This is a genomic window from Stenotrophomonas sp. YJH_SMC_4 (assembly GCF_059371575.1).
Genome location: NZ_JCAFUR010000001.1, coordinates 445353 through 503023, shown reverse-complemented (window position 1 = coordinate 503023; position 57671 = coordinate 445353). Strand labels below are relative to the sequence as shown.

The window sequence follows — 57671 nt, the reverse complement described above, 5'->3', positions numbered from 1 at the left end:
CAGCGATCATGATGCCATGAGGCTGGCCCTCTGCTTGCAGGTGCGCTCCTGTGTGGATGAACGGAGTTGATGTTAAAAAATGTGATCAATTTGTCACTTTGACCTGATTTGCACAAAAGCGCATTCAGCGGATGGACAGCTGCCATGGGATGGCCCTAGAGTCCGCGCACCAGGGGACAACAAGGCAGTTGACGTGGGCAGTAACGGATCAGGGATCGATCTGCAGGAGCCGCTGTGCGTGGACGATGGAGGCGCGCTGGCGTGCTTCGTCGCCCTGTTGGGGTTTCTGGACCGGCCTGCCGACCCCGACCAGCTCCGGCACCAGCTGGGCCACCCCGAAGGCCGTATCGATACACAGGATCTGTTGCGCCTGGCCAAGCGGATGGACGTCAAGGCACGCGTGGTACAGGCGCGGGTTACCGCGCTGCGCGACCATCCGCTGCCCGCCATTGCCTGCCTGGCCGACGGGCGCTATACGCTCGTGCTCAAGGCCGACGCCGAGAACGTGTTGTGCTTCGACGCGGCGGCCGACGGACGCCCGGTCACGCTGTCCCTTGGCGAGTTCTCGCAGGAGTTCGATGGCCGCCTGTTGCTGATGACCACGCGTGAAAGCGTGGCCGGCGCCGTGAGGCGCTTCGATGTCGGTTGGTTCATTCCTGCCTTGGTGAAGTATCGCCGCCTGCTGCGTGACGTGCTGGTAGCCTCGTTCTTCCTGCAGTTGATGGCACTGATCACGCCGCTGTTCTTCCAGGTGGTGATCGACAAGGTACTGGTGCACAAAGGCATCACCACGCTGGAAGTGCTTGCCCTCGGCCTGCTGGTGGTTTCGGTGTTCGAAGTGCTGATGGGCGGACTGCGCACCTACCTGTTCTCGCACACCACCAGCCGCGTTGATGCCGAGCTGGGATCGAAGCTGTTCTCGCACCTCACGCATCTGCCACTGGCCTATTTCCAGGCGCGCCGGGTGGGCGATTCGGTGGCGCGCGTGCGCGAACTGGAAACCATCCGCGAGTTCCTCACCTCCTCGGCGCAGACGGTCGTGCTGGACCTGTTCTTCGCCATCGTGTTCCTGGCCGTGATGTGGCTGTACAGCCCTGCATTGCTGCTGATCGTACTGATCACGCTGCCGCTGTACGCGGTGGTGGTCATGGTGGTCGGGCCGATGCTGCGGCGCCGCCTGGATGAAAAGTTCGTGCGCGGTGCCGAAAACCAGTCGTTCCTGGTCGAAGCAGTGACCGGTGTGGAGACCATCAAGGCGCTGGCGGTCGAGCCGCAGGCGCAGAACCGCTGGGACAAGCAGCTGGCGGGTTACATCCAGGCCAGCTTCCGCGCCAGCATGCTGGCCAACTGGGGCTCGCAGGCGGTGCAGCTGATCCACAAGCTGGCCACCGTGGCACTCCTGTTCTTCGGCGCGCGGCTGGTGATTGACGGCAAGCTGACCGTGGGCGAACTGGTGGCGTTCAACATGCTTGCCGGGCAGGTTGCCGGGCCGGTGCTGCGCCTGGCGCAGTTGGCGCAGGACTTCCAGCAGGCGCGCATTGCCGTGGAGCGGCTGGGCGACATCCTCAACTCCCCTACCGAACCGGCCAGCTCACCCTCGCGTGCCAGCCTGCCGGCAGTGGATGGCCGCATCGCGCTGGAGCACGTGTCGTTCCGCTATCGGCCTGAGGGGCAGGAAGTGTTGTCGTCGGTCAGTCTGGAGATTGCTCCGGGTGAGATCCTCGGCGTGGTCGGGCCCTCGGGATCCGGCAAGTCGACCCTGACCAAGCTGATCCAGCGCTTGCACGCCCCGGAGCGCGGCCGTGTGCTGGTGGATGGTGTCGATCTGTCCATGGTGGATCCGGCGTGGCTGCGGCGACAGGTGGGTGTGGTGCTGCAGGAAAACCTGCTGTTCAACCGCAGCGTGCGCGAGAACATCGCCATGGCCGACCCGGCGATGCCGATGAGCCGGGTGGTGGAAGTGGCCAAGCTGGCTGGCGCGCACGATTTCATCCTGGAGCTGCCCGAGGCCTACGACACTCGCATCGACGAGCGCGGGGGCAATCTCTCCGGCGGCCAACGGCAGCGCCTGGCGATCGCGCGTGCATTGGCGATCGATCCGAAGATCCTTATCTTCGATGAGGCGACTTCGGCGCTGGATGCGGAGAGCGAAGAGGTCATCCAGGACAACCTCAAGCGGATGTCCGCCGGCCGCACCGTGATCATCATCGCGCATCGTCTGTCGGCGGTACGCCAGGCCAACCGCATCGTGACCCTCGAACGTGGCCGCATCACCGAGACCGGCACGCACGAGGATCTGCTCCGCGCGGGAGGCCGTTACTCACTGCTCTACACCAAACAGATGGGCCTGCCCGCCGTGGCGGCCCCGCTGAACTGACCACTGCGGGCCCAGCCAAGGACAGCACGCATGTTGAAGGGACTGAGGCATCACCTGGGCATCCTGCGCGAGAGCCTGCGCGCGGAGCGTGCGCAGCCGGACCAACGCGATTCGGCGGCGCCGGACTTCCTGCCGGCGGCGCTGGAGATCCTGGAAAAGCCCCCGAACCCGATCGGCCGCACCGTTCTCTGGCTGCTGATCGCCTTTCTCGCCATCGCATTGGTCTGGTCGTGCCTTGGCCGCCTGGACATGGTCGCCGTGGCCGAAGGCAAGGTGATTCCGCGCGGCAACGTGAAGGTGATCCAGGCTGCGGACCAGGGTGTGGTCCGTGCGATCCATGTGGTCGAAGGGCAGTCGGTGAAGGCTGGCACGCCGCTGCTCGAACTGGATCCGACGGTCAGCCATGCCGAGGTCGAGCAGGCGCGCCAGGCGTTGCTGACCGCGCAGATCGATGTGGCACGGGCGCAGGCCGTGGTTGACCACGTTGCCGGCCGGGCCGGTCGGTTCATCGCACCGGAGGGAGCATCTGACAGCATCGTTGCCATCCAGCAGGCACTGGTGGCCGCCAAACAGCGCGAGTTCGATTCCACCGTGGGCGGCTTGCAGCAGGAGCGCAGCCAGCGCGATGGCGAGCACGGCATGATCTTGGCCGAGATCGCCAAGCTGGAAGAGCAGCTGCCGCTGGCTACAGACCAGCTGAACAAGCTGGAGGAGCTGAGCCGCGACAACTATGTGCCGCGACTGCAGGTGGCCGAAGTGAAGGAGCGTGTTGTCGGCATGCGCCAGGACCTGGCGATCCGACGCGAAGAGCAGCGCAAAGCGACCGCAGCGCAACTGGCGGCCAGCCAGCAGATGAGCAAGAGCCGCAGCGAGTTCGCACGTGAAGCACTGGACGCCCTGACCGAGGCCGAAGCGGCGCGCGCGCTGCGTGGCGAAGAATTGAAGAAGGCCCATGACAAGGCCGGGCACATGGTACTGCGCGCGCCGGTGACCGGCGTGGTGCAGCAGCTGCAGGTGCACACCATCGGAGGCGTGGTGAAGCCGGCAGATCCGCTGATGGTGCTGGTGCCGCACGACGGCGAACTGGTGGTCGATGCGATGCTGCCCAATCGTGATGCCGGCTTCGTCCGCGACGGCCAGTCGGTGGAGGTGAAGTTGGAGGCCTACCCGTTCACCCGCTACGGCGTGGTCGACGGAATCGTGGAGACCGTGGGCCATGATGCGGTGCAGACCGAGAAGGAAGGGCTACGCTACCCGGCGCGCGTGCGCCTGCTGAAGCCCTGGATCGAAGTGGATGGCCGGCGCCGCGCGCTGGCGCCAGGCTTGGCTGCCACGGCGGAGATCAAGACCGGTGATCGCCGCATCATTGAATACCTGCTGTCACCGCTGTCGCGGCGTGTTCAGGAGGCGGGGAGGGAGCGATGAAAAGCGGAGTTCGAGCCTCAAACGGCAACCCTGTACCTATGCGGGCTCTTGGTCTGATTCTCGCGCTGGTACTCCTCCCTTGGCATCTACAGGCACGAGATCACGCCTCCTTGAGGTCGGTGGACCTGCAGGAACGCCTGGTTGGACTGCTGGCCCGACAGGGCGGGGACCACTGGAAGGGCATCCCGCCGAGCACTCTGGAACAGGCGATGCGGGTCAGTTGGCGGCGTGGAGCAGGTTTGCCTTCTTCCGGCAGAGGGGAGGGGGTCACGGTCGAAGGCTGGTCTTTCTGGATGCACACCGAGTTTCGCAACGGTGGCTATCAAACGCGCCTCGACACCTACGTTGCCACGCCAGGGAGCACCTGCACCTTCAATGCCGATCAGTTTGCCCGGAGGCTCAAGGCCATCGGGATGGAGGGTGGGCCAGTCAGATCAACGCTGCTTCCCGAGACCTGGTACCTCGGTGCCAGAAACGTGGAGGTTGCGGTCAGGACATACACAAGCACTACCAATGGTCAGCGCCATCAGTGCGTTGAAACGATCAGCATCGGTCCCCGGGAGTTCTGAACATGCCATCGATCAACAACGAGCTTGAAGCCGTTCTGCAGAGCCTCCGTCAGAAGGGAGGGCAGTTCTCCAAGGCCGAGCAGACCATTAGGCGGACAATCGAGAGTTCACCCGAACTCATGATTCGCTTGAACGTATCCGCCAAGAATGGAACGCTGAAGGGAATCGAACTGCTTCCCTCCGGTGCGACAGAGGGAGGGCACTACAGCGCCGGGTCCGGAGTCATCCGTATAAGTCGCGATCGGTTCGTTGCTGGAGGTGAAGCTGCGTTGGACGCGCTGGCATTCGTGCTCGGCCATGAAACCGCGCATAGCATCTATCAAGTCGAGAACGCCAAAGCGCTCGAAACTTTCCGCCAGCAGGTATACGCACTCTCGGTCGTGAAGGGTGTCAGAGACTACACGCCCATCCTGGCTGCCTACCTCAAGGCTACTCGCGAAAACGAAGCGGTTGCGATGATCGGCGGATGGAACGCAGTCTGGGGACGAGCCGTACTCAATTCCAGCAATGGCATTGACCAGCAGTCGTTCTTGGCCAGGATGTATCAGGCGATGCCACCGGGATGCGTCATCAAGGAGCCCAATGGTAGTTACAAGCTCGCACAGGGCATCACCATGCGCGGCAACTACTCCATTGAGTCCAGCAGGAATTCGCCGAACATCGAGGGATTCGGAATCTGCTACTACGACGGTACCGGTGCGGGGCTCGGCCAATCCGGGGGGCTCGATTACCGGAACTACTACTTGGGTCCCCAATTGGAGTACATCATCGAAGCCGAGCTGCAGATGCAGCGGCTGATGCCGGCGGGAAACCAGCCTGGCGACGTTCGGATTGATCTTGAGGCGATAGGTGGCAACGAGGCGGTCCTTGAAGCAGACGGCCTGTACTTCAGCGGAAGAGATAGCCAGTTCATATTCTCTGATGGCCGAGGGCCATTGCGGGTCTTCAATAGAAAGGGTGATGCTTCGCAGAAGCCGCGAAGCCCTTCACAGATACAGCTCCCCGTTGACAGTGAAACCTTGCAACGAATCACCATGTCTGGGGGTTTGGGCGGGGCCATTGGCGGGGCAATAGCCTCTGCGCTGAAGATCAACGATCCACTGTGGAAGGTGCTCGCTTCAGCCACGTTGAAGACGGTAGGCAAAAATCTGGGCGAGATTGCAGCCGCCGGTGGAACGAAGGTCGTGACCCGGGCGGGCGTCTTGGATCTGCTCTCTGATGTTCCGGACGAATTTCGAGTAAGCCTTCAGGGCGCCGCTGCTGGCACGGTTTCTGCCTATTTGACGGCTGAGCTGATCAGCTCGCTTGGCATCAAGGGCACGCTGGGAGAGGTCGGACAGAGCGTTGCCGCAAGCTCACTCAGCCAGATCATTGAGAATGCGATCAAGATTGCTGATGGCGCCACGATCGGCATCACAGATGGCTTGTCAAAGGGGCAGGTCTTTACCGCGATCGGTGGGTACATCGGCGCGCGCCTGGGCGCCAGCCTCGTCCAGTTCGAAACAGTGGGTGGACAGTTGGGCGCTCAGATCGGCTCTGCTGTGGGCGCCTATGTTGGTGCCACGATGGCACAGACGTGGAGTGCCTTGCTGCAGGCCGTTGGCACGACCTATGCCGGACCCATCGGCGCGGCTATTGGCGCGTTGGTTGGGTACATATTCGGAGGATTGATCGGAAGTTTGTTCTCCAGTGGGAAGCCGCGCTCCTGGGCATCTGTCACCTGGGACGAGGCGAACTCGACCTTCACCGTTTCTGGCGTTCGTGCCCGCTCGGGCGGCGTGAGTATCGGAGCGACGCTACTGGCCAATCAGGTCGCTGGCACCATGAATGCGGTACTGGAGGTGTCGGGGAGCCGGGTGGCAACGGGTGCGACGGTGGATGGCGGTACCTATGGAACGTACGGCAAGAAGTATCGCTATTGGTCGGAGCCTTCATTCACCACCTCCAAGGCCGAGGATGTAATTTCCTACGGTACGGTGCGGGCGTTGTCCAATCTACTCGATCGGATGATTGGTGGAGACATCTACATCAAGCGTGCCATCGGAAAGAATCTTGTCAGCCTAGATGCGCCGACAGGTTTCAGTGCGACCAATCTGTTTGGCGACATAGCCGTTGCTTCCGACTACGCTCGATATGTTGCGTCTCCATGGGAAATCAATACTCTGATTGCGGGAGCGCCTGAGAGTGGGTTCGCCGCACAGTGGGCCATTACGCTCGTCCGTGTCGAAGAGCTCGGACTCAACCGCCGTGCAGCGTCTGATTGGACGGGGGGATTTGCTGCATGGCTTGATCAACTGGCAGACGGCGCTGTAGACGGTGTCGGTCTGGTCGCCTCCAACATGACGTTGGCGCTCGATCCTGATGGAGGACGAAAGCGTACCTTGGTCAGCTGGACCGGAGACGAAGTTCACTCGTTGGGCGACACCATCGTCACCGCAGATAAAGACAGGATCCTCGGCGGAACCGGCAGCGACAGCATCATCGTCAATGGTGCATTGCTGTCCAGCACCACCGGCCTGCTGGTCAACGGCAACGCACCTTCGGCCACGCATCGCATCGAAATCGCGGCTGTCATCGATGCCGGTGCAGGTGACGATCTGGTCCGGGGTGGAGACCTCGGCAACGATCTGCTCGGCGGCAGCGGCAACGATACCCTGGTGGGCGGCCTGCTCGATGACTGGCTGTTTGGCGGGGACGGCAATGACGTGCTGTTCGCCGGCAATGTCACCAATGTGAACTTCGCCATCGGTGATGCCAGCGCACAGGCGCTGGCGATCGCTGCGCGTGGTGGCAACGGCAACTACCTCGACGGCGGTGCCGGCGATGATCGCCTGTATGGCAGCACCGGTTCGGACTGGCTGGAAGGTGGCGCTGGCAACGACCTGCTGGTGGGTGGCGAAGGGGGGGACATCATCGCCGGTGGCGCTGGCGATGATCGGGGTGCCAATGGCGAAGCACGCCTGTTCGGTGGGGGCGGCGCGGACCAGTACCTGTTCCGGCTTGGTGACGGCCGCGATGTGGTCTACGACGAAGAGGGCGCAGACGCCATCCGTGGCAGCGGCGACAGCTTGAATGACCGCCTCGCAAAGATCGCCAATGGACAGTTGGCGCGCAACTGGGCCGGTGGTGGCGAGTACGAGGTCAACGGCTCGGTGAAGGGTGGTGAGGACGCGATCGTGTTCGGCACCGGCCTGTCGCTGCAGAACATCCAGATGCGCCGCTCCTCGGCCAGCGGCGCCGGCAACGACCTGATCATTGCCTTGGTCAGCTATGACGCCGCCGGCAACGCGACCCACACCGGCGATGAGCTGACCATCAAGGACTGGTTCGAATCCTCGCATCGCGTGGAGTGGCTGCGGTTTGCCAATGGCGAGGACATCCGCATCGGCGACATGACCTCGTACATCATCGGCACCGGTGGCTCGGATGTGATCCTGGGCACCTACGGCGCTGACTTCCTGTATGGCGGCGCCGGCAATGACGAGATCCGAGGCCTGGCCGGCAATGACTTCGGCAATGGTGGCTCGGGCGACGATTTCGTTGCTGGCGATGGCGACCAGGACTGGGTGATGGGCGGCTCCGGCAACGACCAGGTGCTGGGCGGCGCAGGCAATGACACGGTGTTTGGCGATGATGGCAATGACCGTGTGTATGGCGGTACGGGTTCGGACCTGGTGGTCGGCGGCCGTGGCAACGACGAAGTGGTGGGCGGTGAAGGCGATGACGTCTTCCGCTACCAGCGCGGCGATGGCGACGACATTGTCATGGACGACTATGTCGACAACTGGGATCTGGTCTGGGAGAAGGGCGCCTACGTCAATGGCTATGTACGCAATGCCGATGGCACCGTCAGCAAGGACGGCGTGGTCTATTTCGACGGTTCCACCTGGATCAGCCACAACGACTGGAACGACGAGGCGCAGGTGCTGCGCCGGCACAAGGGAGCGCTCAATGGCCTGATTGCGCGCAATGCGGGTGTTGATTCGCTGGAGTTTGGCGTCGGCATCGACATCCAGGATGTGATGCTGCAGCGAGATGGCAATGACCTGCGCCTGGTGATCGGCCGCGATGGCGAGAAGGAGCGCCTCTCGGCGTCCAGTGACCGGATCACGATCAAGGACTGGTACGCACTCGGTGGATCGATCGAGAACATGGTGTTTGCCGCGACCGGCCGCCATGCGCTCACCGACATGACCCTGCTCGGGGGCGGCGATGGCAATGACACGATTGCTGGAACGGCTGGCAAGGACTGGTTGACCGGCAACGGTGGCGATGACGTCATCGACGGCGGCGCGGGCAATGACCTGCTGATGGGCAACGAAGGCGACGATACGCTGCGTGGCGGTGCGGGTGACGACATCCTGTACGGCGGCCAGGGTGACGATCTGCTGCACGGCGGTGCCGGCGCGGACACCCTGTTCGGTGGCGGTGGCGTGGACATCGCGTCCTACGCGGGCAGCGCGGCGGTGCGCGTCTACCTGGAAGGCACGTTCGCCAATACCGGCGATGCCAAGGGCGATGCCTACAGCAGCATCGAAGGCATCGAGGGCGGCGCCGGCGCCGACCGTCTCGGCGGCAGTATCGGTGCGGATGTGCTGCGTGGTGGAGGTGGTGCGGATGCGCTGTACGGCGGTGAGGGCGACGATGCCTATGAGTACAACATCGGCGACGGTAGTGATGTCATCTATGAAGGCGCTTTCTATCTGGATGAGGTGATGTCCAGCTCAGGGACGTTGGGATCAGCCTACACGGCGTCCTGGGAGTATCTGGGCCTTGGCGAGACAACTGCGGGCAACAAGCATCAGTATCGGTTGACGGTCAAGGAGATCGCATCCGGCACTGTTGTCTACCAGAGCGTGGACAAGGTGGACTTCCTGTTTGACGCCCCAGTGGCGAACGCGCCAGCCTCCACCACGTGGCCATCGGCGCAGGGGCAGTTCCGTTCGTCGACCTGGCGAAACGGGCCAAATGGGCAACAGATCGTGCGCGAAGTGTTCCAGGCCACCGACGGGGGCCAGGATACGCTAGTACTGGGAGCAGGGCTAAGCCTCTCCAATCTTCGGTTGGCGCTGAGCGGGACGACGCTCCAGGTGGATGTCTTCGCCGCACAGAACGGTACGATCAAGCTCGCCAATCACACGAATGCCCAGCGTCGCGTCGAGTTCATGCAGTTGAAGGACGGACTGGTGCTGGATCTGCGCCAGTTCCGCCAGCTTTCCCAAGGCGGCAGCGCGAGTGACGATGTATTGTTCGGGTCCGATGGCGCGGACACGCTTACGGGTCTTGCAGGTCACGACGTGCTGGCGGGTGGAGATGGCAATGACACGCTGCGGGGCGGCGACGGCGACGACACGCTGGAGGGCGGTGCCGGTGCCGATATCCTCGACGGTGGCAGCGACCGCATCAGCCTCGGCCAGGCGGCGGTGGCGGGTGAAGCCTATGGCGATACCGTCCGCTATGTGACGTCCACCGCGTCGCTGGTGCTGGACCTCGCCGCAGGCACGCTGTCGGGCGGGCATGCCGATGGCGATACCCTGGTTGCAGTCAACGGCGTCAGCACGTTGGAGAACGTGGTGGGCAGCGACGGCTTCGCCGATACCGTCAGTGGTGATTCGCGGGCCAATCGCCTGATCGGGCTGGGCGGCAACGACTGGCTGGATGGGCGTGGGGGCGATGACGTGCTCATCGGTGGTGACGGCAACGACACCCTGATGGGCGGCGACGGCAACGATGCGTTGTCCGGCGATGCCGGCGATGACCGACTTGAAGGTGGCGCGGGCAACGATGTGCTGGCCGGTGGCGCGGGTGCTGACGAGCTTTACGGTGGGCTGGGCGACGACCAGATCAGCGGCGATGTAGGCAACGACAAGGCCTGGGGCGGCGAAGGTAATGACACCCTGGGGGGCCAGGACGGAGACGATCAGCTCTACGGCGAGGCCGGCAACGATACCCTGGTGGGCGGCGCAGGCGACGACCTGCTGGATGGCGGGACCGGCAACGACACCCTGGCCGGTGAGGCAGGCAACGACCTGCTGCGGGGCGGGGATGGCAATGACACCTACCTGTTCGATCGGGAGGGTGGCAACGACCGCATCGAAGACGCGCTGGGCGTCAATCGCATCGTGCTGCAGAACGTGGCCAACCACGAGGTCTGGCTGCAGAAGGTGGGCAATGATCTGCTGGTCAGCGTGATCGGAGGCAGCACCCGGATCACCATCGCGGGCTACTACACCGGCGCCAGCCGGATCACCGAAATCGCGACCGGTGCAGGCTCGCTGTTCCTCGCCCACGCCGAGCCGCTGCTTGCGGCAATGGCGGCAGAGTCGGGGTCCGTGCCGGCTGGGATGTCCTCAAGCTTGCAGGGCCTGCTCGGCAGCTACTGGCAGAACTCGAGCAAGCCGGCACCGCTGGTCGAAACGCAGTACCTGGCCACCGATGAGGACGTACCGCTCAGTGGCAGCGTCAATGCCGTCGACCATGATGGGAACATCACCGGATACACGGTAATCACTGCACCCGGCATGGGGACCGTCGCGCTCAATGCAGCCACCGGCGCCTGGGTCTACACGCCGGCGGCGGACCGCCACGGCAACGATCGTTTCGTGGTCCGGGTCACCGATGCCGACGGCAATACCGCCGACCAGATCGTCGATCTGGTGGTGCGCTCGGTCAACGACGCGCCCAGCGACATCCTCGCACCCGGACCGCTGGCCGTGGACGAGAACGCTGCCAACAACCTGTCGCTGGGCCGCTTCGGCCATGTCGATCGCGACGGCGCGGAAGATACGGCCACTTTCACCCTGATCAATGATGGCGGCGGGCGCTTCAAGATCACCGCCGATGGCACGCTGAGCGTTCGTGATGGCACCAAGCTTGACTATGAAAGCGCCACCGCGCACACCATCCGGGTGCGCGTGACCGACGGTGCCGGCGCGTGGTTCGAGAAGGACTTCAAGATCGACGTGCGCAACGTCAACGAGGCGCCGTTCACGCCGACGCGGCCACCGAACACCGCGCCCGTACTGGCCGGTGAAAAGACGGGCGCCGGTACGGTGGTGGGCACCTTCGTGATCGGGGACCCCGACAAGAGCACGCCGACCCTGCAGCTGGTGACCAACCCGGGCGGTCTGCTGGAGGTGGTGGGTAACCAGGTACGCGTGCGTGCGGGCGTTGCGATCGACTTCGAGACGCTGGCCGCCGCCCAGGGCGCAACCTTGGTCGATCTGGATGGCGACGGCATCAAGGAGGTGTTGCTGACCGCCAGCGTGAGGGCGTACGACGGCAGCCTTGCATCTGCATCGACGCTCAGCTTCACCTATGCCATCGAAGACGAGAATGAAGCGCCGACAGCGGTGGTGTTCGTGGCCACCACCACCAGCTTCAGCGAAACCGATCGGGTTCCCACCGGAACTGCGCTGCCGGCGATCCTGCTCGGTACGCTGTCGGCCACCGATCCAGACACCACGGCAGGCAGTGATTTCGCCACGATGGTGTACAGCGTGTCCGACAGCCGCTTCGAGATCATCAACGGCAACCAGCTGCGCCTGAAGGCCGGTGCGATCGTTGACTATGAGGCGGGAAGCAACGTCACAGTGACGGTCACCGCGACCGATCGCGGCGGCGCCGGGTTGAGCGTCAGCAAGCAGCTGGTCTTCACCGTGGTCAACCGCGATGACTACCTGTACGGCACTGCCGCTGGAGAAACGCTGGTCGGCCAGGCCAACCGGGACGTGATCCAGGGGCTCGGCGGCAACGACATCATCAACGGCGGCGGTGGCAACGACGACCTGTACGGCGGCGATGGCGATGACAATCTGCGCGGTGAGGCTGGCGACGACAAACTGTGGGGCGAGCTGGGTCGCGACACGCTGTACGGTGGCGCAGGCGTCGACGAACTGCGTGGCGGTGATGGCGATGACAACTTGTATGGCGAAGACGGTGATGATCGTCTGTACGGCGACGCCGGCAATGACATCCTCGATGGCGGTGCCGGCAATGACCTGCTGGAAGGGGGCATCGGCAATGACACGCTGCGCGGCGGCGTCGGCAACGACATCCTGCGCGGTGGTGATGGCGACGATATCCTCGATGGCGGTGCCGGTGCCGACACCCTGTCCGGAGGCGCCGGTGTCGATACGTTGACCTACGCCACGGCGACGGCGGGCATCGTGCTGAACCTGGCGACGGGAACCCATGGCGGCGCGGCCGCCGGCGATGTGCTGGAAGATGCGTTCGAGCGCGTGATCGGCAGTGGGTTCGACGACGTCATCACTGGTGGCGCGGGGGATGATTACATCGAGGGTGGCGCAGGCAACGACAAGCTCTACGGCGGCGCTGGCAACGACACGCTGTATGGCGGTGATGGTGACGACCTGCTCGATGCGCAGGCCGGCAATGACACCCTGTATGGCGGCGCCGGTAACGACATCCTGATTGGTGGCGATGATAGCGACGTCTACTTGATCGACCGCAACTCCGGTGCCGACGAAATCCGTAACTACGACTCCAGTGGCGACGATATCGACGTCATCGGCTATCGCGACATCAGCCGCAATGACCTGTGGTTCAGCCGTACCGGCGATGACCTGGTGATCTCGGTGATCGGCACCAGCGTGGTGACCACGATCAAGGGCTGGTACACGACCACCAATGCCAATGATCGCGCCAACTACAAGATTGATTTCTTCCTGGCCGGCGAGCACGCCAGCAGCACGATCAATGCAGAGGCACTGGTCGCGCTGATGGCCGGTCGCACCAAGCCGGCCACGGTCGCGGCCTATCAGGCATTGCATGCGGACGGCACGTTCGAGAACCAGTGGCGGCACTACTGGGATGGCAACGGCCTGCCGTCGATCAGCATCGTGCCGGATCAGTCGATCAACGAGGATGGCCAGGTCGCCCTGCAGTTCACCGTCGGTGATGACCTGACCCCGGCATCCGGGGTCACCGTGCGTGCCGTGGCGGTGGATGCCACTGACCTCACGACGGTGGTGGCCTGGATGAATACTCCGAGCATCACTGCGGGGGCCAACGGCGAGCGTACGGTGACGCTGGTGCCGAAGGGCAACGCCAGCGGACGCGTTGCGATCAAGCTGATCGCAACCGATGCCGGTGGGCTGGTGACCGAGCGCGTGTTCTTCATGAATGTGGCGCCGGTAGTGGACGCGCCGGTGATTACCCGTGCCGTGCAGGTCGGCAAGACGCTGGATGGCGGAACGCTGACGCTGGACGTTCAGGCTGCCCTCACCGACACCGACGGGTCGGAAACGCTGGAGATCCGCATCTCGAACCTGCCGACCGGACTGACCCTGAACAAGGGCACGAACCTGGGCAACGGCGTGTGGTCGCTGACGCCGGCGCAGCTGGCCGGTCTGGCGCTGGTCGGTCCGGCCACGTGGTCGGCCGACCTGACCGGCACTGCGGCGCTGACGGTGACCGCCATCGCCAAGGAGACCGCGACGGGCAAGACCAGCAGCAAGACGCAGACCCTGTCGGTCACCATCAATGCGCGTCCGACCGACATCACCGTGGACCGTGCGCTGAGCACAGTCGAGTCGACCTCGGATGCACCGGTGGCCAATGGCACCGTGCTGGGCAACTTCGCACGGGTGGACGCGGACAATGACAGCTTCACCTTCAGCCTGACCAACAACGCAGGCGGACGCTTTGCGATTTCCGCGGCCGGCGTGCTGACGGTGGCCAATGCCAGCCTGCTCGACTACGAGGCCAACACCTCGCACCAGATCGTGGTGCGGGTGACCGACTCGGGCGGGTTGACCCGCGACAAGACGTTCACCGTGGCGGTGACCAACGTTGATGAGGCGCCGGCTACGCCGACCATCTCCAGCCAACCGGTGGCAATCGCGGCCGAGAATGCGGCGCTGGGCGGCGTTGTGATCGCCAACCTTGCCTCCAGTGGCGGCAATGGCAGCTACAGCTATGTGCTGGAGGGCGACGCGCGCGGCTGGTTCACCCTGGTCGGCAACCAGCTGAAGTTCCGCGATGGCCTGGTGCTGGATTTCGAGGCGCTGAAGGCCGCTGGCATGACCCTGAGCGATGCTGACAGCGATGGCCGACAGGAGGTGGTGTACTCGGTATCGGTGAAGGCTGTGTCGGGTGGGCTGACCTCGGCGGGGGCGCGCACCATCACCGTGCGCCTTGAAGACGTCAACGATACGCCGCATGGCATCACCGTCGATCGCACGCTGAGCATCGCGGAAAACACTGCCAACGGCGCCGAGGTCGGTAAGTTCAGTGGCCAGGACCAGGACGTGACCGACGGCCTGACCTTCACCCTGGTCAACAATGCTGGCGGCCGCTTTGCCATCACCGCGGCTGGTGTACTGAGCGTCGCCAATGGTGGGCTACTGGACTACGAGGCCGCCACTTCGCATGCAATCACGGTGAGGGTGACCGACACCCACGGCGCAACCCGCGACCAGGTGTTCCAAGTGGGCGTGTCCAACGTCAACGAAGCACCACGAACGCCGGACGTCGTGCAGCATGTGGCGCTCACCTCCGAGAACACCGGCGTGTCCGGGCAGGTGGTAGCCACGCTGTCGTCGTCTGATCCGGACGGGACCGCACCCTCGTACCAGATCATCAACGATCCGTTTGCCTGGTTCGCCATTTCCGGCAACCAGCTCAAGTACAACGTCAGCAGCTTCGATTTCGAAGCGGTTGCACCGTACCTGCAGTTGATCGACGGCGATGGCGATGGCCAGCTGGAGGCGTATTACAACGTCACCGTTCGTGCGACGGATGGAGCGCTGGTGTCGGGCAATCGTGAAATCACGGTGCGCATCGAAGACGTCAACGAAGCGCCGACAACCTGGGGCCAGAGCGTGACGCTGGCCGAATCGGCGCCGGGCGCGGGGCAGACCGTATTCCAGTTCACCAACTGGTCCGACCCGGACAGCCAGTGGTACAACCGCGACCACCGGTTTGCCATCACAGGTGGTGCCAGCAATTTGTTCGGCATCAACGCCACCACGGGCCAGATTGCGCTGCACGGGCAGCTGGATTATGAGACCGCGCAGAGCCACCAGATACAGGTGACGGTCACCGATCGTGGTGGCCTTTCCAGCAGCACCTGGGTGACGATCAATGTGCAGAACGTCAATGAGCGGCCGACGGTCGTCCAGACGCAGGACAGCAACTACGTGTACGTGCTCTGGGGAAGTGACCAGGAGGACATCTTCAGCCGTCTGGTGATCACCAGCGCGGTGGAGCTGGTGAGTACTACTGGCCAGTACTGGGACACCTATACCAACGAGACATCGTTCTTTGACTATGGGACCACGTCGAAGGCCATTTCCGGTGATGGTTTCCTGAACGGTTACTACTACAACGGCACGCTTGCCACGCGGATCGTGAATCGTGGAAACCGGCGTCAGGTGAATGACGGAAACTGGGGCGATCCTCGCGGAAGCGGCGCGGGCTACTACCAGGAGACCTACTACGACACCTACTATGAAATCGTCATCCAGAGCGTGGACAGCGCTGGCCTCTGGAGTGATCCGCTGAAGTTTGTCGTCAACGAGTTCGGCGCACGCCTGGGCCCGGTCGTGCTTGACCTGGATGGCGACGGCGTGGAGACCGTGGGTTGGGCACAGAGCGCCACGCGGTTCGACATGGACGGTGATGGCGTGCGTGACTTGACCGGTTGGGTCGGCCCGCATGACGGCCTGCTGGTGCTCGACCGCAACCGCAACGGCACGATCGATTCCGGCGCCGAAATCTCGTTCACGATGGATCTGGAGGGGGCCCATTCCGACCTTGAAGGTCTGGCTGCCTATGACAGCAATGGTGATCGGCGTCTGGATGCCAATGACGCCCGCTTCGGAGAGTTCCAGGTCTGGCGTGACGCCAACCGCGATGGCATCAGCCAGGCGGGTGAGCTGTTGACGTTGCAGCAGGCCGGCGTGGCGTCGATCAACCTCGATGCGCGCCGTACCGGGCAGATGCCCGGTGCGGCGCCGGACAACACCACCTATGCCAACGGTCAGTACACCCGTACCGATGGCACCCAAGCGGCCCTGTCGGACATGTTCTTCGCTTTCGGCGAGCGCGATGAGGGGGGCGACGGTGACGGCCTGAACCTGAATGCTGGCGCCGGCAAGGGCGGACGTGACCTGGGTAGCGGTGATGCCACCTCCGGCCGGGTCAACCGCCGAGGCGGGGATCCACGCTTCACGCCTGCAACTGAACTGCCGCAGGCCCCGGTGGCGCAAGCCGTGACGGAACTGGGGGATCGTTTCGGTGGCGTTGAGCCCACCGCCGCCGAGCGGATGCAGCAATCGGCTCGGTCGGAACAGCGTGCCCCCATCGACGAAAGCATTCCGTCCGGCCCGGCAACACAGCGCTCAGCCTTGCATGACAATCTGGCGCTGGCACAGAAGAAACGGTTCCAGATGATCGAAGCGATGTCCACGTTCGACGCTCAGCCCTATGCCCAGGGCATCAGCACGGCGGCGCGCGATCCGGCCACCATGGAACTGTTGACCGCCATTCCCGACTATAGGATTTCCCGTTCATGATCACGTCCACGACCGCCACCGCCGCCTCCGACGGGGCGCCGCGCACCGTTGCCGAGGCCCTCGGCCAGATCGTCTGGCTGCTTTCGCAGTCGCCGCTGCACCGTGAGATGCAGTTGAAGGACCTTGAATGGTCATTCATGCCGCCGCTGCTGAAGGAGCAGTTCCGGGTGTTCCGTTTCGGCACCCTGCCGCCGTTGCCGGGCATGCAGGAGGCCGGTGCGGCGTTCGCCGGGGTGGCCCAGCAGGCACTGGAACAGTTGCCGCTTGGCGTTGCAATCTGGGCCAATTTGTCAGAGGAGGCCGAGCGCAAGCTGGAAGCCGGCGAGCGGCTGGAACTGGACGACTGGAACAGTGGCGATCGCCTGTGGCTGATCGAGTTCATCACCCCCTTCGCCCAGCCCGGCAACGGCCTGGCCGAGGCCATGCTGGGCGATCTGCTGACCGGGCCGTTCGCGGGGCGCAGCCTGTCCATGCACCGGACCGATCCGGCCACCGGCCGGCGTGACAAAGTGACCCTGGGCGGCGTGCCGTCGCAGGCGGCTTGATCCGGGAGAGCTAAACGTCCGCCCCGGTCGCCACGCTGGCGGTCGGGGGAGTAGAGGCAAGCCCGGTGGGCCGGGGCTCGATGATAGAATGCCGGGTTTCTGGCAGTGCCCACCGATGGGCGGCCGGGTATCGGCAACTCCGGCTGTGTGCTATGACAGGCACCAGCCCCCGGACAATGGAATCACTTACCTATGGCGCGCGGCATCAACAAAGTCATCCTGGTCGGCAACCTCGGCAACGACCCGGACGTGAAGTACACCCAGAGCGGCATGGCGATCACCCGCATCAGCCTGGCCACCACCAGCGTCCGCAAGGACAAGGATGGCAACCAGCAGGAACGTACCGAATGGCACCGTGTGGTGTTCTTCGGCAAGCTCGGTGAGATCGCCGGCGAGTACCTGCGCAAGGGCAGCTCGGTCTACGTCGAAGGCAGCCTGCGCTACGACAAGTACACCGGCCAGGACGGCGTGGAGAAGTACTCCACTGACATCGTCGCCGATGAAATGCAGATGCTGGGCGGCCGCGGTGAAGGCGGCGGTGGCGGCGGTGGCGGCGGTGGTGGCAACTACGGCGGCGAGCGCCCGCAGCGCCAGCAGGCTCCGCGCCAGGAGTACGGCGGCGGTGGCGGCGGCCAGCGTGGTGGCCAGGGCGGTGGCTATGGCAACCAGGGCGGCAACCAGGGCGGCGGTTACGGCAACCAGGGTGGCAACCAGCGCCCGCAGCCGCAGCAGGCGCCGCCGATGGACGACTTCGCTGACGACGATATTCCGTTCTGATCGAACGCTCGTTCGCAGCAGAAAAGAAAGCCCCGCTCATGCGGGGCTTTTCTTTGTCTGCGATTCCTGCGGAGTTGTGCTTCGCAGCATCAGTTTTCGTGCACCGCGACTTGCAAACAGACAATTTCCTCCCCTATGGTGCAATCGATTGCATTGCTGTGAATCGTTGCGTTTGATACCGGTTGGGAGGCCGGCAGGTGGATGTCCATCCATTCGATCAGACCGGCTCCTTCGAGGGGGCTCACGCGGCGCGATGCGTTGCGCATGACGGTTGCTGGAGGCGTAGCTCTGGGTACTGCGGGAGCGCTGCCCGCATTCGCCGCCACGGCGCCGCTCAAGGGCAACCTGAAGCACTCCGTGGCCCGCTGGACCTTCCCGCAGCTGTCCGTCGCCCAGCTTTGCGCGACGGTGAAGGACATTGGTTTTGCCGCGATCGACCTGGTCGGCCCGGAGGACTGGCCCACGCTGAAGGCGAATGGCATCTACAGCTCGATGTGCAACGGTGCGGAGCTCGGCCTGACCAAGGGTTTTGCCGGCCGTGAGTTCCACGACCAGCTGGTGGAGCGCTACACGCGGCACATCGATCTGGTCGCCGATGCCGGCTACCGCAATCTCATCTGCTTCTCCGGCAACCGCAACGGCATGGACCCGCATGACGGCATGGCCAACGCCGAGGCTGGCCTCAAGCGCATCCTCGGGCATGCCGAGAAGCGCGGCGTGGTGCTGGTGATGGAGCTGCTGAACTCCAGGGTCGATCACCACGACTACCTGTGCGATCACTCCGCCTGGGGCGTGGAGCTGTGCCAGCGGCTCGGCTCGGACAACTTCGGCCTGCTCTACGACATCTACCACATGCAGATCATGGAAGGCGACATCATCGCCACCATCGGCAAGCATCACGCCTGCTTCAAGCACTACCACACCGCAGGCGTGCCCGGCCGGAACGAGATCGGAGACCAGCAGGAGCTCCACTATCCGGCCATCTGTCGCGCGATCCGCGACACCGGTTTCAAGGGGTATCTGGCGCAGGAGTTCACGCCTGCAGCGCCCGATCCCGTTGCCTCATTGCGCGAGGCGATCCGCCTCTGCGACGTCTGAAACGATATCCACCCAGGTGAGAAACCCATGGCAGATGATCACTACGACGCCATTGTTGTTGGCTCGGGAATCAGTGGCGGTTGGGCGGCGAAGGAGCTGACCGAAAAGGGCCTGAGGGTCCTGATGCTGGAACGCGGACGCAACATCGAGCACGTCAAGGACTACGTCAATGCGATGAAGGAGGCGTGGGATTTCCCGCACCGCAACCGGCCCACGCAGGCGATGAAAGCGGACTTCCCGGTGCTGATGCGCGACTACGGCCTGGCCGAGAATCTGGAAGGAATGTGGGCCAACGAACAGGACTCACCCTACATCGAGACCAAACGTTTCGACTGGTTCCGTGGCTACCACGTCGGCGGCCGCTCGCTGCTGTGGGGGCGGCAGAGCTATCGTTTCTCCGATCTGGATTTCGAGGCGAATCTCAAGGACGGTATCGCCGCTGACTGGCCGATCCGCTACGCCGACATCGCGCCGTGGTACGACCATGTGGAGAAGTTCGCCGGCATCGCCGGCACGCGCGAAGGACTGGACGTGCTGCCGGACGGCGAGTTCCTGCCGCCGATTCCCTTGAACATCGTCGAGAAGGATGTGGCCGCGCGTATCAAGAAGGCCTTCGGCGGAACGCGCCATATGATCCACTCGCGCACTGCCAATATCACCAAGCCGATGCCCGAGCAGGGGCGCGTCAATTGCCAGTACCGCAACAAGTGCATCCTGGGCTGTCCCTTCGGTGCCTACTTCTCGACCCAGGCGGCGACACTGCCAGCGGCGATGAAGACCGGCAACCTGACCTTGCGGCCGTTCTCCATCGTCAAGGAAGTGCTCTACGACAAGGACCGCAAGCGCGCGCGCGGCGTGGAGGTCATCGACGCCGAAACCGGCCGGACCTATCAGTACACGGCCAAGGTGATTTTCCTCAACGCATCGTCGTTCAACTCGACGTGGCTGCTGATGAACTCGGCCACCGATGTATGGGACGGCGGACTGGGCTCCTCGTCCGGCGAGCTTGGGCACAACGTGATGGACCATCATTTCGGTGCGGGAGCCTCGGGCCGGGTCGAGGGCTACGAAGACAAGTACTACTTCGGCCGCCGTCCCTGCGGCTTCTACATCCCGCGGTTCCGCAACGTCGCCACGGACAAACGTGGCTACCTGCGTGGATTCGGCTATCAGGGCGGTGCCAGCCGCACCGGTTGGTCACGCGAGATTGCCGAGCTGAACATCGGTGCCGACCTGAAGGAGGCGCTGATCGTGCCCGGTGACTGGCGCATCGGCATGACCGGGTTCGGTGAGATGCTGCCGCACCACGACAACACGATCCGCCTGGACCACGACCGCAAGGACAAGTGGGGGTTGCCGGTGCTGGCGATGGACGTTGCCATGCGCGCCAACGAACTGGCGATGCGCAAGGACATGGCCGCCGATGCTGCCGAGATGCTGGAGGCGGCCGGCGTCAAGGACGTGAAGATGCACGACAACGACTATGCCCCGGGCAAGGGCATCCACGAGATGGGGACCGCGCGCATGGGACGTGATCGCAAGAGCTCGGTACTGAACCAGCACAACCAGGTCTGGGATGCTCCCAACGTCTATGTGACCGACGGTGCCTGCATGACCTCCAGCGCCTGCGTGAATCCCTCGCTGACCTACATGGCGCTGACCGCGCGCGCGGCCGACCACGCGGTACGCGAACTGAAAGCAGGGAACCTCTGATGGATCGCCGCGAACTGTTGAAGATGATCGTCGCCGCCACCGGCGCGGCCATGGTCGGGTTGCCCGCGCTTGTGCAGGGGCAGGCACCGGCGGGCGCCGCGAAGATCCATTTCTCCGATGCCGATGTCGGCACGCTGGACGAGATCGCCGAGACCATCCTGCCGCGGACCCGGACACCCGGCGCGAAGGATGCGGGTGCCGGGCTGTTCATGGCGACGTTCGTCAGCGACTGCTACACCGCCCGGCAGCAGGCGACGTTCCGCGCCGGCCTGGCCGACATCGACAAACGCGCCGGCGGCCGCTTCGTGTCGCTCACGCCGGAAGCCCGCACCGGGTTGCTGCGAACGCTGGACGCTGAAGCCAAAGCACGCCATGCCGACGTGACCGAGACCGGCACACCGGAAGAGGGCGAGGCGATGCCGCATTACTTCACGATGATCAAGCAGCTGGCCATCTTCGGCTTCTTCACCTCCAAGGTCGGCGCAACAGGGGTGCTGCAGTACGTCGCCGTGCCGGGTCGCTACGACGGCGACTTGGCCTATGTCCCCGGTACGCCGGCGTGGGGGACCAGCTGATGGACGAGACCCTGATGATCCGCTCTCTGTTGATTGCCACCGGCCTGCTGGCCGCAGTACCTGCGTTCGCGCAGAACGGTGCCGATGCCGCGCGCGATCCGAAGAAGACCGAGGTGTGGACGCCGGTGCCTGCGGTCGTGGCAACGCCCGCGGGCAAGGCGCCGTCCGACGCCATCGTGCTGTTCGATGGCAAGGATGTCTCCGCGTGGGAATCGGAGCAGGGCGGGCGCGTGCCCTGGACGCTTGCTGATGGCGCCATGACCGTCGTTCCGGGCAGCAAGGGCATCCGCACCAAGCAACGCTTCTGTGACGTCCAGCTGCATGTCGAATGGCGTACCCCCACCGAGACGAAAGGCTTCGACGGCCAGAACCGGGGCAACAGCGGCATCTTCCTGCAGGAACTGTATGAGCTGCAGGTGCTCGACAGTTACAACAACCCGACATATGCCAATGGCCAGGCGGGTTCGATCTACAAGCAGGCCATACCACGGGTGAACGCCTCGCGCGCACCGGGCCAGTGGCAGGTCTACGACATCATCTGGAAGGCCCCGCGCTTCTCGCAGGGCGGTGGCCTGACGTCGCCCGCGCGGATCACCGTGTTGCATAACGGCGTGCTGGTGCAGGATGACACCGTGCTGGCGGGGAAGACGGAGTACATCGGTGCACCGTCGTACGCGCCTCACGCGTGCGCGCCGCTGTATCTGCAGGAGCATGACTCCAAGGTCAGCTACCGCAACATCTGGGTGCGCGAACTGTAGCCGCACACGGCCGGCGTGGTCGCCGGCCGCTTACTTCGCCAGGTAGCTGGCGATGTCATCGATTTCCTGTTGTGACAGCTGCGGGAAGGGCGGCATCAAGCCGCCGCCCTTCCTGATCTTGTCCTTGATCTGCGTGGGCTGCAGCCGCTTGCTGATGTCGGTGAGCGCAGGAAACGCGCCCGGCATGCCTGCACGATCCGCACCATGGCAGGCCGTGCAGTTCGCGGTGTAGAGCTTCGCGCCGGCCGCAGGGTCTTCCTTGCACCAGGCAGCTGTCGCAACGCTCATGCCGCCCAGGGCCACCGCCGTTGCCAGGATCATTTTCATGTGGGGCTCCTTGATGCGTCAGCGCCGCGCATGGGCAGGCGCATTCGTGGTCAGGTGTTCACGCAGATAGTCCGCGCCGGTCTGGATGACCTTGGCCGGATCGCGTGGCTGGTCGTGCTCGATGATGTACCAGTGGACGCCGGCGGCTGCTGCAGCAGGCAGGATCGCGTTCCAGTCCAGCACGCCCTGGCCGACGGCAGCGAATCCGTCTTCGTCCTGGGCCTGGCCCTTGGGCGCATTGTCCTTGGCGTGCACCGCGAATACGTGGCCGCGGAATTTCTCAAGCATCACCGCAGGGTCCAGGCCCGCACGCGCGACCCAGGCCAGGTCCAGCTCGGTCTGCAGGTCTGGACCGGCGGCGGCGAACAGCAGCTCCAGTCCGGTCTTGCCATCGAAGTCGGCCAGTTCGAAGTCGTGGTTGTGATAGGCCAGGCGCATGCCCTTGCCGCGCACCTGCTTTGCGATCCGGCCCAGTTCCTGGCCCAACGCAGTCCAGCCCGCGGCATCGGTTGGGCGGTCCTTCTTGTCCAGGTAAGGCACGACCAGCGTGCTGTTGCCGATTGAGCGGTTGAAGGTCACCACCCCATCCAGATTGCTGCGCAGCTCGGCCAGCGGCACATGCGATGAAATCGCCTTGATCGAGTACCGGTCCAGCAGCCGCTTGAGCTCTGCAGCGCTGGCGTTCTGCGTGCCGACCGTCTCCACCGCGTGCACGCCGGCGTCGTGGACGATCTTCAACTGCTGCTCGAGCGACCCGGCGTTGCGCAGGGTGTACATCTGCACCGCGATCGGTTTCTGCGCGCTGGCGGCTTCGTCTGCGAAGGTGGGCAGGGCAGCGAACAGCAGGATGAGGCTTGCACTTCTACGGAAAAGAGCTTTCATCAACAGATCCTCCCGGGATTCAACCGATGGTGGTCCAGGCGCGTGACCTGGCCGATGCAATGACACGATCAACGATCTGCGCCGAGCGCAGGCCGTCTTCGAAGGTGGGCAGCCCCTGCGGCTGATCGCCTTCGATGGCGCGATAGGTGTCGGCGACAAACGCTTCGAAGCACTGGGCGTAGCCCTGTGCATGCCCGGCCGGCAGCACGGAAAGGCGGCGTTGATCGGCACTGCCGGCGCCCGGACCGCGCACGAAAATTTCCTCACGCTGGTCGGGCAGGCCGATCCAGAGTCGTTCGGCATCCTCCTGATTGAAGGCCACGCTGGCCTTGGCGCCATCGATCTCGAACCAGAGGCGGTTGTGGCGCCCGGCGGAGACCTGGCTGACCGTCAATGACGCCAGCGTGCCGGCACCGGTCCTGAACATCGCCGCAGCCACGTCCTCGCTCGTTACCGCCTGCATTGCGCTGGCTGCGGTTGGCGTGCTGAAGCTCTGTCCGCTGACGGCGCCGCGCTCGGCGATGACCGTAGAGAGCGCCGCGCTGACCTCGACGAAGCGTTCGCCGCTGACCCATTCCACCAGGTCGCACCAGTGCGAACCGATGTCGGCAAACACGCGCGATGCGCCGCCCAACGCCGGGTCCACGCGCCAGTTGTTGCTGGCCGGGTCCAGCAGCCAGTCCTGCAGGTAGCTGCCGTGGATCAGGTGCAACGGCCCCAGATCGCCCTGGGCGATGCGTGCGCGCGCCTCGCGCACCACTGGGTGGTAGCGGTAGACGAAGGGCACCGTGGCAACCAATCCGGTCGATGCGGCCAGCGCCGCCAGCGCCTGTGCATCGTCCAGTGTCGTCGCCAGCGGTTTCTCGCAGATCACGTGCTTGCCGGCGTCCAGCGCAGCCTGTGCCATGGCGCGGTGCAGATGGTTGGGCGTGCATACGTGCACGACCTGTACCTGCGGATCGGCGATCACCTCCTCGATATCCCGGTAGGCGCGCGGGACATTCCAGGACTGCGCGGCCTCATGCGCGCGCTGCGGTGACGAGGCGGCTACGCCGCGCACCTCGGCACCGGCCAGCAGTGCGGCACGACGATGCACTGCACCGATCATGCCAGCGCCGACGATGGCGATTCCAAGCTTGGGCATCGATGGGGATCCTCAGGGTGTGGAGGGCGCGGCCGTGGCCGCCGGCCGGTCGCGGAACAGCAGCAGGAAGGCGATCAACACCACCAGTGCAACGCCGGCCGGGAACAGCCAGATCTGCTGCCAGTCGGGGCCGGCCTCGGTGGTGAAGTGCTCCACCACCGCGCCGGACAGGAAGGTGCCGATCAGCATTCCCACGCCGTAGGTAGCCAGGGTGATGAAGCCCTGCGCGCTGCTGCGCGCGGCGGGGCCGGCATGCGCATCGGTGTAGATCTGGCCGGTGACGAAGAAGAAGTCGTAGCAGATGCCGTGCAGCACGATGCCGATCACCAGCAGCGAGAAGCCGCTGCCCGCATCGCCGAAGGCGAACATGGCGTAGCGCACCACCCAGGCGGCCATGCCGACCGCCAGCATGGTCTTCACCCCCAGCCGCACGAACAGGAACGGCATGGCCAGCATGAGCAGCACTTCGGAGACCTGGCCCAGCGACTGCAGGCCTGCTGCGCCGCGCACGCCCAGGTCGTTGAGATACGGATTGGTGAAGTTGTAGTAGAACGACAGCGGGATGCAGATGGCGATGGACGCCAGGAAAAACACCAGGTAGGCACGCGACTTCAGCAGTCGCAACGAATCCAGCCCCAGGATCTGCCCCAGTCCGGCATCGCGCTGCTGCGCCAGCGGTGGCGTGTGCGGCAGGGTGAATGCATACAGGCCCAGCACCAGCGATGCCAGCGCGGCCATGCGGAAGGTGAGTTCAAGCCGGTGCGCCTGTTCCCAGCCCAGCCAGCCGATCAGCACGCCTGCGACGATCCAGCCGATGCTGCCGGCCACGCGTACCAGCGGGAACTGTTTCTCGGGCGACTGCATGTGCCGCATCGCCACGCTGTTGGCCAGTGCCAATGTCGGCATGAACAGCAGCATGTAGCCCATCACGCAGGCCGAGAACACGCTGAAGCTGGATGCCGTGGACGCCAGCCACATCAGCACCGCGCCGGCCAGGTGCAGCACCGCAAGGATGCGCTGCGCCGCGAAGTAGCGGTCGGCGATCAGCCCGACCAGGAACGGCGCCACGATGGCGCCGATGGACTGGCTGAGGAAGGCGGTGGCCACCTGGCTCGCGCTGGCCTGCAGCGGGCCCTGCACCAGGTAGGTTCCGAGGGTGACGAACCACGCCCCCCAGATGAAGAACTGCAGAAACATCATCGCGCCCAGGCGCGACATGGCGTGCGTCATGGCTTGCCCTCCCGGGGCGGTCTTGGCTCAGATTCCCAGCATGCGGTGCAGTGATGCGGCGTCCGTGCCACTGTCGGCAAAGTCGTCGAAGGCGCGTTCGGTCACGCGGATGATGTGGTCGCGGATGAAGGCGGCACCTTCGCGTGCGCCGTCCTCGGGGTGCTTCAGGCAGCACTCCCATTCCAGTACCGCCCAGCCGGGGAAGTCGTACTGGGCGAACTTCGAGAAGATCGGCTTGAAGTCGATCTGGCCATCACCGAGCGAACGGAAGCGGCCCGGACGCTCGATCCAGTCCTGGTAGCCGCCATACACGCCGCTGCTTGCGCTGGGGCGATACTCCGCGTCCTTGACGTGGAAGATGCCGATGCGCGCGTGGTAGCGGTCGATGAAACCCAGGTAGTCCATCTGCTGCAGCAGCAGGTGGCTGGGGTCGTACAGGATCTTGGCGCGGGGGTGATGATCCACCACATCGAGGAAGCGTTCGAAAGTCGCGCCATCGTGCAGGTCCTCACCCGGGTGGATCTCGAAGCAGAGATCCACGCCGCAGGCATCGAAGGCATCGAGGATCGGGCGCCAGCGGCGGCCGAGTTCGGCGAAGGCTTCTTCCACCAGTCCCGGTGGGCGCTGCGGCCAGGGATAGAAATAGGGCCAGGCCAATGCGCCGGAGAACGTGGCATGCGCGGTCAGCCCCAGCCGCTGGCTGGCTTTGGCGGCCAACAGAAGCTGCTCCACCGCCCAGGCCTGGCGGGCGGCGGGATCGCCACGCTTGTCCGCGGGTGCGAATCCGTCGAACAAGCTGTCGTAGGCCGGATGGACCGCGACCAGCTGCCCCTGCAGATGGGTGGACAGCTCGGTGATCTGCACGCCATGACCGGCCAGCATGCCGGCGACGTCGTCGCAGTACGCCTGGCTGCGTGCCGCCTCGGCCAGATCGAACAGGTGGGGCGCCGTGGTGGGGACTTGTACGCCAGAATAGCCCAGACCCGCGGCCCATCCGGCCAGCGTGTCCAGCCGATCAAAAGGAGCCGTGTCGCCGATGAACTGCGCCAGGAACAGCGCTGGACCCTTGAGCGTCTTCAACGTGATTCGCCCTCGATGCAATCGATTGCATTATCCTAGCAGGGGCTTACGCAGGACCTGTTGTGCAGTGCACAGCGGGCGGGAGAACTAACGCCATGGCCACCATCTACGACATCGCAAAGCACGTCGGCGTCTCCGCCGGCACCGTGTCGCGTGCACTTTCGCGGCCGGACAAAGTGCTGCCGGCCACGCGCACGCGCATCGAGCAGGCCGCCGCGGCGTTGGGCTACGTGCCCAACACGGTCGCCCGCACGCTCAAGACCCAGCGCAGCGGCAAGATCCTGGTCACGGTGCCGGATATCGCCAACCCGTTCTTCGCGCAGATCCTGCAGGGCGCGGAAGACGCCGCGCAGGCTGTCGGCTATGCGGTGCTGCTGGGCGATACGCAGGACCAACCCGACCGCGAGGAGCGCTACGCGCAGATGCTCCGGCGCAACGAGGCCGACGGCATGATCGTGCTTGGCCATCGCCTGCCACCGACGGCGCGCGAGATTGTCCAGCAGAGGGGGGCTGCCGCGCCGGTGGTCAACGGCTGCGAGTTCGATCCCGCGCTCGGCCTGCCCAGTGTTCACATCGACAATGCCGCCGCCGCACGTGCCGTCATGGAGCACTTGTACGCACTGGGCCATGAACGGATCGCCGTGGTCGGTGGGCCGCCGGACAATCCCCTGCACCAGCAGCGCCTGGAAGGGGTGCGGGCGGCCGGCAAGGCGCGCGGCCGCCTGCGCCAGCTGAGCATCGTGCCCGGGGATTTTTCAGTGGAATCCGGCCATGCGGCTGCCATGGCGCTGCTGGACGGCACGTCCGCACCAACCGCGATCTTCTGCTTCAGCGACCAGATGGCGCTGGGCACCCTGGCGGCCTGCCGGGAGCTGGGCATCCGCGTGCCGGAAGACCTGTCCATCGTCGGCTTTGATGATCTGGCGTCTTCCCGCTACCTCACGCCGCCGCTGACGACCATCCGGCAGCCGATGCGGGAAATCGGCGCGCGCGCGGTCAACCTGCTGCTCGCCATCATCGAACAGGTGGATGTCCCGCTTCAACAGACGCTGGATTTCAGCCTGATGGTGCGGGGATCGACGGCTGCGCCCCGACGCGGGTGACCACGGGGTGGGGCCGCGGGAGCGTGGCAGCCGGCCCGCGCGATATCGTGCAACCTTGATCCCGAATTGACGCAAAGCTGTCAGACTCATCGCAGGCAGCCCGGCAAGGGCCGTAGCAGCAGGTGCGATCGCGCAAGGGGGGCGGCAATGCCATTCTTCACCGATTCGGCGGAAGGCGCGGTCGAAGGCATTGGCGCGGCACGTCGCATCGGCTGGATGCGTTTCGTCGGCAATGGACTGGGAGCGATCCCCATCGCCTCGATCATGCTTGAACGCCAGGATGGCGGGCTGGCGTGGGTCCTGCTGCTGCTCAACGCGCTGGCGTGGCCGGCACTGGCATTGCTGCTGACCCAGCGCTCCCGCCAGCCGGCGGTCGTCCAGTTCCGTTGCATGGTGGCCGACTCCTTCTTCGGCGGTGGCTGGATCGCCTTCATGGCGTTGAGCGCGGTGCCCAGCGCACTGTTCGCCGCGCTGCTGGTGGCCGACAAGATCGCCGCCGGTGGCGTGCGCCTGGCGATGCGCGCCACGCTGGCCCTGCTGCTGGGCTTCGCACTCACCTGGTGGTTGCTCGGCTTCCCTTACCAGCCGGTCGCCTCGCAGCGCACGATCGTGCTGAGTGTCCCGTTCCTGTTCGTGTATGGCATCGGCCTCAGCATTCTCAGCTGGCAGCTGGCGCGCCGGGTCAAATCGCAGAACCGTCAGCTGCAGCGGCTCAGCCGGATGGACCCGCTGGTCGAGCTGGCCAACCGTGGCTTCCTGATCCTGCGTGCGCAGCAGGCGCTGGACCGGGCCCAGGGCCAGGGCGGCTTTGCCTGCCTGCTGATGCTCGATGTGGATGATTTCAAGCGCATCAATGACTCGCATGGCCACCGCGCCGGTGACGAGGTGCTGCGGCATATCGCGGCGACATTGCGCACCTTTGCCCGGCCCGGTGATACGCCCGCGCGGCTGGGGGGCGATGAGTTCGTAGTGCTGCTGCGCGACTGCGCGCCCGTCGATGCGATGCACGTGGCCGAGCGGGTGCGCCTGCACCTGCTGGAGGCCGCGCGGCAGGCCACGCCGGGCGTGGAGTTCAGCGTGAGTATCGGCATTGCCGCGACGCCGCGTGGCGGTAGTGTCGAGGACTGGTTGGCACTGGCCGACCGCGCGCTCTACCACGCCAAGCGGCAGGGCAAGAACACAGCCAGCTACGGCGAGTGAGTGCGGCACGGCTGCCGCCGAACGAGGCCGAAACGCCCGTTCATCCTGCACGCGGAATCGGCACGCCAATCCTCTACCATGGGCCACCCCGCCCGGACGCGCCGCCCATGCAAGACGCCCTCGTTGCCCAGCCCAAGCCCCCCGTTGCGAGGATCGCGGCCTGGCTGATGATGCTGTTGGGCATGTGGCTGGCGCTGAAGCTCGGCCTGGTGGTGACGCTGCTGTCGGGCCTGCTGGTGTTCCAGCTGACCCATGTGCTGGCGTCCACCGTGGAAGGCAAGCTGCCGCCGGGACGGGCGCGGGCGATCGCGGTGATCGTGTTGTCGGCAATCATCATCAGCGCGCTGGTGCTGGCCGGCATCGGCGTGGCGTCGTTCTTCCGCAACGAGACCGGTGGGCCGGACGCGCTGCTGGCACGGCTGATGGATATCCTCAATTCGTCGCGCCACCAGGTACCGGCGCTGCTGCAGCCGTATATCCCCGAGGACATGCCGGCGCTGCGTGCGGCGCTGAATGACTGGGCCGCCGAGCACCAGCGCCAGCTGGGCGTGGCCGGTACCTCGGTGGTGCAGGTGGGTGTACGCGTACTGATCGGCATGGTGCTGGGCGCGATGATCGCGCTGTATGACGAACTGCCGCTGCCGACGATGGGGCCGCTGGCGCAGGAGCTGATCGGGCGCACCAGCCGCCTGGCCACCGCGTTCCGCCAGGTGGTGTTCGCGCAGGTGAAGATCTCCCTGCTCAACACCCTTTTCACCGCCATCTTCCTGCTGGGCGTGCTGCCGTTGTTCGGCGTGCACCTGCCCCTTTCCAAGACGCTGGTGCTGATCACCTTCATCGCCGGCCTGCTGCCGGTGGTGGGCAACATCATCTCCAACACCATCATCAGCATCGTCGCGTTGTCGGTCTCGTTCTATGTGGCCGTGGCCGCGCTGTTGTACCTGATCGTGATCCACAAGCTGGAGTACTTCCTCAATGCGCGCATCGTCGGTGGCGAGATCCAGGCGCGTGCCTGGGAGCTGCTGCTGGCCATGCTGGTGATGGAGGCGGCGTTCGGCCTGCCGGGCCTGGTCGCCGCGCCGGTGTTCTATGCCTACGTGAAGCGCGAACTGGTCGACCAGCGCTGGATCTGACGCGGCTGGGCATGACGTATTTGTCCCGGTTCGAATGTCCGCGCGGCCTTGTCGGTGCGTTCGCGGTCGGCAGGGTATACCCACCGCCACGGTTGGCCCGCGAGTGGCTTGGCGCCTGTGTAGCCGGCCGTTACAGTGTTCGGTACTACAGGGGAAATGTGCATGGCCCGCAAGGCGTCGCCCATCGGACTGCGGACCTGGGTCTGGATCCTGGCTGGGCTGTTCGTAGTCTGTACGCTGCCGCTGATGGCCATCGCACTGGTGCAGGGCACGCTGCGCTTCACGGCCGCCGAGGACAACCTGGCCAGCCTGCGCCAGCTGCGGCAGACCTTCGACCTGGCCAACCTGGTGTCGGCCGAACGCGGCCCCGCCAACAGCCTGCTGGGGGCCGACCCGGCCGATGCGGCCGAGCAGGCACGGCTGGCCGCGCAGCTGGCGGCCGCGCGCAAGCGGGTCGACGCTGCCCTGCTGCAGCTGGACACCGTGTTCAAGGCTGATCCGGGAGTGGTCAACGAGCATGGGCTGCTGGCCGACGCGCAACGTCGCCTGCAATCGGCGCGGGCTGCGGTCGACCGGGTCGTGGCGCAACCCCATGACGCACGCCGCGTGGAGGAGGTGGAGCGTGCGATCAGTGGCATGTTCGCCGTGGTCGATCGCCTGCACCTGCTGACCTCGGCACAGATCAACGTGCTGGTCAGCGCCGACCGTGAAGCAGCGATTCCGGCGATGCAGGGCCAGGTGCTGATCGATCTTCGCGAGCATGGTGGCCGCCTGGCCTCGAATGTGATGGCGCCGGTGGCGGTGCCAGGGGCATGGCGGGAGGAACAGGTACGCGCTGCACTGCAGACCGAGGGTCGCCTGTTGGAGCTGTGGCGGTTGGCGGGCAGCCACGAGTCGGTGTTCCGCAGTGACCCGGAATTGTCATGGCACTGGGACATGGCGCGTCGGCAGTTCTTCGGCGAATCGCTGCCGATGATCGAGCAGTTGATCGAAGATGGCCGCCGAGGCCTGCCGCCGCCATGGACCGCCGCCGAATTCACCACGCGCTACGTGCCGACCCTGCAGTCGCTTGAGGCGCTGCGTGATGGCTACCTGAGCGTGTCCATCGCCCGCTTTGAACGCACCCGCAATCGCGAGGCCATGCGCCTGGCCGTGCTGGTGGCGACCGCGCTGGGCACACTGGTGGTGCTGGGCGTGGCATTGCGCATTGCCCACCGGCAGATCCTGCAGCCGTTGCTGCAGGCGCAGGCGCAGGTGATCCAGCTTGCCTCGGATGCACCCGGTCCGGAGCAGCATGTCACCCACCCGCTGGCCGAGATGCAGCGCTTGTTCGACGCCATCGAAGTACTGCGTGAGAAATCGCGCGAGCGCTCGGCACTGACCAGCGAGCTGCGCCAGCTCGCTGGCACCGACGAGCTGACCGGATTGTTGAACCGGCGCGCGCTGGATGAGGTGGTGCAGCAGAGACACGCGGGGGGCGATGCAAGCGCCGTGGTGATCCTGCTGGACGTGGATCGCTTCAAGGCGATCAACGATGGCCATGGTCATGATGCCGGCGACGAAGTGCTGGTGCGGGTGGCGCAGTTGTTGCGGCATCAGCTGCGCCGCAGCGACAGCATCGCCCGTTATGGCGGCGAGGAATTCCTGGTGCTGCTGGCCGACGGTGATCTGGCCGGTGGCCGGCAGCTGGCCGAGTCGTTGCGATTGGCCCTGCAGCAGATGGACATCGCGCTGGCCGGCGGCACCGTGCTGCGGGTGACCGCCAGTTTCGGCGTGGCCGAGGGCGGCACCGACGCGCTGGGCTGGCGCACCCTGCTGCGTGCCGCCGATGCGGCCATGTACCGGGCCAAGGCGCAGGGGCGTGATCGGGTACGGGTGGCGGGTGGCGGCCGCATCACGCGCTGAGGGTACGCCTCAGCCGATGCGTGCATGCACCCGCCGCAGCGTCCGCGCGATCATCCGGCGCGCGATCGGGCGTGGTACCGATAAGCCACGCCAGCGCAGCGCACCCACCCGGAAGGTGGCGGTGGCGGTGGCCAGTACGTTGCCTGCCGGGTCAGTCAGCCAGCCACGCGTGAAGGCGATGCTCCCCTTGCTGTGCTCGACTTCGCCCCAACCGATGATGCGCCCGGGTCGTGCCGGACTGACGAAACTGGTCTTGGATTCCACCATGACCGCGATGCGGTTGGCGGGCAGTGTGGCGTAGATCGCCGGCCCCATGCAGTCATCCAGCATCGCCGACAGGAAGCCTCCCTGCACGTTGCCCATCGGGTTGGTCAGCATCGGCCCGGCGTCGAACTCGACATGGATGCGGCGCAGTGCGTCGTCGTATTCGACGAATCGCCAGCCGAGCAGGGTGCCCGCCTGGGAGGGCGGCAGATCACCGTTGACCACGCTGTAGAAGATCGATTCGGGATTCATGGGAGCCTCGATGGAGGGATAGGAGGGAGCACGCATCAGGACAGTGCCAACAGGGCCAGCACGAATCCGATGACCGACAGCAGCACCACCGCGGCGCCGGCGGGCACCGGTGTACGCGCACCGGTGCGTCGCCGCACGCCGGAAGCGACCAGTACCGGCGGCACGGTGGCGACCAGGCAGAACAGCTGGAAGGCCAGCAGTTGCGGCAGCGCGAAGTGTCCGCCGAAGAAGATCAGCCAGGCCAGCATCACGCCGGCGCCGGCCAGTGCGATCCAACCGGCGCCGACCACGCGGATGAGTGCCATCAGCAGCAACTGCATGCGCGGTTCGACCTCCTTCCATGGCAGGCCCACGGCCTGGCCGTGGTAGGGCATGAAGTCGGAGCGTTTCAGGTAGGCCGCAGCAAACAGCGAGACAATGAAGAACGCCAACAGGTAGCAGCCGAACGCGAGCCAGGCGAACAGGTCCATGTGGGGGCCATGCGGTTGCGGAGGGGAGCCTCGGTGATGCCGGCGGCCATGCCGGATGCATCGCGAGGTTGCGCGATTCTCGGGCAATGCCCTGTTAGAGGCGTGTCGCGGCGTGGAGGACCGTTCCTCCATCCGCCTTTAACGCGGGTGTGGTGGTGAGGAATGCGTCACACACGTGCCATGCGCCCTATCGCGTTTTCTGTGAAGAGGTCGCAACTGCCCATCCACGCTTCGGTCACCGCTCTGCGCAGACGCTGGGATTCCATCCGACGAGGGACGACGACATGAGCCAGCTCACCCTGCCTGAACTGTCCAGGAAAATGGCCGGCATCGATTTCACGATGCTGCAGACCCACGCCGGCGGAGAGATTGCCGGTCGTCCGATGAGCAACAACGGCGACGTGGACTATGACGGTGACAGCTGGTTTTTCACCACCGAAGACACCGACATGGTGCGCGAGATTGAAGCTGACCCCGCCGTCGCGTTGGGTTTTTCCGGCAGCAAGTCGCTGCTGGGCAAGCCACCGTTGTTCGTGCACGTGCAGGGAAGGGCAGCGCTGGTGCGCGACCGGGCCACGATGAGCCAGCACTGGGTGAAGGACCTGGAGCGATGGTTCGAACAGGGCGTGGATACACCGGGACTGGTGCTGATTCACGTGCGCGCCAGCCGCATCCACTACTGGGATGGCGAGGACGAGGGCGAAATCGTTATCTGAGCGGAACCGTGCAGGGCCCGGCGCATCGTGTTCCAGGGTCAGCAGTTCGCAGGGTGTGCTGCCGGATCCCCAACATTGGCCAGCTCCGGTGCCAAGGCGTGTTCCACCGCACGCCGCAGCAGTGCCGGCGCGACATAGTGCCGGTGCCCGGCGTCGATCAGTGCCATGTACATGCCGCCGAACGCATTGAAGGTCTGCACGCGAGAGCCCAGGCTGATCTCGACATGTCCATCGCTACGCCGCTGCACGCGCACGCTGCTGCGGAAACGCAGGTGCCGATCGTCGGCGCCGAGCAGGACCTCGGCGTCGTTGTCCTGCGTATCGATGTGCGAATCCAGCACCGGAAATCGACCAGCGAACAACCGGCTGCGATCGGTGGACAGCAGTGACGACACCGGGCATCCCAGCGGCGACGTGCGCAACCGCAACGGCGCCACCAGTCGGTTTCGCAGCGCCATCAGATGGCCTACGCCGCTGGGCGGATTGCGCAGGAAGCCGTCCAGTACATCGGCCAGCAGTGCCGACGCGGAGCGGTGGACCACCTGCGAGGGTTCCAGGCACAGGGTGGTCAGGTCCTGGTAGTGGCTGTGCGGCAGCGCTGTGGGCAGCAGGCCATCGGTGGCGGCGGGCCGCGAACGGATGGGATAGGCCGGTGTGGCACGTTCGACGAACCCGTGCAGCGGCCGCATGGGGATGCGGCGCAGCGGGCCGAGCAGGGCACGGGTACGCGCGCAGAGGTGTGCGCACAGGCTGGGAGGCGCCGCCTGCAGCGACAGTTGCAACAGCGGTGCCGCCGCAAGCGAAGTGCCCGAAGGCCAGTGCGATTCCGGAAGCACCTCGGTCAGGCTGGGGATATCGGCGGCATTGCGTTGCACCTGTGCACGCGCCTGCTCGCTCATCGCGCCGGCCAGTTCATTGCTGTGGCAGGACAACGCGAACAGCGCGGGATGTGCAGGATGGTTCGACGCGAACTGGTGCCAGGTGCCGCCGCCGAAGCGCACGGTAAACAGGCAGTCCGGTGGGATGCGGATGCGCCGAAGCGTGCGCGCGAAGGCACCGGGATCTGCTGCCAGCTGCGTGTCGGAGGCGGTGGCGAAACGCAGCTCGGCTCCCGCGCTGCCGGCGATGGCGGTGAACATGCGCGGGCCTGCATGGCGATGAAACGGGTGGCCACCGGCACCGACGGTGAAGCTGTACAGCGAGGAGGCATCCCCGTGCTGCAGGTGCATGCCACCCAGTCGCGCCGAAGGTTCATCCAACGCATCGATGAACGCCGGGTGGTGGCGCTGACGCTGGCCGGCGTCACTCACCAGCGCGTCACCGGCACCGATGCCGAGCTGCGCGATCAGGGTGACTTCGGTCGGACTGCCGCCGTCCTGTGCCGGAAGCTGCACTGCTGGAAACGAACGGCGATCGCGGGTCGAACCAGGCATCGTCATGCTCCTTGGCGGGGCGGATCAGCGGGCGGGGGACTTGCGGCGGGCGCGGGCTTCACGCTTGAGCGGGCCGCCGACAGGGCAGACTTCGGCCGCCCACGAGAACAACGTGTTGGCCAAACGGTCGGGTACCTGCCTGAAGTACACGAACTGGCCGCGTTTCTCGCGTTCGATCAGTCCGGCTTCCTCGAGGATGCGCAGGTGGCTGGACAACGCCGGCTTGCTGAAGTCGAAGCGCTCGGCCAGCTCGCCCGCGCTGAGTTCGCCGGCGCTGAGATAGGCCAGGATCTGCCGGCGGGCGGTGGAGGCAAGGGCTTCGAAGATGCGGTCCATGGCGAGCTAATTAACTAATTCGTTAACTGATACTCCTCCCGCCGGTGGCGGCTGTCAAGCCATGACCCATTGCGCGGCACGCCCGGGCTTTGCCATCCTCCCTGCTGTTTTCCGTAGCGTGGAATCCCGATGCGTCCTGCGTTCTGGCTGGCTTTGGCCCTGCTGCCCACCCTGGCGGCGGCGCAACCCGCGCGCACGCCCAAGGCCAAGGCTCCGGCGCAGGATCCCTTCAGCGAGTTGTTCGATACCGCCTGCATGCAGCACATCGGGGCCCCGGCGCGGTTGCAGTCGCTGATGGAATCGAATGGGCTGTCGCCGCTGCAGCCCGCCGAAGCCGCCACGCTGTTGCAGGGGCAATCGGGTGTGGCCTGGATGGTGCCCCTGGCCAGTGGCCGTTATGCGGTGAGCTGGGCTGACGATGGCACGTGCACGGTCTACGCCGAGAAGGCCGACGCGGCGGTCGTGCAGAAGGGATTCGCCCGGTTGGTGCAGGCCGCGCCGATGCCGTTGCAGGTGCGCTCGCTGCCGGGACGTGGGCCGCTGTCGGCCGATCAGGTGGCCATCCAGTACGGCTGGGCCACCCCGGGGCAGGGCAAGCTGCAGGTGCGCTTCCGCCTGGTCACGCGGCAGGCCGCCGATGCCGGCGTGCAGGCGATGGCCTCTGCGACGCCGGGTGAGGCAATGCTGGAGCGGGGCGCGCCCGGGCCCTGACAGGAGCGACGCCTGCGGTTCAGCCTTTCACGCAGCGTGTAATATATCGTTTATCGATAAATCCATCCCGGGGCGGCGCGTCCACCCCAACACCGGAGGCCGCTTGACCGCTCGTCCCGCCCGCGCCAGACCCGCGCGAGGCCTGTTTGCCCTGGCCCAGGCCGCCGTACAGGCCGTCCGGGCGATGTGCTGGCTGGGCATCCTGGCCGCACTGCTGGCGGTGCCGCTGGTCGCCCACGACCGTCGCTGGCTGCTCGACAGCGTGCATGACGCCGAGGCCGCTGCCGCGCACGGCAATGATCTGTTCCTGCACTTCTGCCTGGGCCTGGGCGCGATCATCGCGCTGCTGGTGCTGTGCCTGCTGTTCCTGCGCCATCTGCTGAGGCTGCTGAAGTCGGCGGCGCGCGAGCGGCCGTTCACCCACGCCAATGCACGGCGGCTGCAGCGCATGGCCTGGCTGATGCTGGCAATGGAACTGCTGTCGATCCTGATCGGTGCCTATTCGGCCTGGATGGGCCCGGATTTCACCTGGATGGAGGTCGGCGGTGGTATGTCGATCACTGGCCTGGTGGCCGTGCTGATGCTGTTCGTGCTGGCGCGCGTCTTCGCCGTGGGCGCAGCGATGCGCGACGACCTCGACGGTGTCATCTGATGGCGATCGTCATCACCCTGGACCGCATGCTGCAGGAACGCGGCATGACCCTGTCCGAGCTGGCCGGGCGCATCGACATCACCCTGGCCAATCTGTCGATCCTGAAGACCGGCAAGGCGCGCGCCATCCGCTTTTCCACCCTTGATGCGATCTGCCGCGAGCTGCAGTGCACGCCCGGCGACCTGCTCGGGCACGACCCGGCGCAGGCACAGGACGCTGACTGAGCGGTCGCTCTTTTCACTTACCTACTGACGAAACGGACCTGAAATGGAATGGTTGGCTGACCCCTCGATCTGGATGGGCCTTGCAACCCTGGTCGTGCTGGAGATCGTTCTCGGCATCGACAACCTGGTGTTCATCGCGATCCTTGCCGACAAGCTACCGCCGCACCAGCGTGACCGCGCGCGGGTAATCGGCCTGGCGCTGGCCTTGCTGATGCGGCTGGTGCTGCTGGCGGCGTTGGCGTGGATCATGAAACTGACCGAGCCGCTGCTGACGCTGTTCGACCACAGCTTCTCCGGGCGTGACCTGATCCTGTTGGGCGGTGGCCTGTTCCTGCTGTTCAAGGGCACCATGGAGCTGCACGAACGGCTGGAAGGCCGCGAACACCACGAGGATGGCAAGAAGGTCTACGCCAGCTTCGCAATGGTGGTGGCACAGATCGTGGTGCTCGACGCGGTGTTCTCGCTGGACTCGGTGATCACCGCGGTGGGCATGGTCGACAACCTTGGCGTGATGTATGCCGCCGTGACCATCGCGATGGCGCTGATGCTGTTGGCCAGCAAGCCGCTGACGCGCTTCGTCAACAAGCATCCCACGGTGGTGGTGCTGTGCCTGGGCTTCCTGCTGATGATCGGTTTCAGCCTGGTGGCCGAGGGCCTGGGCTACAAGATTCCGAAGGGTTACCTGTACGCGGCGATTGCCTTCTCGATCCTGGTCGAGGCGTTCAACCAGTGGGTGCGTTTCAACCGTGAGCGCAACGAGCGCCGCCAGCCGTTCCGCCAGCGCACCGCCGACGCCGTGCTGCGCATGCTGGGCGCGCGCCCGGCCAATGGCCACGACGACGAAAGCGCGGACGAACACGTCGATGCCGAAGAGCGCCTGCAGCCGGCGGAGCACGAGATGATCCGCAGCGTGCTGGGGCTGGCTGATCGCCCGGTGTCGAGCGTGATGACGGTGCGTGCCGACGTGCAGTGGATCGACCTGGCCCGTGGGCAGGAGGATGTGGTGGCACGCCTGGTGGCGTCGCCGCACACCCGCCTGCTGGTGGGTGATGGCGACCTGGACAGCCTGCGTGGCGTGGTGCAGAGCCGCGACCTGCTGGCCGACCTGCTGCAGGGCAGGCCGCTGCAGCTGGAAGGCAACCTGCGCGAGCCGCAGTACGTGCTGTCCAGTGCCAGCGCGCTGCAGGCGCTGGAACTGATCCGCCAGCACCCGGTGCCGTTGGCGGTGGCGGTGGACGAGTACGGTAGCGTGGAAGGCCTGGTGACCGCCAACGACCTGCTGGCGGCCATTGCCGGTGACCTGGTCGATACCCAGGACGAGCGCTATGGCGTGGTCGCGCAGGGCGAGGACCAGTGGGAGGCCGATGGTGCGCTGACTCTGGACGACCTGCAGCGGCTGGCCGGCGTATCGCTGCCGCGCAGTGCCGACTACATGACCATCTCCGGCCTGGTGCTGGAGCGTCTGGGGCGCCTGCCGGACATCGGTGACGCGGTGGAGATTGCGGATGTTCGCATCACCGTACTGGCGATGGAGAAGCGTCGCATCGCCCGCCTGCGGGTGGAGCGCCTGGGGCATCCGTAGCGTCGAGCCATGCGCGATCGGGGTTCTGTAGCGTCGAGCCATGCTCGACGGCTTCCTGGGCAGCCGAGCATGGGCTCGGCGCTACACAACACGGCCGGCAGCCGTCACCATGGTGGGCCCGCTTTCTTTCCTGGATGGTTGCAGTGCTGAGTACGATCGGTTTGTTGATGGGCCTGTATGTGGCCTGGCGCCTGTTCTGGCCACTGCGCATGCCCATCTGGATGAAGGTCGTGCTGTCGCTGCTGCTGGTGGGCGTTGCCGTGCAGCTGCGCATCGTCGCCACCTTCTGGGGCACGATGGCCTCGCCAGAGATCCCGAAGCTGGCCATCGCCGTTCTGGCCACCGGCTCCACGGCGGTACTGCTGCTGGCCTTGATGATGCTGGTACTGGATGCCGGCCTGCTGCTTTCGCGCCTGCTGCGTTGGCCGCGCATCGCATCGGTCCTGCGCGCCTCGAAGCTGCGGCCGTTGGCCAGCCTGCTGGCGCTGCTTGTGAGTGGCTATGGCATCAGCCAGGGCATGGCCGTGCCCCAGCCTCGGCAGATCGACGTGGCGATCAAGGATCTGCCTGCTGCGTTCGACGGCTATCGCGTGCTGCAGCTGACCGACATCCATGCCAGCCGCCTGCTGACCGGCGACTGGGTGCGCAGGGTTGTGGACGAGAGCAACGCACTGACACCGGACCTGATCGTGATCACTGGCGATCTGATCGACGGCAGTGTCGAGGCCCGCCGTGACGACGCGCGCCCGCTCGCGGACCTGCGGGCGCCGGACGGCGTCGTCGCCATCACCGGCAACCACGAGTACTACGCGCAGTACCAGGCGTGGATGCAGGCGTTCCGCGCGCTGCACATGCAGGTGCTGGAGAACAGCCACCTGCAGGTGCGGCGCGGCGATGCTGCGCTGACCATCGCCGGCGTCACCGATCCGGTGGCGGCACGCTATGGCCTGCCGCTGCCGGATCTGGAAACCGCGCTGGCCGGCGCCGATCCCTCTGCACCGGTGATCCTGCTCGATCACCGCCCGCGCAATGCGCGTGAAGCTGCCGCGCGCGGTGTGAAGCTGCAATTGTCCGGGCATACCCACGGCGGGCAGATCTTTGGTATGGACCAGCTGGTGAAACGAGCCAACGGCGGCTATGTCTCCGGCCGCTACGACGTGGACGGGATGACACTGTACGTGAGCAACGGTGCGGGCCTCTGGGCAGGTTTCCCGGCGCGCATCGGTGTGCCGTCGGAGATCACCCTGATCACGCTGCGCCGCGCGCCTTGACCTGAAGTGGGGGTCAGATCCCATTCCCGCAGGTAAAGGCATCTGGCCCCAGCCCCTCAGGCCGCCCGCAGCGGCGGCCGCACATGCGCACTTCGGCGCAGCGCCTGCGCCCGCTTGGCAATCCAGCGCACCACGAAGGCGGTGAACAGCAGCGCCGACGGCACCGCATACCAGAAGTTGCCCGGAACGCGCTTGAAGTACGAGTAGGTAAACACCGCCGCGATGATCCACATGCCGGTGACGTGCAGGCGACGCCAGGCGGTGGGTCCCATGCGCCGGGCGAGCCCCCGGTGCGAGGTGATGGCCAGCGCCAGGATGGCAATGTAGCCCACCGTGCCCGGGAGGTTGGCCAGCGCGGATCGTGCTGGCCAGAACGCCGGGTTGAGGACGCCGAAACTGGTGATCGCGACTGCATGCAACAGGTGCGAGAACGCGAAGGACAGGCCGATGATGCGCCGTTCGCGCAGCAGGAAGCGGGTGAACGGGCCTGGCAGAAGGCTGGCGAACGACGATGCCGTGAACGCTGCCAGGAACAGCAGGAACGATGTGCGCGCAGTGACCCGGATCGCGGCTCGGCTGCCTTCGGCTGCATCGGGATACAGGGCGAAGGCCGCCAGCGCGAAGGCGATCAGGACCACCGCTACGGCCACGAACAGGCGCCAGCCATGCAGGAAGGACGTGTTGGAAGGAGCCATGATGAGACCTCGAAGTAGGGGGACGGTAGTGGCGGCCGCTGGCCGGCCAAGGAACGGGTAGTGCCGGCCGCTGGCCGGTCAAGGAAGGGGTAGTGCCGGCCGCTGGCCGGCCAAGGAACGGGTAGTGCCGGCCGCTGGCCGGCAACCTCAGAAAGCGGGCAATGCAACCAGCACGCCCGCCGCGCACAGCTCGCCCAGAACAGGCACGCAGGCCATGCGCAATGCGTCCGCTGCCACGCCATGTGTTTCGGACAGCAGCTGCAGTGCTTCATCCACCGACGCGCTGTCGTCACCGAACACCGACAGCAGCGCGTAGGCCAGCGGTGACAGTTCCTCGGTCTGCAGGCTGAAATCGGCGAGGCGCTGGATCACCAGCAGCGTGGGAGCCGTGCTCAACACCGGCTCCAGCGCCCCGTCCTCATGTACTGGCCACTGGTAGCCAAGCACCCGCACCAATGGCGAAACCGCCAGCACATCATTGCCTACGGGAGCGCGCTGCAGCGGCCGCCCGCCGTCACGCGCTTCAATGTGCAGCGACTGCTGCGTGCTCTCGTAGTGCGCCAGTTCCGCTGCCCAGCCCGGCAGCGCCAGCGTGTCCTGCACCGCCAGCCAGGCCGCGAACTCGCCCGCGATCTGCGGGAACAACGGCGTGCGGCAGGCGTGCCTCGCGTAGTAGTGCTCGACGGTGTTGCGCCAGCAGGCATCGCCCAGCTGCGACTTCAGCCGCGGCAGGCTGCCCGCCAGCAGGCTGTCCAGACTGTCAATGCACAGGCGGCAGTAGACCGCCATCCGCCGCGCCTCGATGCCATCGGGTGCGGTCTTTGCAGGGTCGCGCACATGATCGGCCCAGCGCCGTTGCAGGGTAGCCAGCGACTCAGCCATGGGTCACCTCGGGCCAACGTGCCTCGGCCTGCGCCTGGCGGATCTGCCCGACCTCGGCCAGCAATTCGGCAAGCGGGGGGAAGTTGAAGTCGCGTTCGAGCAGCGTGGGGCGCACGCCCACCCGCGCATAGGCCTCGCGCAACAGTGCCCAGACCACGCCTTTCACCGGCGCACCATGGGTATCGATCTTGAAGCCATCGTCTTCATCGAAGTGGCCCGCTACGTGCAGCGAGGCGACGCGGTGGGCCGGCACGCGGGCCAGGAATTCGAAGGCGTCATAACCGTTGTTGCAGGCGTTGACGAAAACGTTGTTGACGTCCAGCAGCAGGTCGCAGTCGGCTTCGGCGAGCACGGCGTTGATGAAGTCGATCTCGCTCATGTCCGCGCCGGCAACGGCGTAGTAGGAGATGTTCTCCACGGCGATGCGTCGGCCCAGCATGTCCTGCACCTGGGCGATGCGACCGGCGACATGGTGAACGGCCTCGGCGGTGAACGGCAGCGGCAGCAGGTCGTAGACATGGCCGCCGGCGGCGCAGTAGCTCAGGTGTTCGCTGTACAGCTGCACCTGGTGCACGTCGAGGAAGGCCCGGGTCTGTGCCAGCAGGGTGCGGTCCAGTGGATCAGGACCGCCCAGCGACAGTGACAGTCCGTGGCAGGTCAAGGGGTGGCGCTCGCTGAGTTGGCGCAGCGCGGCGCCGTGTGCGCCGCCGACGCCGATCCAGTTGTCGGGGGAGACTTCGAGAAAGTCGATGGCTCCGGCCGGCATTGCCAGCAGTTCGTCGATCAGGCCACGGCGCAGGCCAAGACCGGCGGCATGGGTGGGCAGGGGCAGGGACATGGCGGATGCTCCACAGAGAGCGCCGCCTTGAAGGCGGCGCCGGGTGAACGTCGATCAATCGGCAACGCGGGAGAACAGGCCCTTCGGCATCGGCTTGCCGTTGGCGGTGTAGACGCTGCGCAGGTAGTCGTGCGCTTCCTGCTCGCTGATGTAACCGTCGTGGTCGGTGTCGATGCGGTCGAACTCGGCGGCGCGCTTGGCGGCCACAGCGTTGAACTCGGCACGCGAGACCTTGCCGTCGTGGTCGCGGTCGGTGCGGGCAAACGAGGCGTCGCCGCACTTGCCTTCGCCACACTGGCCCTCGGCCACCTTGGCCTTGCCGGCGGGCTTGCCGGTGGTGGCCTTGTTGGCCCCGCACTTGCCTTCACCGCACTTGCCTTCGGCGGCGGCGCTCATGGCCACCGCGCTGATCGCCAGCGGTTGGACCGCGGCGGCCTGGCCGGCCAGCAGCAGGCCACCGGCCAGGGCAATGCCGATGGCACCGATGCGCGGCAGGCGGGAGGAGGGGGTGTTCCTGGTCGAGATGGACATGGTGATGACTCCTTGGGAAAGCACGCGGGGCGTGCGGGATGGACGCCGCCGAGGAGGCGACGGAAAGCGAAAGGCGCGGGAACAGGGGATTCAGCTCAGGCGGCGTGGCGACGGCGCAGCAGATAGCCCAGCAGCAGCACGCCGCCGAGCAGGGCACCGCCGAAGCCGATGCCGGGCAGCAGCGCGGCAACCGGCAGCAGCAGGGCGATCAGGCTGACGCCCCAGCCCAGGCCGTCATTGCCGACAGCGGCATGCTGTGAGCCGGCCAACAGCCGGTCCACGCTGAGCGCGCCACCGCCGTTGAGGATCAGCGGCAGCAACATGGCCAGGAACAGCAGTGGCAGCTTGAAGTTGCCGTAGCCCTGGTCGGTGATCGCGTAGCCCTGCCAGAGTTCACCCAGGCCGTTCCATTGGTCGGGCCAGTGCACGGCGGCGATGGCAACGATGGTGAGGATCCAGAAGACGTAGGCCACCGAGCGCGTGGCCAGGCCGAGCAGCAGCATCACCGCGCCCACCAGTTCCAGCCAGGTCGCCAGCTGCCAGTTCAGCGATGCGGGCAGGGCGGAGAACGGGAACGGGAAGCGGCCTTCCAGGTCGTCGAACCAGTTCTGGCCGCCCAGCTTCTCGCGGCCGGATTCAAAGAACTCCCAGGCCAGCAGGGTGCGCAACGCCAATGGCGAGAGCCAGCGGCCGACGGCGTCCAGGCGGGGGGTATACACGGAAGAAGCGGTGCTGATCATGGTGGTGTCCTGCGGGCCAGTGGTCGATGGAAGCCATTCCAGGCGGCGCAGGTATCGGCAACGTGTGCCGTTGCCCGGGGTTTTGTCAGCGACTGTGGCCGCGGCCGGGGTTTCGTACAGTCCGATACAAAGACGATGCGTGGATGCACATCGGGGCGTTGCGCGCGCGCGTGCGGGGAGCGATACCCACCCGGTAGCGCCCGGCCAGGACCGGCGCGCGAATGTATCCCACTGTAGAAACCCGCCTGCGCCCTACAGTCCGGTACAACTCCGCGCTGCGGAGAAACAGCGCCGATACACCGGCAGGCGGAAATGGCCACTCCCAACTCCGGAGTGCCCCACATGATCCGTACCTCCTTGCTGGCCGCCGCTCTCGCCCTTGCCGCCGCCGCCCCTGTCTTCGCTGCCCAGGCCGATACCGCTGCACCGCCCACCGTCATCCTGGTGCACGGCGCGTTCGCTGATGGCTCCAGCTGGAGCAAGGTCATCAGCACCCTGCATGACTGGAAGCTGCCGGCGGTGGCCGTGCAGAATCCGCTCACCTCGTTGGCCGACGACGTCGCCGCCACCCGCCGCGCGATTGCCGCCGCGCCCGGCAAGGTGGTGCTGGTCGGCCACAGCTGGGGTGGCACGGTCATCACCGAAGCGGGCAATGACCCGAAGGTGCAGGCGCTGGTGTACGTGGCGGCCTTCGCACCGGATGCGGGGCAGTCTTCGGCGCAACAGGGCGAAGGCTTCCCGGTCGGTCCGGGCCTGGCCCGCCTGCAGGAAAGGGACGGCTACCTGACCTTGCCGGCTGACGCTGTCGCCCAGGACTTCGCGCCGGACGTGATGAAGAAGTCGGCCGCACTGCTGTACAGCACGCAGGTCCCGTTGAAGGCCAGCGCGCTGGGCGAAGTAGTGAACGTTGCGGCGTGGCGCAGCAAGCCGAGCTGGTACGTGCTCAGCCGTGACGATCGCATGCTGTCGCCGCAGCTGCAGGCCGCCACCGCAAAGCGCATTGGCGCGCAGCTGCAATCGATCGGCAGCAGCCATGTGTCGCTGCTTTCGCATCCGGCGCAGGTGGCCGACAGCATCCTGGAAGCGGCGGGGGTGAAGCCGGCGGAACTGCCGCTGGCCGAGCAGGGGGGCTGAGCGATGGCCGGCCTGCGTGCGTACGTGCTGCCGTTGCTGATGGGCGTGCTGGGTGGGGCTGCGCTGTTGATGGCCTGGCCCGGCGCGGATGCCGGCGCGCAACCGCTCGATGCAGAACCGATGGCGGGGTTTGACGGTGGCGGGCCCTGGCACAACAGCCCACCGCTCACACTGAAGCAGTTGCGGGGGCAGGTGGTGCTGGTCGAGTTCTGGACCTACACCTGCCGCAACTGCCTCAACGTGGCGCCGCATGTCCACCAGTGGCATGCACGCTATGCGTCGCAGGGCCTGAGGGTGATCGGCGTGCATACGCCGGAGTTCGCCTATGAAGGGTTGCCCGGCAACGTGCGCAAGGCCATCGCACGGTTGGACATCACCTGGCCGGTGGTGCAGGACAACCAGTACCGGATCTGGAACGCCTGGCGCAACCGCTTCTGGCCCGCGCTGTACCTGCTCGACCGTCAGGGGCGGGTGGTCTACCGCCATTACGGCGAGGGCGACTACGCACGTACCGAAAGCGAGATCCAGCGCCTGCTGGCCAACCCCTGAGCCGCGCTACCATGGCCGCGCAGCGCGGCCCTGACCTCCGTCTTCATCGAGAACGCAATGAACCACGTACCGCATATCCTGGTCGTCGACGATGACAGCGAGATCCGCCAGATGCTGGCCGATTACCTGCAGCGCAACGGCCTGCGCGTGAGCCAGGCCGACGGTGGCCGGGCCATGCGCGCGCTGATGGATACCCATGCCGTGGATCTGGTGGTGCTGGACGTGATGATGCCGGGCGAGGACGGCCTGAGCCTGTGCCGCAACCTGCGCGCCGGCAAGCATCGTGCGGTGCCGGTGGTGCTGCTGACCGCCCGCGACGACGAGACCGACCGCATCATCGGCCTGGAAATGGGCGCTGATGACTATGTGACCAAGCCCTTCTCTTCGCGCGAACTGCTGGCACGCATCAATGCGGTGATCCGCCGCACGCAGATGCTGCCGCCGAATCTGCAGGTGAGCGAAGCAGGTCGCCAGCTGGCCTTCGGCGAGTGGCGCCTGGACACCACCGCACGCCATCTGCTGGATGCGCAGGACACCGCGCATCCGCTCAGTGGCGCCGAGTTCCGCCTGTTGCGCGTGTTCCTCGATCACGCCAATCGGGTGCTCAGCCGTGACCAGCTGCTCAGCCTCACCCAGGGCCGCGATGCCGAACTGTTCGACCGCTCGATCGATCTGCTGGTCAGCCGCGTGCGGCAGCGCCTGGGTGACGACGCACGCGAGCCGACCTACATCAAGACCGTGCGCAGCGAAGGCTATGTGTTCAGCGTGCCGGTGCAGTTGCTGGGGCCGGACGAATGAACACCACCGCACACCGCCCACGCTGGCCGCGCACGCTGTCGGCGCGGCTGCTGCTGGTGCTGCTGGGCGGACTGACCCTGGCCCACGCACTGTCCTTCGGCCTGCTGTTCTTCGAACGCTACCAGTCCACCCGCAGCATGATGCTGCGCAACCTCGATGAAGACGTGGCCGTGAGTGTCGCGCTGCTGGAGCACCTGCCCGCAGGCCAGCGCGCGGCCTGGGTGCCGCGGCTGGAGCGGCGCACCTACCGTTACCTGCTGCGCCCGGCCGCCGCAGGACCCGGGCTGCAGACCGATCGTGCACGCCAGGTCACCGCGATCATCGACGACAGCCTGCAGCACCGCTATCCGTTGCAGGCGCGCCAGGTGGCTCGCCTGCCGGAGCGGTTCGAGGTGGAACTGCGCCTGCACGACGGCACCCCCTTGACCATCGAAGTCACCCCGTCGGGCCTGCCGCTGGCGCGCTGGCTGCCCGCCGTGTTGCTGGTGCAGCTGGCGCTGCTGCTGGTGTGCGCGTGGCTGGCGGTGCGCCTGGCCATGCGCCCGCTGCAGCAGCTGTCGCATGCGGTGGAGCATCTGCAGCCGGGCAAGGACGGGCCCGAACTGCCTGAAGATGGCCCGGCGGAAGTGGGCGGCGCGGCGGCCGCGCTCAACGCACTGCAGGCACGCATTCGCGGCCATGTCACTGAGCGTCTGCAGATCCTGGCCGCGATCTCGCATGACCTGCAGACCCCCATCACGCGCATGAAGCTTCGGGTGGAGACCCTGCCTGAAGACAGCACCCAGCAGCGGTTGCTGGACGACCTCGACCACCTGGGTCAACTGGTGCGTGAGGGCGTGGCCTATGCGCGCAGCAGCCACGTCGCCAGTGGCGCACCGGTGTCGATGGACCTGGGCGCGTTCCTGGCCAGTGTGGTGGGCGATTACGAGGACATGGGCAAGCCGGTCAGCGGTGGTGCGCCCGCTGGACTGGTCGTGCAGACCTGGCCGCAGCCGCTGCGCCGGGTGGTCGGCAATCTGGTCGACAACGCGTTGCGTTACGCCGGTGCCGCCGAGATCGAGGCGGGCCGTGATGACGCCGGCAGAGTGTGGATCAGCATTTCCGACCGTGGCCCTGGCATTCCCGAGGGCCAGCTGCAGGCAGTGCTGGCGCCGTTCCATCGGCTGGAAAGCTCGCGCAACCGCGATACAGGCGGCACTGGCCTGGGCCTGGCCATCGCGGTGCAGCTGGCACAGTCGCTGGGCGGCTCGCTGAGGTTGCACAACCGCGAGGGCGGCGGCCTGCGGGCGGAACTGCAGCTGCCGGGGTAACGGGCGGGGTCGGATCCCTTTGCGGGAGCGAAGGGCTCTGACCCCGATGTGGGATCTGCGACGTTCCTGCACGGCTTCGGGATCGGCGATCATCTGCAGGGAGTGTCGAAACCAGGAAACACGCAATGCAGGGAACGCAGCATTCAATCCGGCGCCCGCGCCACGTCGCGCTGCTGGTCGGTCTACTCGCGCTGGCGGCCTGCCAGCGCACAACGGATGCGCCGACCGGGGCACCCGCAGCGGGCGCACCACTTGCCGCCCCGGCCACCGCAACAGACCTCTCTCCGCTGCTCGATGCCCTGCCGACCTGCGCGCTGGACGGCTGGTACATCGATCAGCAGACCAGGCGCCCGGCCCATCCCTGGTTGGCGACGAACGCGCCGAAGCCCTGCAAGGAGGACGGGGAGAACGAGATCGCCACGTTCTGCGTGCAGGGGCAATGGAAGGGGCTGCCGGTGGAGGAGGTGATCCTGCCGACGATGACCTTCGTCTCGTTCCGTGGCGCGAAGATCGGCCTGCCGCTGGAGAAGGCACGTCCCATCGTCCGCCAGCGCTTCGGGCAGGAATTCCCGGGTGGCGCGGCGTACGAGGCAGGCCGTGAGCCGAAGCTGCTGGCCGATCCCGAGGATGCGCAGCGCTCATGGCTGCTGTGCAGCACGCCGGAACCGGGAGACGATCTGGGCAGCCAGGCAGGCGTCAGCTACTCGGGCATGAACCTGCCCTACGACCACGACGGTTGCAGCTACCGCTACAGCCCGGTCGACTTCTGCGATGCGCGGCACCGCGGAGCCATCGAAGATGCCCTCCAGCATCAGAAACCCAATTTCAACAAGCACTACCTGCTGGTGCAGGTCGATGATCGACCCGAGTACTTCCAGCGCACGCTGGTGCTGGTCGATACCCGCACGGGCAGGGCGACGCCACTGCCGTTCGATGCCTTCACCGGCCCGGCGGGGAAGGGCGGAGAGGCCACCGGCTACGGGACACTGGAGACGAGCGTGGACCAGCAGCAGTTCTGCCTCGATGGTGCGCTGCTGGTCTACCGCGTGTTCGAGGAGGGGCGCTTCTGCTTCGGCTTTGACGGTGAGCGCTTCACCGGCCATGAAACCCAGTACATGCAGGCAGCGGACAGCCGATGACCGGTATTTCACCCCGTCCATGCCACGCTGCGCGGAACCTGCGCAACCGGGATCGAGGCTGTTGAAGGCGAATACGCAATGACCGCGGCGCGGCAGCGCTCGATGTGGGTGGCGGGCCTGTCCACGGTAGTGGAGTGGTACGACTTCACCCTGTACCTCTATTTCGCCACGGTGCTGTCGCGGGTGTTCTTCGGCGGCGGCGAACAGGCGCTGCTGGTCACGCTGGCCGGCTTCGCGGTGTCCTACCTGATGCGCCCGCTCGGCGCGCTGTGCTTCGGCCACCTTGGCGACCGCCTGGGCCGGCGCTGGATGCTGCTGGCTTCGATGGCGTTGATGGCGGCGGCAATGCTGGCCACCGCGCTGCTGCCAACCGCGGCCACCGCAGGCACCACGGCGGGCGTACTGCTGCTGTTACTGCGCTGCGTGATGGCGTTTTCGGTGGGCGGCGAGTACACCGGCGTGGTGGCGTACCTGCTGGAAAGCGCACCGGCGCGGCGACGCGGCCTGGTGACCTCGTTGGCTTCGGCCGCCAGCGAGGTGGGTGCGCTGCTGGCGGTGGCGATCTCTGCGGTTACCGTGGCGCTGCTCGCGCCCGCGCAGCTGGACAGCTGGGGCTGGCGTATTCCGTTCTTCGTCGGCGCGGCGCTGGCACTGGTGATCCTGGTCGCACGCTCGGGCATGCACGAGTCGCCGGAGTTCGAGCGGCAGCGCCGCGAGGGCAGCATTCCCGCGACGCCGCTGAAGCATGTGCTGCGCAACCATCCGCTGGCGGTGGCGCGCACGTTCGCGATCTCGGCGCTGGGCTCGATTACTTACTACGTCGGCATCACCTATGTGCCCGCATTCCTGCATGCGCGGGGCCACGATGAGGGCGATGCGCTGTGGCTGTCGACGATTGCGGCAGTGGCGGTGATCGCGATCACGCCCCTGTGCGGCGCATTGTCCGACCGTGTCGGACGACGGCCGGTGCTGTTGGGCCTGACCGTGCTGGCAGCGCTGCTGCCGCTGTCCTTGTTCGCGTGGATGGCGCAGGCGACGCCGCTGGGCATCGCGCTGGCCGCGGTGTTGCTGGCCTGCGTGGCCGGTGGCGTGAGCGCGGTGGCGGCCCCGGCCACGGCCGAGCAGTTCCCCGGCGAAGGGCGGGTCAGCGGGCTGGCACTGGGGGTGACCATGGCCACGGCCGTGTTCGGCGGTGCAACGCCCTGGCTGGCGCAATGGTGGGTGGAACGCAGCGGCTGGGCGGCGGCGCCGGGCGCGATGATCGCACTGGTGGCGGTGCTGGTGCTGCCGGTGCTGTGGACCCTGCCCGAGACGGTCCCGGGCAGGGCCAAGCGCTAGCGGGTCAGACCTTCAGGGTCTGCTCGATGTCGGCCAGCACGGCGGCCGCATCGACGCCGATGGCAATCGACTGCACCACGTGGCCGTCCCACACGCTGGGGCCGAACGCCAGGCCTTCCGGCTTGGGAATGGTCATGCCGCGGGCGACGCCGTCGGTGGCCACGCGCACGCTGGCGCGCTCGAACTGGAACAGCTCCGGACGGGTCAGCGCGATGCAGGCGCAGCAGTCGTGCACGACCATGCCCTTGTGGCCGGCCTGCAGGTAGAAGTCCACGTAATCCTGCGACAGCGCACGCACCAGTTCGGCATCGGCACCACCGATCGCAGCCAGCTTGTCCAGGCCGTCACGGTCCATTTCCACGCGGGTGGTCACGTCCAGGCCGATGGCGGTGACCGGCCAGCTGGCGGTGAACACCACGTCGGCTGCTTCGGCGTCGCCCCAGATGTTGGCCTCGGCGGCCGGGGTGATGTTGCCGTTGACGTGGAAGGCGCCGCCCATGATCACCACGCCGCGCACCAGGCCGGCGATGTCCGGCGCCTGCTGCAGGGCCAGGGCCAGGTTGGTCATGCGGCCGACCGCGACCAGGGTCACCTCGCCCGGATGGGCGCGGACCAGGTCGATGATCAGCTGGTGGGCCGGGCGCGCATCGGCCGCCACGTCCAGGCTGGCCGGCACCGGGTGGTTGCCCAGGCCGTTGTGGCCATGGATGTGCACCGGCCAGGCTTCCGGGGTGGCTTCCGGCTGCAGCGGGCCGCCGGCACCGCGTGCGACCGGGGCGGCAAAGCCCCAGGCCTGCTTCAGGTACAGCGCATTGTGCGTGGTCGACTCCACCGAGGCATTGCCGAAGGTGGTGGTGACACCGATCAGGTCGATCTGGGCGTGCTTGTGCAGGTACAGCAGGGCCAGGGCGTCGTCGACGCCCGGGTCGGTATCGAAAATGACTTTCAGCATGTTGTTGTTCTTCTTCTTCCGTGTGGTGCGGGGGGCGCCGGCGGCCCGGAAGCAGGCCGGCGCGCCCTACATTGTCCCATCTTCATGACAGGCAGGGCCATTGCCGGGGAGGCAGGCCATAATGCCCCCAGTCCAGGCACGGAACCGCCGAATGCTGATCGTTGCCCTTCTGCTGGTCCTGCTGGTGCTGGGCCTGAACGTGGTGGCTACCGTGGTGATCGTCAGGCGCGATGGCCTCTCGGCAGGCGGCCGGACGGTGCAGTTGCTGCTGGTCTGGCTGCTGCCGCTGGTCGGCGCCATCCTGTGCATGGCGGTGGCCACGGCCGATGGCTCGGGCAGCCGGGGGGATGGCGGCGGAAGCCATGACACCTCCGTTGGCTATTCCAGTGACAACCACAGCCATCACAGCTACAGCAGCTCCGACTGCGGAAGCGGCGACAGCGGTGGGGGTGGTGACGGCGGCAGCTGCGGTGGCGGCGATTGATGAGACGTTCCAGGGTGCCGGCCAAGGTCACGTCCTGGTAGTGCCGGCCGCTGGCCGGCAACCTCATCCGCTCAACCGCCGCCTTCGGTCGGCAAGGGCGCCGGCACGTTCAACAGCCCGCCTGCTGCCACATAGGCGGCCAGAGCCTGGCCCTGGCTGAGCAGATGGCGCTCCATGGTGCGTTCGGCAGCCTGCGCGTCGCGGCGTCGGAAGCACTCCATCAGCTCGCGATGTTCGGCCAGCGACTGCGCGGTGCGCCCCGGTGTCAGCAGCTGGCGGCCGCGATGCATCTTCAGGATGCGATGCAGATCGTGGGTGATGCGGATCAGCCACGGGTTGCCGGCGTAGTGCTGCACGGTTTCGTGGATCAGGTAGTTGTTGCGGTAGTACTCGGCGATGTTGCCCTCGGCCGCCGCGGTTTCCATCGCCGCATGCAGGTCTTCCAGCTGCTGCACGCCGGCATCGTCGATGTGCCTGACCGCCTCGTGCGCGCAGCGACCTTCCAGCATCGCCATCACCGGGAACAGCTGGTTGAGGTCTTCCAGCGTCAACCGGGTGACCCGGCAGCCACGACCGGCATCGATCTGCACCAGGCCTTCGGCAGCCAGCAGCTTCAGCGCCTCGCGCAGCGGCGTACGGCTGATCCCCAGTTCTTCGCACAGTGCGGGCTCGTCGATCCACTCACCCGGCGGCAGGCGGTAATCGTAGATGCGTTCGCGCACGTGTTCGGCCACCTCTTCGTACAGAGGTGCGCGCTTCTTCGGTGACCGCGGGGCAGGGGCAATGGCCATGGAGGAAGTGTACCGCCAGGTAGTGCCGGCCGCTGGCCGGCAACCCATGATCGCTGGATGGCTTCATGGGATTGCCGGGCAGCGGCCGGCACTACCGTTGGGTGGTTACATCCAGCCCGGTACCACGAATACCAGCCAGGCCAGCAGCGGCCCCAGGGCCACCACCAGTCCGCTGTAGACCAGGAAGCGGCGGAACAGGGTCTCGCGTTCCTCCTTGGCTGCCGAAGCCACCACCAGTGCGCCATTGGTGGAGAACGGGCTGACATCGACGATGGTGGACGACACCGCCAGCGCGCAGATCACGCCGGCGGCGCTGAGGTGACCCTGCATCAGGAACGGCACCGCCAGCGGAATCGTGGCGCCCAGCACCGCAGCCGACGAGGCGAATGCGGAGACAATGCCGCCGACGTAGCAGACCAGCAGCGCGCCGAGCAGCGGAATGCCGATGTCGGACACGCCATTGCCGATGAAGTCCACCGCGCCGGCATGTTCCAGCACGCCGATGTAGGTCACCACACCGCAGATCAGCAGCACGGTGGACCAGCTGATGCCATCCACCGCGCCCTTCTGGCTTTGTGGCGACAGCAGTGCCAGCGCGACAGCCACGGTGATCGAGACCAGGCCGACGTTGAGGTTGTAGATCAGCGCGGCCACGCCCAGGCCGAGCAGGCCGATCAGGGTGAACAGCCGCTCGCGGGTCAGGCTCACCGCATCCAGTGCTGCCGGATCATTGCTGAGCGTGCCGCCGCCGGCTGCGACCAGCGCGCCATGGCCTTCGATGGCGAATTGGCGCGACGAGGCCTGTGGGCCACCGGCCATCGCCAGCTCGGCATTGCCGAGCGTTCCGGCCGCGGTGATCGAGCCACGCCGCAGCAGGGCGATGCCGCCGAACGCGAAGAAGCAGATCGTCGCCATCATGAAGTTGAAGCCCAGGCTGGTCAGGAATACCGCCATCTCGGTCACTTCCAGCCCGGCTTTCTGCACCACGCCGTTGGTGATGCTGCCGTACACGCTGATCGGCGAGAAGCCACCGGCCTGCGCGCCATGGATGACCAGCAGGCCCATCATCAGTGGATTGATGTTGTACTGCTTGGCAAAGCGCAGCGCGACCGGACCGATGATCGCGACCGCCGCCGGGCCCAGCGCACCGAACGCGGTGAGGACCGCGGTGATCACGAACATCACCCACGGAATGGCCACGATATGGCCGCGCACGGCTTTTACTGCCCAGTGCACCAGCAGGTCGATGGTGCCGTTCTTCTGCGCGATGGCGAACAGGTAGGTGATGCCGACCAGGGTCAGGAACAGATCGCCGGGAAAGCCGGCCAGGACCTCCTTGCCGCCCATGTCGACCCACAGCCCGCCGATGATGAAGGCCAGCGCGAAGGCGACGGCGCCCATGTTGATCGGCATCGCCGTGGCAACAATGAACATGATCACCAGACCGATGATCGTTGCGATTTGTGGACTCATGCGCCCTCCCAGACACGTGACTCACGTACAGCACGGATGGAGACCCGCCATCCCGGGGTAAGGCGACGTACGGCGTGTTGCGTGATACGTACTGCTCGAACCCGTTACTGCAGCCGCTCCAGCGCGCTGCGGACCCAGGCCGCCGCGCCTTCAAGGCTCTGGAACTCTTCCACCGCGCGCACCTCGCAGCACGGATAGGCCGGCGCGACCATGCGCGCCAGCGCGTTGCCCGGGCCCAGCTGCAGGAACACGCGCGCGCCGCGCTCGAAGGCCTGGCGCATCACCTGCGCCCATTCGATGGTCTGCGCCAGTTGCAACGACAGCGTGTGGACTGCCGTTGCGCGGTCCCGCACCGGTCGCGCATCGATGCCGGCCAGCAGCGGCAGGCGTGGGGCCTGCAGTGGCGATGCATCGAGTGCGGCAGCGAACGGTGCGACCGCCGTCGCCAGCAATGGTGTGTGTGCGGGCACGCGCACCGGCAGCAGACGGATGTCCGCGCCCTGCGCCCGCGCTGCATCGGCCAGCCGCTGCAACGAGGCGTGCGTGCCGCCCACGATGAAATGGTCCTGCCCGTTGGCGATGGCCACGTGCGCGCCGTGCAGATCGCACAGCGGCTGCAGTACATGGCGTTCCAGCCCGAGCACCGCCTGCAGGCCTGCATCGGCGGGGCTGGCGCCGTCCATCAACTGCGCACGTTGCGCAGCCAGCGCCAGGCAGGTGGTGGCATCGAAGCTGCCGGCGATGGCGTGCGCGGCGAGCTCGCCAATGCTGTAGCCGGCCACCAGCACCGGTGCAGGCACCGCTTCGCGAAGTCCCTGCCAGTGCGTGAGGCTGGCTGCACACAGCAAGGGCTGCGCCAGAGCATTGTCGAAGCGCGATTCGTCAGCAGCTGCCGCGAACACGTCGCGTCCAAGCACTGCGCTGGCGGTCTCCAGTACGTCGCGCACGGCGGGCAGATCGCGTACGCGGTCGAACATCGCCGCATGCTGCGCACCTTGGCCGGAGCAGAGAAGGGCAAGGCTCATGCGACCTCCTGCTGCAGCAGGAACCAGGCACAGGCCAGCAGGTCGGCACTGCCGCCGGGGCTCAGCCGGCGTGCGACGAATCCATCACCGATGCTGTGCAGGCGTGCCTGCCAGCCGGGTACGAAGGCGCCACCGGCATCGAGGAAGCCTCGCGCCTGTTGCTGGGCCCAGCGCAGGCCGTTGGCGCCGCCACGGTGCAGCAGGTTGAGGTCATCCACGCACGCGATCAGCTGCACCAGGGTCTGGCACATCGCGGCCTCGCGTGGCAGGTCGCTGGCCAGCGCGTGGCGCAGTGTAGGCAGTGCCACCTCGCGCAGCAGTGGGTAGCCGGCGGCCGCATGTTCGCGCACACCCTGCACGCCGTGCCGTGCGCGCGCGCGCTGGCCAGGGCTGTTCGCATCAAGTGGTGCGCCGGCGAGCTCGGCAGCCCATCGGCGCACTTCCTGGCAGACCTGCTCGGCTGCGATGGCACCGCCCGCGCGGCCCCGACAGGCAGCGGAAGCCGCCACCAGCAGGCCAAGGCTGAAGATCGCGCCGCGATGAGTGTTGATGCCCGCAGTGGCGTGCAGCATCGATATCTCCGCAGCGATGCCGTGCCGGCGCAACGTCTGGAACGGCGCCGCGCTGGCACCGGCGTCGGCCACGGCGACGAAGTAGTGGCGCAGCGTGAACAGGCTGCGCAGGAACGTGCCTGCGTCCATGTCGTGGTGGCTGCCGCTGTCGAATGGCGTGACCAACCCTGGCTTGGGTGCAAGGGCCAGTTCGGCGTGCAGGCTGGCGATGGCGAGGCGCCCCAGACGCGCGCTGTCCACGGCAGCTGGCCTGGCCGCCGGTTGCACGAGGGCGTTCACGCGCTCACCCCGGTGGAGGCGAACAACGCATCACGTAGTTCCAGTGCGGCACCATCGAGGCGCTTGACCAGTACCTCGCGGCTGCGCCCGGCGTATTCGCGCCAGTTCACCGCGCCACCATCCACCAGGCACAGTTCGCCATCGACCCGATGCCCGAAGGCGCTTTCCCAGTGCTGCAGGCGCTCGACCAGCAGGTCGGCCTGGCGTGCGTCACCCACCTGCCACAGCAGGTCGATGTCCGAGCGTGCATGCACATAGGGCAGGCCGCTGAGGTGCTGCCAGGCGAAGGCGCCGAACACGCGGGCCGGTGCAAGCCGCAGCATTGCCTGCAGTGCCGCCTGCCAATCAGCCGGAACGCCGCCGGCGAGAATCTCATCCAGGGCAGGGGGAGGCTGCAGGTGCTGGATGTCCTGCAGGGCCACGCGCAGCGCCAGCCGTTGCTTGCCTTCGCCTGGCGGCAGCGGCACCCCCAGGCGCAGCCGCGGGTCGGGATCATCCGCCGCACTGCGTGCCACCATGCCTGGCAGGCCCTGTGCGAACCATGCTGCCAGGCGCGGTTCGTGTGCAGTCACGTCAGCCCGCCAGTCGGCATCGGCCGACAGCCAGGCCAGCGTGTGGCGGGCAGGCCGCTCAGGCATCGCCGTGGGCCACCGCAGTCGAAACCCCTGCCGCCAGGGCGCGGCCGCCACGCTGTGCGCCGCGTGCGGCACGCAGGTCGCCTTCGGCGGGCGTGCGCAGGGCCTGCAGCAGGTGCTGGGAAAGATCGCCCTCCCACAACGAATCCACCGCGCCCATCGCCACGTAGTTTTCCACGCCCGGTGCGAACACCGGCGAGCTCTGGCTGAGCGCCTGCAGCTTCTCCAGCGGTTGCTTGGTCACCCGCGCCATTGCGCGCAGGTCCATCACCCGCACCTGTGCATCGGGCAGGGCGTGGATGTGGTCGGCCATCAGGCCGAATGAGAGGAAGCCGCCACTGACGGATTCTCCGTAGACCAGGGTGATCAGGCGCGCACCACGGCGGCGTGCCAGATCGAGCGTCTGCGCGAGATGCGCAAAGTAACCATTGATGCCCAACAGTTCGTCGCGCCGCGCCAGGCGCTGGCCCGCGGTATCCACCAGCATCACGATCGGCCGCTGTGGATGTGCGCCGGTGCTGGCAAGCACGGTTTCGGCCAGTGCCAGTGCGTGGTCCACGCCGACTTCGAGTTTGTCGGCGGTGCCGATCACGGTCACCTCGCCATCCTCGGTGGCAGCGCTGCCGGTCAGCACCGAATCGTTCACCGCAATGGCATGCCCATGCGGGAACAGGGCATCGAGCAGGGTCTGCAGCGGCATGCTCATGGCAGGCTCCGGTCGGCGGTGGCGATGAGGAACTCATCGGTGTCGAGCAGCGGTAGTCGCTCGGGGGCTGTGATGCCCTGACGGGCCCAGATCTCCAGGCCATCCCGGCAATCGCCCCAGGCCTGCACGCGCGCCTTCAGCGCCGCATGGCGTTCCTGCAGCGCGGCCAGTGCAGTGTCTGGATCGGTGCTGCTGGTATCGGGCTGCAGCGCGTTGCTGGCCGCCTGCGCGAAGGCCTCGATGGCATCGGGCACCAGCACCTGTGCCTGGTCGATCAGGTAGCGGTGCTTGCCTCCCGTTACGCGCCAGACCAGCGCGCGATCGCGGGAATCGAACTCTTCCACGCCGCGCACGGTTTCGATCACTTCCGGGCCGGACAGCGACAGGCGCCCCTCTTCGGACATGATGACCGTGCTGCAGCAGCGGGCGACGATGCCCATGCCGCCGAAGGCGCCGTTGCCGCTGCCGATCAGCGCGATCACCGGCACACCCGCTGCACGCGCGTCCAG

General features: G+C 66.3%; 49 protein-coding genes (1 of these 49 only partly in view). 27 read left to right on the top strand and 22 right to left on the bottom strand.

Annotated features, from left to right (window positions below; translation table 11 throughout):
- The first annotated feature begins 238 nt into the window (after nt 1-238).
- The 10 genes from AC5P9F_RS02350 (at nt 239) to AC5P9F_RS02305 (ending at nt 22376) form a co-directional block, all read left to right on the top strand.
- Nucleotides 239-2377, top strand: coding sequence for a type I secretion system permease/ATPase (locus AC5P9F_RS02350; protein WP_427925918.1), 2139 nt, complete (start codon nt 239-241; stop codon nt 2375-2377).
- Between the two features lie 30 nt (nt 2378-2407).
- Nucleotides 2408-3802, top strand: a complete 1395-nt coding sequence (locus AC5P9F_RS02345) for an HlyD family type I secretion periplasmic adaptor subunit (RefSeq protein ID WP_049422738.1) — start codon at nt 2408-2410, stop codon at nt 3800-3802.
- A 119-nt stretch (nt 3803-3921) separates the two neighbouring features.
- The gene (locus AC5P9F_RS02340; protein WP_138927384.1) at nt 3922-4371 is read left to right on the top strand and encodes a hypothetical protein; all 450 of its coding nucleotides are present in this window, start codon (nt 3922-3924) and stop codon (nt 4369-4371) included.
- A 2414-nt stretch (nt 4372-6785) separates the two neighbouring features.
- Nucleotides 6786-16910: an SPM autocatalytic domain-containing protein gene (locus AC5P9F_RS02335; protein WP_495231884.1), complete on the top strand. Its 10125-nt coding sequence runs from the start codon at nt 6786-6788 to the stop codon at nt 16908-16910.
- Nucleotides 16907-17455, top strand: a complete 549-nt coding sequence (locus tag AC5P9F_RS02330) for a toxin-activating lysine-acyltransferase (RefSeq protein WP_100437979.1) — start codon at nt 16907-16909, stop codon at nt 17453-17455. Before AC5P9F_RS02335 ends, AC5P9F_RS02330 begins: the two co-directional genes overlap by 4 nt.
- Before the next feature lie 192 nt (nt 17456-17647).
- Complete coding sequence (locus AC5P9F_RS02325) at nt 17648-18232, top strand: single-stranded DNA-binding protein (RefSeq protein ID WP_100437980.1); 585 nt, start codon at nt 17648-17650, stop codon at nt 18230-18232.
- 201 nt (nt 18233-18433) lie between these two features.
- On the top strand, nt 18434-19330 hold the full coding sequence (locus AC5P9F_RS02320) for a hydroxypyruvate isomerase family protein (RefSeq protein ID WP_100437981.1): 897 nt from the start codon (nt 18434-18436) through the stop codon (nt 19328-19330).
- A 27-nt stretch (nt 19331-19357) separates the two neighbouring features.
- Complete coding sequence (locus tag AC5P9F_RS02315; RefSeq protein WP_495231883.1) at nt 19358-21043, top strand: GMC oxidoreductase; 1686 nt, start codon at nt 19358-19360, stop codon at nt 21041-21043.
- Nucleotides 21043-21618: a gluconate 2-dehydrogenase subunit 3 family protein gene (locus tag AC5P9F_RS02310; protein ID WP_100437983.1), complete on the top strand. Its 576-nt coding sequence runs from the start codon at nt 21043-21045 to the stop codon at nt 21616-21618. Before AC5P9F_RS02315 ends, AC5P9F_RS02310 begins: the two co-directional genes overlap by 1 nt.
- Nucleotides 21618-22376 (top strand): 3-keto-disaccharide hydrolase, encoded by a 759-nt coding sequence (locus AC5P9F_RS02305; protein WP_100438054.1) that lies wholly within the window; start codon nt 21618-21620, stop codon nt 22374-22376. The genes AC5P9F_RS02310 and AC5P9F_RS02305 overlap by 1 nt, the downstream gene beginning before the upstream one ends.
- A 30-nt stretch (nt 22377-22406) precedes the next feature.
- On the opposite strand, the gene AC5P9F_RS02300 is transcribed toward AC5P9F_RS02305, so the two are convergent.
- The 5 genes from AC5P9F_RS02300 to AC5P9F_RS02280 are packed head-to-tail and all read right to left on the bottom strand — an operon-like array spanning nt 22407 to nt 27039.
- The gene (locus AC5P9F_RS02300; protein WP_227860056.1) at nt 22407-22703 is read right to left on the bottom strand and encodes a c-type cytochrome; all 297 of its coding nucleotides are present in this window, start codon (nt 22701-22703) and stop codon (nt 22407-22409) included.
- 18 nt (nt 22704-22721) lie between these two features.
- Nucleotides 22722-23585, bottom strand: a complete 864-nt coding sequence (locus AC5P9F_RS02295) for a sugar phosphate isomerase/epimerase family protein (RefSeq protein ID WP_100437985.1) — start codon at nt 23583-23585, stop codon at nt 22722-22724.
- A gap of 19 nt (nt 23586-23604) precedes the next feature.
- On the bottom strand, nt 23605-24729 hold the full coding sequence (locus AC5P9F_RS02290; protein ID WP_100437986.1) for a Gfo/Idh/MocA family protein: 1125 nt from the start codon (nt 24727-24729) through the stop codon (nt 23605-23607).
- A 12-nt stretch (nt 24730-24741) separates the two neighbouring features.
- On the bottom strand, nt 24742-25959 hold the full coding sequence (locus AC5P9F_RS02285) for a nucleoside permease (protein ID WP_060379929.1): 1218 nt from the start codon (nt 25957-25959) through the stop codon (nt 24742-24744).
- A gap of 27 nt (nt 25960-25986) precedes the next feature.
- Nucleotides 25987-27039, bottom strand: a complete 1053-nt coding sequence (locus AC5P9F_RS02280; protein WP_100437987.1) for a sugar phosphate isomerase/epimerase family protein — start codon at nt 27037-27039, stop codon at nt 25987-25989.
- Between the two features lie 95 nt (nt 27040-27134).
- Here AC5P9F_RS02280 and AC5P9F_RS02275 point away from each other — a divergent pair, with 95 nt between their 5' ends.
- The 4 genes from AC5P9F_RS02275 to AC5P9F_RS02260 all read left to right on the top strand — a co-directional run bounded on the left by AC5P9F_RS02275 (nt 27135) and on the right by AC5P9F_RS02260 (nt 32380).
- A complete protein-coding gene (locus tag AC5P9F_RS02275) occupies nt 27135-28142 on the top strand; it encodes a LacI family DNA-binding transcriptional regulator (protein WP_012479402.1) in 1008 nt (335 codons plus the stop codon).
- A 147-nt stretch (nt 28143-28289) separates the two neighbouring features.
- Nucleotides 28290-29342, top strand: coding sequence for a sensor domain-containing diguanylate cyclase (locus AC5P9F_RS02270; RefSeq protein WP_138927386.1), 1053 nt, complete (start codon nt 28290-28292; stop codon nt 29340-29342).
- Nucleotides 29343-29449: 107 nt separating this feature from the next.
- Complete coding sequence (locus AC5P9F_RS02265) at nt 29450-30475, top strand: AI-2E family transporter (RefSeq protein ID WP_005408485.1); 1026 nt, start codon at nt 29450-29452, stop codon at nt 30473-30475.
- 162 nt (nt 30476-30637) lie between these two features.
- Entirely contained in the window at nt 30638-32380 is a 1743-nt protein-coding gene (locus AC5P9F_RS02260) for a GGDEF domain-containing protein (protein WP_044571215.1), read from the top strand.
- A 9-nt stretch (nt 32381-32389) separates the two neighbouring features.
- On the opposite strand, the gene AC5P9F_RS02255 is transcribed toward AC5P9F_RS02260, so the two are convergent.
- Both AC5P9F_RS02255 and AC5P9F_RS02250 read right to left on the bottom strand, forming a co-directional pair.
- On the bottom strand, nt 32390-32896 hold the full coding sequence (locus AC5P9F_RS02255) for a PaaI family thioesterase (RefSeq protein WP_012479405.1): 507 nt from the start codon (nt 32894-32896) through the stop codon (nt 32390-32392).
- Nucleotides 32897-32931: 35 nt separating this feature from the next.
- Nucleotides 32932-33366, bottom strand: a complete 435-nt coding sequence (locus tag AC5P9F_RS02250) for a hypothetical protein (protein ID WP_012479406.1) — start codon at nt 33364-33366, stop codon at nt 32932-32934.
- A 284-nt stretch (nt 33367-33650) separates the two neighbouring features.
- On the opposite strand from AC5P9F_RS02250, the gene AC5P9F_RS02245 reads away from it, so the two are divergent.
- Nucleotides 33651-34082 carry a pyridoxamine 5'-phosphate oxidase family protein gene (locus AC5P9F_RS02245; RefSeq protein ID WP_012479407.1) on the top strand — a complete coding sequence of 144 codons (432 nt, stop codon included), beginning with the start codon at nt 33651-33653 and terminating at the stop codon, nt 34080-34082.
- Nucleotides 34083-34120: 38 nt separating this feature from the next.
- On the opposite strand, the gene AC5P9F_RS02240 is transcribed toward AC5P9F_RS02245, so the two are convergent.
- Both AC5P9F_RS02240 and AC5P9F_RS02235 read right to left on the bottom strand, forming a co-directional pair.
- Entirely contained in the window at nt 34121-35515 is a 1395-nt protein-coding gene (locus tag AC5P9F_RS02240) for a DUF2867 domain-containing protein (RefSeq protein WP_005412574.1), read from the bottom strand.
- A 24-nt stretch (nt 35516-35539) separates the two neighbouring features.
- Nucleotides 35540-35851, bottom strand: a complete 312-nt coding sequence (locus AC5P9F_RS02235; RefSeq protein ID WP_004147836.1) for a metalloregulator ArsR/SmtB family transcription factor — start codon at nt 35849-35851, stop codon at nt 35540-35542.
- 129 nt (nt 35852-35980) lie between these two features.
- Between AC5P9F_RS02235 and AC5P9F_RS02230 the strand changes: the two genes are divergently transcribed.
- From AC5P9F_RS02230 to AC5P9F_RS02210, 5 genes are all read left to right on the top strand, one after another.
- Entirely contained in the window at nt 35981-36562 is a 582-nt protein-coding gene (locus AC5P9F_RS02230) for an NMCC_0638 family (lipo)protein (RefSeq protein ID WP_005412577.1), read from the top strand.
- Nucleotides 36563-36746: 184 nt separating this feature from the next.
- Nucleotides 36747-37214 (top strand): DUF2975 domain-containing protein, encoded by a 468-nt coding sequence (locus AC5P9F_RS02225; protein ID WP_005412578.1) that lies wholly within the window; start codon nt 36747-36749, stop codon nt 37212-37214.
- Nucleotides 37214-37438: a helix-turn-helix domain-containing protein gene (locus tag AC5P9F_RS02220; protein ID WP_005408494.1), complete on the top strand. Its 225-nt coding sequence runs from the start codon at nt 37214-37216 to the stop codon at nt 37436-37438. The genes AC5P9F_RS02225 and AC5P9F_RS02220 overlap by 1 nt, the downstream gene beginning before the upstream one ends.
- Nucleotides 37439-37481: 43 nt before the next feature.
- Nucleotides 37482-39020, top strand: coding sequence for a TerC family protein (locus AC5P9F_RS02215; protein ID WP_024956986.1), 1539 nt, complete (start codon nt 37482-37484; stop codon nt 39018-39020).
- Between the two features lie 134 nt (nt 39021-39154).
- Entirely contained in the window at nt 39155-40291 is a 1137-nt protein-coding gene (locus AC5P9F_RS02210) for a metallophosphoesterase (RefSeq protein ID WP_099529769.1), read from the top strand.
- A gap of 56 nt (nt 40292-40347) precedes the next feature.
- Here the strand turns inward: AC5P9F_RS02210 and AC5P9F_RS02205 are convergent, their stop codons facing one another.
- The 5 genes from AC5P9F_RS02205 to AC5P9F_RS02185 form a co-directional block, all read right to left on the bottom strand.
- A complete protein-coding gene (locus AC5P9F_RS02205) occupies nt 40348-40986 on the bottom strand; it encodes a ferric reductase-like transmembrane domain-containing protein (protein ID WP_043034153.1) in 639 nt (212 codons plus the stop codon).
- A 147-nt stretch (nt 40987-41133) separates the two neighbouring features.
- Nucleotides 41134-41868, bottom strand: coding sequence for an HvfC family RiPP maturation protein (locus AC5P9F_RS02200; protein WP_164225384.1), 735 nt, complete (start codon nt 41866-41868; stop codon nt 41134-41136).
- A complete protein-coding gene (locus AC5P9F_RS02195) occupies nt 41861-42706 on the bottom strand; it encodes an HvfB family MNIO-type RiPP peptide maturase (RefSeq protein WP_111189222.1) in 846 nt (281 codons plus the stop codon). Before AC5P9F_RS02195 ends, AC5P9F_RS02200 begins: the two co-directional genes overlap by 8 nt.
- A gap of 54 nt (nt 42707-42760) precedes the next feature.
- Nucleotides 42761-43237, bottom strand: a complete 477-nt coding sequence (locus AC5P9F_RS02190) for an HvfA family oxazolone/thioamide-modified RiPP metallophore (RefSeq protein ID WP_005412584.1) — start codon at nt 43235-43237, stop codon at nt 42761-42763.
- Between the two features lie 95 nt (nt 43238-43332).
- Nucleotides 43333-43977, bottom strand: a complete 645-nt coding sequence (locus tag AC5P9F_RS02185; RefSeq protein WP_012479418.1) for an HvfX family Cu-binding RiPP maturation protein — start codon at nt 43975-43977, stop codon at nt 43333-43335.
- A 342-nt stretch (nt 43978-44319) separates the two neighbouring features.
- Between AC5P9F_RS02185 and AC5P9F_RS02180 the strand changes: the two genes are divergently transcribed.
- The 6 genes from AC5P9F_RS02180 to AC5P9F_RS02155 all read left to right on the top strand — a co-directional run bounded on the left by AC5P9F_RS02180 (nt 44320) and on the right by AC5P9F_RS02155 (nt 50245).
- Entirely contained in the window at nt 44320-45111 is a 792-nt protein-coding gene (locus tag AC5P9F_RS02180; protein ID WP_100437994.1) for an alpha/beta fold hydrolase, read from the top strand.
- A gap of 3 nt (nt 45112-45114) precedes the next feature.
- Nucleotides 45115-45660, top strand: coding sequence for a redoxin domain-containing protein (locus tag AC5P9F_RS02175; protein ID WP_100437995.1), 546 nt, complete (start codon nt 45115-45117; stop codon nt 45658-45660).
- Nucleotides 45661-45717: 57 nt separating this feature from the next.
- Nucleotides 45718-46458: a response regulator gene (locus AC5P9F_RS02170; RefSeq protein ID WP_005408504.1), complete on the top strand. Its 741-nt coding sequence runs from the start codon at nt 45718-45720 to the stop codon at nt 46456-46458.
- Nucleotides 46455-47768 carry a sensor histidine kinase gene (locus AC5P9F_RS02165; protein ID WP_100437996.1) on the top strand — a complete coding sequence of 438 codons (1314 nt, stop codon included), beginning with the start codon at nt 46455-46457 and terminating at the stop codon, nt 47766-47768. Before AC5P9F_RS02170 ends, AC5P9F_RS02165 begins: the two co-directional genes overlap by 4 nt.
- Nucleotides 47769-47893: 125 nt before the next feature.
- Entirely contained in the window at nt 47894-48907 is a 1014-nt protein-coding gene (locus AC5P9F_RS02160; RefSeq protein ID WP_043034146.1) for a hypothetical protein, read from the top strand.
- Nucleotides 48908-48985: 78 nt separating this feature from the next.
- A complete protein-coding gene (locus tag AC5P9F_RS02155; RefSeq protein WP_005408507.1) occupies nt 48986-50245 on the top strand; it encodes an MFS transporter in 1260 nt (419 codons plus the stop codon).
- A 4-nt stretch (nt 50246-50249) separates the two neighbouring features.
- On the opposite strand, the gene AC5P9F_RS02150 is transcribed toward AC5P9F_RS02155, so the two are convergent.
- Nucleotides 50250-51197 (bottom strand): nucleoside hydrolase, encoded by a 948-nt coding sequence (locus tag AC5P9F_RS02150; RefSeq protein ID WP_004147861.1) that lies wholly within the window; start codon nt 51195-51197, stop codon nt 50250-50252.
- Between the two features lie 151 nt (nt 51198-51348).
- Here AC5P9F_RS02150 and AC5P9F_RS02145 point away from each other — a divergent pair, with 151 nt between their 5' ends.
- Entirely contained in the window at nt 51349-51681 is a 333-nt protein-coding gene (locus tag AC5P9F_RS02145; RefSeq protein ID WP_043034145.1) for a hypothetical protein, read from the top strand.
- A 71-nt stretch (nt 51682-51752) separates the two neighbouring features.
- Here AC5P9F_RS02145 and AC5P9F_RS02140 read toward each other — a convergent pair whose 3' ends face one another.
- The 7 genes from AC5P9F_RS02140 to AC5P9F_RS02110 all read right to left on the bottom strand — a co-directional run.
- Nucleotides 51753-52472, bottom strand: coding sequence for a GntR family transcriptional regulator (locus AC5P9F_RS02140; RefSeq protein ID WP_024957000.1), 720 nt, complete (start codon nt 52470-52472; stop codon nt 51753-51755).
- Nucleotides 52473-52577: 105 nt separating this feature from the next.
- Nucleotides 52578-53945 (bottom strand): SLC13 family permease, encoded by a 1368-nt coding sequence (locus AC5P9F_RS02135; protein WP_005408510.1) that lies wholly within the window; start codon nt 53943-53945, stop codon nt 52578-52580.
- A gap of 104 nt (nt 53946-54049) precedes the next feature.
- Nucleotides 54050-54970, bottom strand: coding sequence for a malonate decarboxylase subunit epsilon (gene mdcH, locus AC5P9F_RS02130; protein WP_100437997.1), 921 nt, complete (start codon nt 54968-54970; stop codon nt 54050-54052).
- On the bottom strand, nt 54967-55782 hold the full coding sequence (gene mdcB, locus AC5P9F_RS02125) for a triphosphoribosyl-dephospho-CoA synthase MdcB (protein ID WP_100437998.1): 816 nt from the start codon (nt 55780-55782) through the stop codon (nt 54967-54969). The genes mdcH and mdcB overlap by 4 nt, the downstream gene beginning before the upstream one ends.
- 35 nt (nt 55783-55817) lie before the next feature.
- Nucleotides 55818-56459 carry a malonate decarboxylase holo-[acyl-carrier-protein] synthase gene (gene mdcG, locus AC5P9F_RS02120; RefSeq protein ID WP_060380857.1) on the bottom strand — a complete coding sequence of 214 codons (642 nt, stop codon included), beginning with the start codon at nt 56457-56459 and terminating at the stop codon, nt 55818-55820.
- Entirely contained in the window at nt 56452-57156 is a 705-nt protein-coding gene (gene mdcE, locus AC5P9F_RS02115) for a biotin-independent malonate decarboxylase subunit gamma (RefSeq protein ID WP_012479428.1), read from the bottom strand. The genes mdcG and mdcE overlap by 8 nt, the downstream gene beginning before the upstream one ends.
- A 2-nt stretch (nt 57157-57158) precedes the next feature.
- Nucleotides 57159-57671: the 3' portion of a biotin-independent malonate decarboxylase subunit beta gene (locus AC5P9F_RS02110; RefSeq protein ID WP_049397624.1), read on the bottom strand. Its footprint extends 396 nt past the window's final position; only the last 513 of its 909 coding nucleotides appear in the window; its start codon lies beyond the right edge, outside the window — the gene reads right to left on this strand; it ends in the stop codon at nt 57159-57161.

Coding starts and splice junctions, on each gene's coding strand:
- AC5P9F_RS02345 (WP_049422738.1), top strand. CDS start 2,408: ATGTTGAAGGGACTGAGGCATCACCTGGGCATCCTGCGCGAGAGCCTG.
- AC5P9F_RS02330 (WP_100437979.1), top strand. CDS start 16,907: ATGATCACGTCCACGACCGCCACCGCCGCCTCCGACGGGGCGCCGCGC.
- AC5P9F_RS02325 (WP_100437980.1), top strand. CDS start 17,648: ATGGCGCGCGGCATCAACAAAGTCATCCTGGTCGGCAACCTCGGCAAC.
- AC5P9F_RS02320 (WP_100437981.1), top strand. CDS start 18,434: ATGTCCATCCATTCGATCAGACCGGCTCCTTCGAGGGGGCTCACGCGG.
- AC5P9F_RS02315 (WP_495231883.1), top strand. CDS start 19,358: ATGGCAGATGATCACTACGACGCCATTGTTGTTGGCTCGGGAATCAGT.
- AC5P9F_RS02310 (WP_100437983.1), top strand. CDS start 21,043: ATGGATCGCCGCGAACTGTTGAAGATGATCGTCGCCGCCACCGGCGCG.
- AC5P9F_RS02305 (WP_100438054.1), top strand. CDS start 21,618: ATGGACGAGACCCTGATGATCCGCTCTCTGTTGATTGCCACCGGCCTG.
- AC5P9F_RS02300 (WP_227860056.1), bottom strand. CDS start 22,703: ATGAAAATGATCCTGGCAACGGCGGTGGCCCTGGGCGGCATGAGCGTT.
- AC5P9F_RS02295 (WP_100437985.1), bottom strand. CDS start 23,585: ATGAAAGCTCTTTTCCGTAGAAGTGCAAGCCTCATCCTGCTGTTCGCT.
- AC5P9F_RS02290 (WP_100437986.1), bottom strand. CDS start 24,729: ATGCCCAAGCTTGGAATCGCCATCGTCGGCGCTGGCATGATCGGTGCA.
- AC5P9F_RS02285 (WP_060379929.1), bottom strand. CDS start 25,959: ATGACGCACGCCATGTCGCGCCTGGGCGCGATGATGTTTCTGCAGTTC.
- AC5P9F_RS02275 (WP_012479402.1), top strand. CDS start 27,135: ATGGCCACCATCTACGACATCGCAAAGCACGTCGGCGTCTCCGCCGGC.
- AC5P9F_RS02270 (WP_138927386.1), top strand. CDS start 28,290: ATGCCATTCTTCACCGATTCGGCGGAAGGCGCGGTCGAAGGCATTGGC.
- AC5P9F_RS02265 (WP_005408485.1), top strand. CDS start 29,450: ATGCAAGACGCCCTCGTTGCCCAGCCCAAGCCCCCCGTTGCGAGGATC.
- AC5P9F_RS02260 (WP_044571215.1), top strand. CDS start 30,638: ATGGCCCGCAAGGCGTCGCCCATCGGACTGCGGACCTGGGTCTGGATC.
- AC5P9F_RS02255 (WP_012479405.1), bottom strand. CDS start 32,896: ATGAATCCCGAATCGATCTTCTACAGCGTGGTCAACGGTGATCTGCCG.
- AC5P9F_RS02250 (WP_012479406.1), bottom strand. CDS start 33,366: ATGGACCTGTTCGCCTGGCTCGCGTTCGGCTGCTACCTGTTGGCGTTC.
- AC5P9F_RS02245 (WP_012479407.1), top strand. CDS start 33,651: ATGAGCCAGCTCACCCTGCCTGAACTGTCCAGGAAAATGGCCGGCATC.
- AC5P9F_RS02240 (WP_005412574.1), bottom strand. CDS start 35,515: ATGCCTGGTTCGACCCGCGATCGCCGTTCGTTTCCAGCAGTGCAGCTT.
- AC5P9F_RS02235 (WP_004147836.1), bottom strand. CDS start 35,851: ATGGACCGCATCTTCGAAGCCCTTGCCTCCACCGCCCGCCGGCAGATC.
- AC5P9F_RS02230 (WP_005412577.1), top strand. CDS start 35,981: ATGCGTCCTGCGTTCTGGCTGGCTTTGGCCCTGCTGCCCACCCTGGCG.
- AC5P9F_RS02225 (WP_005412578.1), top strand. CDS start 36,747: ATGTGCTGGCTGGGCATCCTGGCCGCACTGCTGGCGGTGCCGCTGGTC.
- AC5P9F_RS02220 (WP_005408494.1), top strand. CDS start 37,214: ATGGCGATCGTCATCACCCTGGACCGCATGCTGCAGGAACGCGGCATG.
- AC5P9F_RS02215 (WP_024956986.1), top strand. CDS start 37,482: ATGGAATGGTTGGCTGACCCCTCGATCTGGATGGGCCTTGCAACCCTG.
- AC5P9F_RS02210 (WP_099529769.1), top strand. CDS start 39,155: ATGGTTGCAGTGCTGAGTACGATCGGTTTGTTGATGGGCCTGTATGTG.
- AC5P9F_RS02205 (WP_043034153.1), bottom strand. CDS start 40,986: ATGGCTCCTTCCAACACGTCCTTCCTGCATGGCTGGCGCCTGTTCGTG.
- AC5P9F_RS02200 (WP_164225384.1), bottom strand. CDS start 41,868: ATGGCTGAGTCGCTGGCTACCCTGCAACGGCGCTGGGCCGATCATGTG.
- AC5P9F_RS02195 (WP_111189222.1), bottom strand. CDS start 42,706: ATGTCCCTGCCCCTGCCCACCCATGCCGCCGGTCTTGGCCTGCGCCGT.
- AC5P9F_RS02190 (WP_005412584.1), bottom strand. CDS start 43,237: ATGTCCATCTCGACCAGGAACACCCCCTCCTCCCGCCTGCCGCGCATC.
- AC5P9F_RS02185 (WP_012479418.1), bottom strand. CDS start 43,977: ATGATCAGCACCGCTTCTTCCGTGTATACCCCCCGCCTGGACGCCGTC.
- AC5P9F_RS02180 (WP_100437994.1), top strand. CDS start 44,320: ATGATCCGTACCTCCTTGCTGGCCGCCGCTCTCGCCCTTGCCGCCGCC.
- AC5P9F_RS02175 (WP_100437995.1), top strand. CDS start 45,115: ATGGCCGGCCTGCGTGCGTACGTGCTGCCGTTGCTGATGGGCGTGCTG.
- AC5P9F_RS02170 (WP_005408504.1), top strand. CDS start 45,718: ATGAACCACGTACCGCATATCCTGGTCGTCGACGATGACAGCGAGATC.
- AC5P9F_RS02165 (WP_100437996.1), top strand. CDS start 46,455: ATGAACACCACCGCACACCGCCCACGCTGGCCGCGCACGCTGTCGGCG.
- AC5P9F_RS02160 (WP_043034146.1), top strand. CDS start 47,894: ATGCAGGGAACGCAGCATTCAATCCGGCGCCCGCGCCACGTCGCGCTG.
- AC5P9F_RS02155 (WP_005408507.1), top strand. CDS start 48,986: ATGACCGCGGCGCGGCAGCGCTCGATGTGGGTGGCGGGCCTGTCCACG.
- AC5P9F_RS02150 (WP_004147861.1), bottom strand. CDS start 51,197: ATGCTGAAAGTCATTTTCGATACCGACCCGGGCGTCGACGACGCCCTG.
- AC5P9F_RS02145 (WP_043034145.1), top strand. CDS start 51,349: ATGCTGATCGTTGCCCTTCTGCTGGTCCTGCTGGTGCTGGGCCTGAAC.
- AC5P9F_RS02140 (WP_024957000.1), bottom strand. CDS start 52,472: ATGGCCATTGCCCCTGCCCCGCGGTCACCGAAGAAGCGCGCACCTCTG.
- AC5P9F_RS02135 (WP_005408510.1), bottom strand. CDS start 53,945: ATGAGTCCACAAATCGCAACGATCATCGGTCTGGTGATCATGTTCATT.
- mdcH (WP_100437997.1), bottom strand. CDS start 54,970: ATGAGCCTTGCCCTTCTCTGCTCCGGCCAAGGTGCGCAGCATGCGGCG.
- mdcG (WP_060380857.1), bottom strand. CDS start 56,459: ATGCCTGAGCGGCCTGCCCGCCACACGCTGGCCTGGCTGTCGGCCGAT.
- mdcE (WP_012479428.1), bottom strand. CDS start 57,156: ATGCCGCTGCAGACCCTGCTCGATGCCCTGTTCCCGCATGGGCATGCC.